Consider the following 56,225-nt stretch of genomic DNA (forward strand, 5'->3'; position numbering starts at 1 on the left):
GGCGGGTGGCGGCAGCGCCGCCCAGGGTGTGGTCGACGAGATCACCGCCGCCGGGGGCGAAGCCGTCGCCAACGGTTCCAACGTCGCCGACTGGGACCAGGCCGCCGGCCTGATCCAGACCGCGGTCGAAACCTTCGGCGGCCTGGACGTTTTGGTGAACAATGCCGGCATCGTGCGCGACAGGATGATGGCCAACACCAGCGAGGATGAGTTCGACGCCGTCGTCGCCGTGCACCTCAAGGGCCACTTCGCGACGATGCGGCACGCCGGGTCGTATTGGCGCGGGCTGTCCAAAGAGGGCAAAACCGTTGACGCGCGGATCATCAACACCAGCTCGGGCGCCGGCCTGCAGGGCAGCGTCGGGCAGGGCAACTACAGCGCCGCGAAGGCGGGCATCGCGGCGATGACGCTCGTCGGCGCTGCCGAGATGGGACGCTACGGCGTCACCGTCAACGCCATCGCGCCCTCGGCCCGCACCCGCATGACCGAGACCGTGTTCGCCGAGATGATGTCCACCCAGGACCAGGATTTCGACGCGATGGCCCCGGAAAACATTTCCCCCCTGGTGGTTTGGCTGGGCAGCGCCGAATCGCGCGACGTGACCGGCAAGGTGTTCGAGGTCGAGGGCGGCAAGATCCGCGTCGCCGAGGGCTGGGCGCACGGGCCGGAGATCGACAAGGGGGCGCAGTGGGATCCCGCGGAACTGGGGCGCGTGGTCGCCGACCTGCTCGCCAAGGCGCGCCCGCCGGTCCCGGTCTACGGCGCCTGACCCGACGCCTGCGCCGAACGTGCACTCACGGCGATGATTTCGCCGGCGGATTCATACGGTCAATGCAACATCCGTGGATTTAGGAGTTGCGATGCCGAGTGGTTTTCCGCATTCGCCGGCGGTGCGTCGGGAGTTGTTCGACCGGGTATGTCGGGGAGCCCCGCTGGTTGTGGCGGCTCAAGGTATGGGCGTGTCAACGACCAGGGCGTGGGTGTGGTGGCGTGACGCTGGAGCGATGAAACTGCATATCGGAGGCCGGGGTCAACGTGGCCTGCTCAAGCCGGGCAACATGTCCTTGCCCGGTGGAGCGGGTCATCGGCTCAGTGTCAGCGAACGCGTGGAGATCATGCGCGGCCGCGACGGCGGACTCAGCGCCGCCGACATCGCCGAGCGGCTGGGTCGCGACCGCACAACGATCTACCGCGAGATTCGGCGTAACTGCAATGCCGACGGCGACTACCACGCTCTGATGGCGCATGCGCGGGCCGCGCAGCGCGGCGGCCCAAGGAATTCAAGCTCGCCGATAACCCGTTGTGCGCGATGATCGAAGGCTGGATGGATCAGGGCTGGAGTCCGAAACTGATCGCCGAGGTGTTGGCCCGCGATCACCCCGGTGACAGGCTGGCACAAGTGAGCCACGAAACCATTTATCAGTGCCTGTATGTGCAGACTCGCGGCAGTTTGCGCGCTGATCTGCACAAATGCCTGTCCACGAAGCGGGCCGCACGAAAGCATCGAGGCTCAGACAATCGTCGTGGGGTGTTTAGCGCCGGTGAGGAATTCACCATCGCTGATCGCCCACCTGAGGCTGATGACCGCGCCGTGCCGGGCCACTGGGAGGGCGACTTGATCGTGGGACCCCACAACAGCGCAATCGGCACCCTGGTGGAGCGCAGCACCCGCTTCACGATCCTGCTGCACCTGCCCGGTGACCGCACCGCGGCCACGGTAGCCGCCGCGATGATCGAGGCAATGAGCGAACTGCCCGAGCACCTGCGCCGCTCGATCACCTGGGATCGTGGCAGCGAAATGGCTAGCTGGCGCGACATCCAGCTACAGCTGGCCGCTCCGGTCTACTTCTGCGATCCCCACTCACCGTGGCAACGAGGCAGCAACGAAAACACCAACCGCCTGTTGCGATTCTGGTTCGAAAAAGGCAGCGACTTAAGCGGTTACACCAAAGCTGACCTCAGACGAATCCAAGACACCCTCAACCAACGCCCCCGACCCACGCTGAACCTCGATACCCCGGCCCAACGCCTAACCGCCCTCCTCGACCAAGCCGCCTAACCCAAAATGTTGCATTCACCGCTTGACAATGCCGCCGAATTTTCGCCGTCAGTGCACGTTCGCCGAGGGGGTTCGCACACGACGAGCGGGATGATCCGGTCGGCGGCTTCGCGGTACTTGCGATACGGCGGGTACATCCGCATCAGGGGCGGCCAATAGCGTTCGCGCTCGGCATCTGTCGCGTCGCGTGCGACCAAATCCAGCTGCTGGGCCCGGATCTGCACCCGCACCTCGGGATTCTCTCGGAGGTTCAAGTACCACACCGGATCTTGGTCGCGCCCGCCGAAGGACGCAGGCAAAATCACCCGTTCCCCGTCGCGCAGGTAGAGCGTCGCGGTGGTCCGCGGCCGCTTCGACTTGCGGCCGGTCGTCGTCAACAGCGCCGCAGGGAACCGCAGCAGCTTCGCCCCGACCCTGCCGTTGGTCCGGCGGTACACCCAAATGTGGCTGCGCGCGAAGTACTTGAGCAGCAGCGCAATCGGGCGAGAATTGCGGATCCAGCGACGGTCGGACATGTTGCCCAGGATGGTTCCCGATCTGGGCGAATTGAAACTTTAGGGGTCGCAGATCACCACTGGAATCACCCGATCGGTCCACGACCGATAGTCGTCGAACGACGGGTACATGGCATCCAGCTTGGGCCAGTACTCGGCGCGTTCGGCCTCGGTGGCATCGCGGGCCTGCAGCGACAGCACCTCATCCTTGATCTGCACGCGGACTGATGGATTGGCCTTGAGGTTGAGATACCACTGGGGGTGTTTGTCGCTGCCACCCTTCGAGGCGACCAGTATCACCCGCTTCCCCTCGCGCAGGTAGAGCAGCGGGCTCACCCGGGGTTCACCGCTCTTGCGGCCCGTGGTGGTGAGCAGCGCGACCGGAGCCTTTTGGAAGGTGTTGCCGAATCTTCCGTTGCTGCGTTGATAGATCCACGTGTTTCCTTTGGCCATCCACTTGATGATGAAGCCGACCCAGGGTGAGTTCAGTGCACGTGGCTTCGGTTTCGTCATGACGATCCTTTACGACGCTGAATGAATGGGTGGAAGCGAACCTTGATGTGTTGGATTTCGGCCTTCCCGCTTGCGCTTTCGGCCGGAATGACGAACGTCTCGGTGACGTGCGCCGCGAGCCGGCGCCCGCCGAACGCCGCCTTGGTCAGCACCCGGTACGCGGCGTGCACCTCGTCGCCGTCGAGGCGGTACTCCGGCGGCGTCGTGCGCGCGAGCAACCGATACTGCGGCCCGCGATTCAGGCTGCGCCGCAAGTGGTTTCCGGAGAACCCGTTCTTGATTCCCTGCTCGATGCGGGTGCAGCCGGCCGCGAACGGGACGGTGTCACCGTCATGGCTGACCAGCGCGTCGATGTAGGACTGCGCCGCGGCGATGCGGCTCTCTTCTGAGACCAGCAAGGGGGAACTAGATGCGCTCGATGATGGTGCCGGTGGACAGGGCACCACCCGCGCACATCGTGATCAGCGCGGTGGTCTGGTCGGTGCGCTCGAGTTCGTGCAGGGCGGTGGTGATCAGGCGGCTGCCGGTCGATCCCACCGGGTGGCCCAGCGCGATGGCGCCGCCGTTGACGTTGACCCTGGCCATGTCCGGCTCGTGCACCCGCGCCCAGGACAGCACCACCGAGGCGAACGCCTCGTTGATCTCGACGAGGTCGATGTCACCCATCTTCATGCCGGCCTTCTCCAGCACCTTGGCCGTCGACTGCACCGGTCCGTCGAGGTGGTAGTAGGGCTCGGCGCCGACCAGCGCCTGGCTGACGATGCGGGCGCGCGGCCGCAGCCCGAGGGCCTTGGCCTTGTCCTCGTCCATCCACAGCACGGCCGCCGCGCCGTCGGAGATCTGCGACGACGTCCCCGCCGTGTGGATTCCGCCTTCGATGACCGGCTTCAGCGCGCTCAGACCCGACAGGCTCGTCTCGCGCAAGCCCTGGTCGCGGGAGATGGTGACGCGCTCCGAGGTCGGCTGCTTGTTCTCGTCGAGCGCCGGGGCCTCGATCGGGGAGATCTCGCGGTCGAACCGGCCCTCGTCCCAGGCCTGCTTGGCCTTGGCCTGCGAGTAGAAGCCGAACTCATCGATCTCCTCGCGGGTGATGCCGCGCCGCTTGGCGATCCGCTCCGCGGCGGTGAACTGGTCGGGCAGGTCGATGTCCCACGACGCGGGCCGCAGGATGGTGCGGTCGGGTCCGGCGTTGGCGCCGAGCCCGACGCGGCTCATGGCCTCGATTCCACACGCGATCCCGATGTCGATGGCGCCCGCGGCGATCAGCCCGGCGACCAGGCCGTTGGCCTGCTGGCCGCTGCCGCACTGGCAGTCCACGGTCATGGCGCCCACGTGCTCCGGCAGCCCGGCGACCAGCCAGCTGACCCGGCTGATGTTGTTGGACTGCTCGCCGTACTGTGTCACACAGCCGCCGATGACCTGTTCGACGTCGCCGCCGTCAATGCCGGCCTTCTCGACCAGTGCCTTCTGCACCGCACCGAGCAGCTCGGTGGCATGGAGTCCTGAGAGCCATCCGTTGCGCTTGCCGATCGGGCTGCGGGTGGCTTCGACGATTACCGGGTTACCCATTCCGTCAGGCTAGAACACGTTTCATTAGTCTGACAAGCGACGATGGTGACCTGCCTTTTATCTGCGCAGGAGCCGTGTTTTACTGGCACTAGAACACGTTGCAATTGAGGAGCGCATACGCATGGCACCCCCCAACATTCCCGCCGACTTCGACTTTCTTGACCCCGACGTCAACCTCGCAGGTTTGCCCGTCGAGGAACTCGCTTTGCTGCGCAAGGCGGAGCCGATCCACTGGGTCGACATCCCAAATGGCGCGGGCGGCTTCGAGGACCACGGGTACTGGCTCGTCACCAAGCACGCTGACGTCAAGGACGTGTCGAAGCGCAGCGAAGTCTTTTCAAGCTGGATGAACGGCGCCATCCCGACGTGGCCGCCGGAGATGAAGCGCGAGCAGGTCGAGCTCCAGCGCAGCGTCATGCTCAACATGGACGCACCGCACCACACCAGGCTGCGCAAGATCATCTCCCGCGGGTTCACGCCACGGGCCATCGGACGGCTGGAAGCCGAGCTGGACCAGCGGGCCCAGAACATCGCCAAGACCGCGGCGGCCGAGGGTAGCGGCGACTTCGTCGAGCAGGTGTCGTGCGAGCTGCCGCTGCAGGCCATCGCGGGGCTGCTGGGCGTTCCCCAGGAAGACCGCGACAAGCTTTTCCGGTGGTCCAACGAGATGACCGGGGGCACCGATCCCGAGTACGCCCACGTCGATCCCGCGCAGTCCTCGATGGAGCTGATCACGTACGCGATGGCGATGGCCGAGGAGCGGGGCAAGAATCCCACCGACGACATCGTCACCACGCTGATCGAGGCCGACATCGACGGCGAGAAGCTCTCCGATGACGAGTTCGGTTTCTTCGTGGTCATGCTCGCCGTGGCGGGCAACGAGACCACGCGCAACTCCATCACCCACGGCATGATCGCCATGGCGAACAACCCCGATCAGTGGGAGCTCTTCAAGAAGGAGCGCCCGGTGACCGCCGCGGACGAGATCATTCGGTGGGCCACTCCGGTCTCGGCCTTCCAACGCACCGCGAATGAGGACACCGAGTTGGCCGGTGTGCAGATCAAGAAGGGCCAGCGGGTCGTCATGTCCTACCGCTCGGCCAATTTCGACGAAGAGGTCTTCGAAGACCCGCACACCTTCAACATCCTGCGCGACCCGAATCCCCATGTCGGTTTCGGCGGCACCGGTGCCCACTACTGCATCGGCGCGAACCTCGCTCGCATGACGATCAACCTGATCTTCAACGCCGTGGCCGACCACATGCCGGACCTGAAGCCGATTTCGGAGCCCGAGCGACTGCGGTCGGGCTGGCTTAACGGGATCAAGCACTGGCAGGTCGACTACACCGGCAAATCCGCGGTGAAGTCCTGATGGATTTCGATCTCACCGCGACGCAACAGGCGGTCGCCGACGTCGTGACGTCGGTGTCTCAGCGCGAATTGACCTGGGACGCTTTGGTCGACGGCGGGGTGACGGCCCTGCCGGTGCCCGAGCGCCTCGGCGGCGACGGGGTGGGATTGCCCGAGGTCGCCACCGTGCTGACGGAGATCGGTCGCCACGGCGCCATCACGCCGGCGCTGGCCACCCTCGGTTTCGGCGTGGTCCCGCTGCTCGACCTCGCTTCCGACCAGCAGCACGACCGGTTTTTGGCGGGTGTCGCCAAGGGGGGCGTGCTGACCGCAGCGCTCAACGAACCCGGCGCCGCGTTGCCGGACCGGCCGTCGACCACGTTCGCGGGCGGCCGGTTGTCGGGTACCAAGGTCGGCGTCGGCTATGCCGGACAAGCGGATTGGATGATCGTCACCGCCGACAGTGCGGTGGTCGTGGTGTCGCCGAAAGCGGCCGGCGTCGAGGTGGTCAAGACGCCGACCTCGAATGACTCCGACGAGTACACGGTCACGTTCGCCGACGTCGCCGTCGACGACGCCGACGTCTTGGCGGGCGCCGCCGCGCAGCGCGTCAACCAGCTGGTGCTGGCTTCCATCGGCGCCTACGCCGGCGGGCTGGTGGCCGGGGCGCTGCGCCTCACCGCCGACTACGTGGCCAACCGCAAGCAGTTCGGCAAGCCGCTGTCGACCTTCCAGACGGTGGCCGCGCAGCTGGCCGAGGTCTACATCGCCTCGCGCACCATCGATTTGGTGGCGAAGTCGGTCGTGTGGCGGCTGTCGGAGGGACGGGACGCCGATGATGATTTGGATGTCCTCGGCTACTGGGTCACCTCGCAGGCGCCGCCGGTGATGCAGCTCTGCCATCACCTGCACGGCGGCATGGGCATGGACATCACCTATCCGATGCACCGGTACTACTCCACGATCAAGGACCTGACCCGGCTGCTGGGCGGTCCTTCTCATCGTCTCGACCTGGTGGGAGCGCAATGTTCATAGACCTGACTCCGGAGCAGCGTCAGCTGCAAGCGGAACTGCGGGAGTACTTCTCGAACCTGATCTCGTCCGACGAGATGAAGGCGATGGAGCAGGACCGTCACAACGAGGCCTACCGCGCGGTGATCCGGCGGATGGGCCAGGACGGCAAGCTCGGCGTGGGATGGCCAAAGGAGTTCGGCGGCTTGGGTTTCGGCCCGATCGAGCAGTCGATCTTCGTCAACGAGGCGCACCGCGCCGACGTGCCGCTGCCCGCGGTCACCCTGCAGACGGTCGGCCCGACCCTGCAGCAGTTCGGCAGCGAGATGCAGAAGAAGAAGTTCCTGCCGGCGATCCTGGCCGGCGAGGTGCACTTCGCGATCGGCTATACCGAACCCGAGGCCGGTACGGACCTGGCCTCGCTGCGCACCACCGCCGTGCGCCAGGGCGACGAGTACATCGTCAACGGGCAGAAGATCTTCACCACGGGCGCCCACGACGCGGACTACATCTGGCTTGCCTGCCGCACGGACCCCGAAGCCGTGAAGCACAAGGGCATTTCGATCCTGATCGTCGACACCAAAGATCCCGGCTACTCCTGGACGCCGATCATCCTGTCCGACGGCGCCCACCACACCAACGCGACGTACTACAACGACGTGCGGGTGCCCGCCGACATGCTGGTCGGCGAGGAGAACGGCGGGTGGCGGCTGATCACCACCCAGCTCAACAACGAACGCGTCATGCTCGGCCCGGCCGGGCGTACCGCCGGCATCTACGACCGGGTGCACGCCTGGGCGTCCAAGCCGGGTAGTGACGGGGTGACGCCGATCGACCACGCCGACGTCAAGCGGGCGCTCGGCGAGATTCACGCGATGTGGCGGATCAACGAGCTGCTCAACTGGCAGGTGGCCGCGGCCGGCGAGGACATCAACGTCGCCGACGCCGCGTCGACCAAAGTCTTTGGCACGGAGCGGGTTCAGTACATCGGCCGGCTCGCCGAGGAAATCGTCGGCAAGTACGGCAACCCCGCGGACTCGGACACCGCCGACCTACTCAATTGGCTGGACTCCCAGACCAAGCGCAACCTGGTGATCACGTTCGGAGGTGGCGTGAACGAAGTGATGCGCGAGATGATCGCCGCCGCCGGACTCAAAGTGCCGAGGGTGCCTCGATGACCGATATCAAGGAAGCGGTTGCGGAGATCACCGCCACCGTCGTCGCTGCCCCGCGCGAGGCCCGCGATCCGGTGAACCAGCCGACGATCAACAACTGGGTCGAGGCGCTGGGGGACCGCAACCCGATCTACGTCGACGACACCGCCGCCAAGGCCGCCGGTCATCCTGGAATTGTCGCCCCACCGGCCATGATTCAGGTCTGGACGATGTTCGGCCTGGGCGGGGAACGCCCGACCGACGACCCCATGGGCCCGATCATGCAGCTGTTCGACGAGGCCGGCTACATCGGCGTGGTCGCGACCAACTGCGAACAGACCTACCACCGGTATCTGCGTCCCGGCGAGCAGGTCACCGTCGTATCCGAGATGCGCGACGTGGTCGGCCCCAAGCAGACCGGTCTCGGCGAGGGCTGGTTCATCAACCAACACATCACCTGGCGGGTCGGTGACGAGGATGTCGCCGAGATGGCCTGGCGGATACTCAAATTCAGGCCGCGAGAGGATTCCGGCCCGACCGCGTCCGTCCCTCAGGATCTCGACGCCGACGCCATGATGCGTCCGGCGGTGTCGCGCGACACCGCCTTCTTCTGGGAGGGCGTCAAGGCGCACGAGCTGCGAATCCAACGCCTCCCCGATGGCACCCTGCAGCACCCGCCGGTGCCCGCGGTGTGGCAGGACAAAGCCGAGCCGATCGACTTCGTAGTCGCCAGCGGCCGAGGCACGGTGTTCAGCTACGTGGTGCACCACGCACCGAAGGTGCCCGGTCGCACGCTGCCGTTCGTGATCGCACTGGTCGAACTGGAAGAGGGCGTTCGCCTGCTTGGTGAGCTGCGCAACGTCGACCATGCCGAGATCAAGATCGGAATGCCGGTCCGCGCAACCTATATCGACTTCCCGGCCGGTGAATCCGGCCCGGAGTGGAGCCTCTACGCCTGGGAGCCCGTGGGAGACGAAGCATGAGCGCACCCGTTGTTGAAGTGGGCACCACCCTGCCCGAACTCAAGCTGCACGGCACCCCTACGTTCATCATCTCGACGGCCCTGGCCACCAGAGATTTTCAGGATGTGCACCACGACCGGGACCTGGCGCAGGCCAAGGGCTCCAAGGACATCTTCGTCAATATCCTCACCGACACCGGTTTGGTGCAGCGCTACGTCACCGACTGGGCCGGGCCGTCGGCGCTGATCAAGTCGATCGGGCTGCGGCTCGGTGTGCCGTGGTACGCCTACGACACCGTCACCTTCTCCGGTGAGGTGACCGCCATCGACGACGGTCTGATCACGCTGAAGGTGTTCGGCCGCAACAGCCTTGGTGATCACGTCATTGCGAACGTGACGCTCACGATCGGGGGTTCCTGATGTTGTCGGGTAAGGCTGCGATCGTCGGCATCGGCGCCACCGACTTCTCCAAGGACTCCGGTCGTAGCGAGCTGCGACTGGCGGCCGAGGCGGTCCTGGATGCGCTGGACGACGCGGGGTTGAGTCCCTCGGACGTCGACGGGCTGACCACGTTCACGATGGACACCAACAACGAGACCGCCGTCGCGCGCGCGGCCAGCATCGGTGACCTCAAGTTCTTCTCGCAGATCGGATACGGCGGCGGCGCGGCCTGCGCGACCGTCCAGCAGGCGGCGATCGCCGTGGCCACCGGCGTGGCCGACGTCGTCGTCGCGTATCGGGCGTTCAACGAGCGCTCCGGCATGCGGTTCGGTCAGGTGCAGACCCGGTTGGTGGGCAACGCGGGCGTGCAGGCTGATTCGACGGCGGCCGACAACTCGTTCTCCTACCCGCACGGGCTGTCCACGCCGGCCGCGCAGGTCGCCATGATCGCGCAGCGCTACATGCATCTGTCCGGTGCCAGCAGCCGGGACTTCGGCGCGATTTCGGTGGCAGACCGCAAGCACGCGGCCAAGAACCCGAAGGCGTATTTCTACGAGAAGCCGATAACCATTGAGGACCACCAGAATTCGCGGTGGATCGCCGAGCCGTTGCGGCTGCTGGACTGCTGCCAGGAGACCGACGGGGCGGTCGCGATCGTGGTGACGTCGCCGGAGCGGGCGAAGGATCTCAAGCAGCGGCCCGCGATCATCGAGGCGGCGGCGCAGGGCTCCAGCCCCGACCAGTACACGATGGTCAGCTACTACCGGCCCGAGCTCGGCCTGCCCGAGATGGGGGTCGTCGGCCAGCAGCTGTGGGCGCAGTCGGGCCTGAAGCCGACCGACATCCAGACCGCTGTGCTGTACGACCACTTCACTCCGTTCACACTGATTCAGTTGGAGGAGTTGGGATTCTGCGGTCGCGGTGAGGCCAAGGACTTCATCGCCGACGGCGCGATCGAGATCGGCGGCCGGCTGCCCATCAACACCCACGGCGGTCAACTCGGTGAGGCTTACATCCACGGTATGAACGGCATCGCCGAGGGCGTGCGGCAACTGCGGGGCACTTCCGTGAACCCGGTGCCCGACGTCGAGCACGTCCTCGTCACCGCGGGTACGGGCGTGCCCACCTCGGGCCTCATCCTCGGCTAACACTCCGCCGCCGCGGCCTCGCCGCCGAGCGTGACAGTGCAGTCACGCTCGGGCTCGACCGTGACTGCAGTGTCACGCTCGGGACGTTGTCAGAGGCCGATGGCACACTCCCGCCATGGGAGAACCGTTCATCGGCAGTGAGGCCGTAGCGGCCGGCGTGGCTTCCCACAGCCAGCTACGCCGCAACTACACGCGTGTCTTCCCCGATGTCTATGTCAGTGAAGGCACGGAGTTGACGCACGCGATGCGCTCGCGGGCCGCGTGGTTGTGGTCCCGGCGTCGTGGCGTGCTCGCGGGATTTTCGGCCGCGAGCCTGCTCGGGAGCAACTGGGTCGACGCGACGCGGCCCGTTGACATCATTCATGACAACCGGCATGCACCATCAGGCCTCAAGACCTGGGGCGACAAACTCGAAGGCGACGAGTTCGTATGGATCGATGGAGTCGCAGTGACGACTCCGGCACGCACGGCTCTCGACCTCGCGTGCTGGTATCCGACCACGACCGCAGTCGCGGCTGTCGGCTCCGGTTGAATCCTGAGCAGCCTGCTCCGGTTGAAAAGTGAGCAGGTTTACGGAGTTGAGTCTGCCTGACGATCGGCTTCCACGGAGGGTAGGGATTCGATCGCAGTGTGTTTGATGCGGTAGCTGGCACCTTTGAGGGCGATGACGTCGGCGTGGTGCACGATCCGGTCGATCATGGCTGAGGCGATGGTGGCTTCGCCGAAGACCTGTCCCCAGCGTGAGAACGGCAGGTTGGAGGTCAGGATGATCGACGATTTCTCGTATCGGGTGGAGACCAGTTGGAAGAACAGGTTGGCCGCTTCGGTGTCGAACGGGATGTAGCCGACCTCGTCGATGACGATGAGCCCGTAGCGGCTGATCTTGCGGAGTTCGGCTTCGAGCCGGTTGGTGCGGTGGGCTTCTGCCAGTCGGGTGATCCAGCCGGTGGCCGGGGCGAAGGCGACGCGGTGTCCGGCGTGGGCGGCGGCGATCGCTAGCGCGGTCGCCAGGTGGGTTTTGCCGGTGCCCGGTGGGCCGAGCAGCACGACGTTGCGGGCCTCGGCAAGCCAGCCACCGGCTTCCAGTCGGGCGATCTGAGCGCGGTCGACGGCGGGTTGGGCGGTGAAGTCGAAGTCGGTGATCGTCTTGATCGCCGGGAACCCGGCATACCGGATGCGTTGACGTGCACCCGATTCCGCACGGGCATTCGATTCCACCGCCAAGACCGCACCCAGGTAGTCCTCCAGCGACCAGCCGACGTCGCGGCCCTGTTCGGCCAGCCGGTGGTAGTGCTCGGCGATGCGCGGAGCCTTGAGCAAGCGGGCCTGATGTGCGATGAGCTTGTCGGCGTCACCGGGCGCTGACGGTGTGCGCTTGGCGGGCATCAGGCGACCTCCCCGGTTCCGAACCGCGCGTCGTAGGCACTCAGATCGGCCACCTCGACGTCCACCGCCAGATGCGACCCCGCGGCCGGACGAGCCGGAATTGCTCCCGCAGCACCGCTGCAGCCGCAAGATGGCCTGGATCGGTGACCAGACCTGCTGTGCCCCAGAGCCTTTGATGGTCAGCGACTAATCGGTCACCGCAGTGAGCGGTGATCTTCTCCAACCCGGTGGTGACGGTGATCATCCGCCCGATCACCTCCGGGTGCACCGAGTACGCGTTGCCGCCGGCACTGACGTAGTAGTCGCGACCCAACCGCGTCGTGACCGTCGTTCCCGTCACCGGGGCCATCGGTGGCAGTGCGGCCATCACCGCCCGATCCACCGCGAGTGCATCGGCGGGCACCAGGCCCGTGGTCGCGTGGGTGCGGCGATTGGCGATCGTGGCCAGCCACGCCCACAGTTGGGTGTTGAAGTCCGCGGGCGAGGAGAAGGCGCGGCCGGGCAGGAACGAGGTCTCCAGGTAGCCGTTGGCCCGTTCCACGAGTCCTTTGGATTCGGGGTCGTACGGTCGGGTCTGGATCAGCCGGGTGGCCAACACCCGCAGAACCCGACCACGCCCTCGGCGAGGCGACCGCGTTGACCGATACCGGACTCGTTGTCCCACAACAGTGTTCGGGGAACCGCGCCGACATCCTGCACCAGTTGCCACATCCCCGCCAGCAGATCCCCAGTCACTCGCGACGGGATCATCATCGCCGCGATGTACCGCGAATATGCCGCAACCATCACGAGCACCGGGAACGACCGAAGCACCCGGCGTGATCGGGTACCAGCGCTCCGGGAAACCACAGGTCGCACTGCACCTGCTCACCGGGCCGATGGACCAGTCGGTCGCACGGATCGGCTGGAGCGTACTCCGGGCGGATCCTGGCCACATTCTCGGCGAACCAGGAATGCCCACCCGTCCAGCCGACCCGTTCGGCAATCACGGTGGCCGGCATTGTTGGGAACTGGCCCAGCAGCACCCGTACCGCAATCTCGATCTGCGCCCACGCCGACGTCGTTGACGGTGCGCGTTCATAGCGTGGTGGTGCCTCAGCGCTAATCGCCTTGGCCACGGTGTTGCGCGATAGCGACAACCGCCGCGCGATCGCGGCCTGCGACAGGTTCTCCGACCGATACAGCCGGCGAATCTCCGCCCAATCCTCCACAGTGATCACTCTCCAATCAGAAGGGTGCTCACTTTTCGACCGGAACTACCTGCTCACTTTTCGACCGGAGCCGACACGCGGCGATCGACGCGCTGGCGCGGGTGACCGATGTCAAGATGGCCGATGCTGAGTTGCTAGCGGCGCGGTATCGCGGACGGCGTGGGATTGAGGGCGCACGCGCCTCGCTCGACCTCGTCGATGCGGGTGCCCAGTCGCCCAAGGAGACGTGGTTGCGGCTCGTCTTGGTGGGGGCCGGATTGCCGCGGCCACGGACCCAGATCCCGGTGGTCGACGAATTCGGCAGCGCTTTTGCCTTTCTGGACATGGGATGGGACGACCTTAAGGTCGCCGTCGAGTATGACGGCGACCAGCATCGAAGCGATCACTCGCAATACGCCTGGGATATCAGGAGACTCGAAAGACTACGGCGTTGTGGGTGGATTGTGGTCAGGGTGATCGCAGGTGACCGGCCCGCCGATATTGTTCGCAGAGCGCGTGAAGCGCTTGCGTGTCGAGCGTGACAGTGCAGTCACGCTCGGCGCCGAATGTGACTGTGTTGTCACACTCGAGCCGAGCCCCTCGGCGCAAGGGCGCAAGGGCGCAAGAGAAAAAGCCCCTAGGCCGGGACCAGCTCGACGCCGGAGAGCACGACAGCGTTTTCGCGCGAGGGCGCGACGACGCTGGCCAAGAAGCGGCCGCTCTCCTTCCAGATGCCGACCTTGAGTGTTTCGCCGGGGAATGCCACCCCGGCGAAACGCGCGCCGTAGGCCGCCACCGCGGCGGTGTCGCCGTCGAGCAACGCGTCGGTGATCGCCTTGCAGGTCATGCCGTAGGTGCACAGCCCGTGCAGGATCGGCTGCGAAAAGCCTGCCGCAGCGGCGAATTCGGGATCGGAGTGCAGCGGGTTGCGGTCGCCACACAACCGGTAGAGCAGGGCCTGCTGCGGCAGGATCGGCACGTCGACCTCGAGGTCGGGCGCCCGGTCCGGCGCGGTGTCGCCCCCGGACGGGCCCCGCTCACCACCGAAGCCGCCTTCGCCGCGGGCGAAGATCGACCGGCGCTGCGTCCACAACAGCGTGCCGTCCGGCGCGGTCACCGTCGTCTCACTCCAGATCACCGCGGCCTTGCCCTTGTCCCAGATGTCCGTGAACCGAGTGACGGCCTTGGCCGAGCCCGATGGCGGCAGCGGGCCGGGCACCTCGACCCGCTCGCTGGCGTGCAGCACCTTGCTCAGCTCGATGTCGATACCCGGGAACTGCACCGTCGGCGGCTTCGTGGCGTGAAACGTGGCGGCCACGTTGCCGAACGTCGGCAGCACCTGCGGGGTGTCGTCGACCAGGTAGCGCAGCTCGCGCGGGTCCATCGGGTCCGCGCCCGCGCCCAGCCCGAGGTGATAGAGCTGCACATCGCTGCTGGCCCAAGAGAACTCGATGGGATCCAGCTCGGCATTCAGCGCGACGTCGACGTCGATGGGCATTTCAGCTCTCCTCCGCAATGTGCAATGCCGCCAGGTAGCCGAACGTCATGGCCGGGCCGATGGTGCCACCCGGACCGGGGTACGTGTGGCCCATCACCGGGGCACTGACATTGCCGGCGGCGTAAAGGCCTTCGATGATACTGCCGTCGTCACGCAGGGCCCGACCGTGGACATCGGTGCGGACGCCGCCCTTGGTGCCCAGGTCGCCGGGCACCATCTTGGCGGCGTAGTACGGCGCGTGGCTGATTTCGCCGAGGTTGGGGTTCGGCTTGTTGGTCGGGTCGCCGTAGTACTTGTCGTAGGCGCTCTCGCCGCGCTGGAAGTCCGCGTCGATGCCGGAGCGCGCAAAACCGTTGAAACGCTCCACGGTCGCGGTGAATTCGTCCACTGGAAGGCCGGCCTTGGCCCCCAGCTCCGCCAGCGTGTCGGCCGTGATGATGACGCCCGACTCCAGCCACTTGCGCGGAATGCGTTGTCCGGGCTGCAATCCCGCAAAGATATAGCGGTCCCGGTACTGCTGGTCGAAGACCAGCCACGCGGGAATGTTCTCGCCCGGCCCTGGACCCTGGCCATATTCGCCGCCGTACATGTGGTGGCAGGCTTCGACGTAGGGCATCGACTCGTTCATGAACCGCTTGCCGGACATGTTCACGATGATCGATCCGGGCGAGTTGCGCTCCGACAGCGCGAACCACGGCGCACCCACCAGTGGGACGGTCGGGCCCCACCAGGCGTCTTCCATCAATTCCAGTCCGGCGCCCAACTTTTCGGCGGCGACGATGCCGTCGCCGGTGTTGGCCACCGCGCCCACCGTCCATTCGGTGGTGATCGGCGCCCGCTGGTATTTCACCCGCATCTGTTCGTTGTGCTCGAAGCCGCCCGACGCCAGGATCACCCCGCGGCGGGCCCGGATCAGCCGGGGCTCAGCCGATTCCGATGAGTCGGCGCCGCGCACATAGACACCGCGCACCACGCCGTCCTCGACGTACAGATCGGTGAGGGCGGTGTTGAGCACCACCGGCACACCGGCCCGTTGCAACCCGATCCGCAGCGGACCGATCAGCGCCCGGCCCATGCCGACGAGGTTCTTGCCGGTCGCTTTCGCCCACATCGTGCGGGCGCCGACCTTCAAACTGCGCAGCACGCCGCGCGGGTGACGCTTCAACTGGTTCAGCCGCACGTAATCCTGTTGCATCACCACAACGTTGAGCGGAACTTTGCCGTACGCGGGCTCCAGGCCGGACTCGTCGGCGCCGAGCTTGCGGGCGTTGAACGGCTTTGGCTCGATCGACCGGCCTTCCGCGCGCCCGCCCGGCGACTCGGGGTAGTAGTCGGAATACCGCGGCACCCAGCACATCTTCAGCGGGGTGTGCTTGAGCACGAACGACAACATCTCGGGCCCACGCTCGAGGTAGGTGTCGATGCGTTCCGACTCGACGACGCTGCCGATGATCCCGTGCAGATAGGTGCGGGCCGCTTCGGTGGTGTCCTTGACCCCGTCACGCTTGAGCACTTCGTTATTTGGGATCCAAACGCCGCCGCCCGACCGTGCGGTCGAGCCGCCGAAGTGCGGGGCCTTTTCGATGACTATGGTGGAAAGACCCCGGTGAGCGGCGGTAAGGGCGGCCACCATGCCGGCCCCGCCGCTCCCGACCACGACGACGTCGTACTCCTGCGCTGACATGTAGAACACGTTATAGAATTGCCCGGGGCGGCCGCTACTGGCCCGGGTCGACGGTACGAGGAGACGTAGAAAATGCTCAGTGTTGCTACCCGCGACGAGCTGGCTGCCGACTTGGCGCAGGCCGAGCGGAGCGGTGAGCCGATCGCCCCGTTGACCGCCGCCTACCCGGACATCGACGTCGTCGACGCGTACGAGATCCAGCTGATCAACATCCGGCAGCGGGTCGCCGAGGGGGCCCGGGTGCTGGGCCACAAGGTTGGGCTGTCGTCGTTGGCGATCCAGCAGATGATGGGCGTCGACGAGCCGGACTACGGGCATTTGCTCGACGAGATGCAGTTGTTCGAAGACACCCCGGTCAAGGCGAACCGCTACCTGTATCCGCGGGTGGAGGTGGAGGTCGGTTTCGTGTTGAACGCGGACCTGCCGGGAGCCGGCTGCACCGAGGACGACGTGTTGGCGGCGACCGAGGCGCTGGTCCCCTCCATCGAGTTGATCGACACCCGGATCACCGACTGGAAAATCGAGCTGTGCGACACCATCGCTGACAACGCCTCGTCGGCCGGTTTCGTGCTGGGGCAGGCCAGGGTCTCCCCGCGCGACATCGACGTCAAGGGGATCGACGCGGTGCTGCGCTGCAACGGCGAGGTCGTCGCGCAGGGCCGCACCGACGCGGTCCTGGGCAACCCCGTCACCGCGGTGGCCTGGCTGGCCCGCAAGGTCGACGGCTTCGGCGTGCGGTTGCGCAAGGGCGACGTGGTGCTGCCCGGATCGTGCACGAAGGCGATCGACGCGCACCCCGGCGACGACTTCGTCGCCGACTTCGCGGGCCTCGGTTCGGTGCGGTTATCGTTCGAATAGGCTCGAATTAAATCGACTAACTTAAATCTCAGCAGTTCGAAAAGGGGCATCATGCCGACTAAGGCGAGTGTGGCCATTGTCGGGTCGGGCAACATCAGCACTGACCTGCTCTACAAGTTGTTGCGATCGGACTGGCTCGAGCCGCGCTGGATGGTCGGCATCGACCCGGAGAGTGAGGGCCTGGCGCGGGCCCGCAAGCTGGGTTTGGAGACCACCCACGAGGGCGTGGACTGGCTGCTGGCGCAGTCGGACAAGCCCGATCTGGTGTTCGAGGCGACCAGCGCCTACGTGCACCGCGACGCCGCACCCAAGTACGAGGCCGCCGGCATCCGGGCCATCGACCTGACGCCGGCGGCGGTGGGTCCGGCGGTGATCCCCCCGGCCAACCTGCGCGCTCACCTGGACGCGCCGAACGTCAACATGATCACCTGCGGCGGACAGGCCACGATCCCGATCGTGTATGCGGTGTCGCGTGCGGTCGCCGACCTCGGTGGCGTGCCGTATGCCGAGATCGTCGCCTCGGTCGCCTCGCTATCGGCCGGTCCCGGCACCCGGGCCAACATCGACGAGTTCACCAAGACCACCAGCAAGGGCGTGGAGACCATCGGTGGGGCCGCCCGCGGCAAGGCGATCATCATTCTGAACCCGGCCGACCCGCCGATGATCATGCGCGACACCATCTTTTGCGCCATCCCCGAGGACGCCGACCGCGACGCGATCGCCCAATCCATCCACGACGTGGTCGCCGAGGTGCAGACGTATGTGCCCGGCTACCGGCTGCTCAATGACCCGCAGTTCGACGACCCGTCGATCAACTCCGGCGGCCAAGCCCTGGTCACCACGTTCGTCGAGGTCGAGGGCGCCGGCGATTACCTGCCCCCGTATGCGGGCAACCTGGACATCATGACCGCCGCGGCGACCAAGGTCGGCGAGGAGATCGCCAAGGAATCCTTGACCGCGACGGCCGGAGGAGCCCAATCATGAGCACTGACATCTTCTTCAACCCGGTCTGGGACGTCCGGATGACGGACACGTCGTTGCGCGACGGTTCGCACCACAAACGCCACCAGTTCACCGCCGACGAGGTGGGCGCGATCGTCGCCGCCCTGGATGCCGCGGGCGTACCCGTCATCGAGGTCACCCACGGCGACGGGCTGGGCGGCTCGAGCTTCAACTACGGGTTCTCCAAGACCCCCGAGCAGGAGCTGATCAAGCTCGCCGCCGAGACCGCCAAAGAGGCCAAGATCGCCTTCTTGATGCTGCCCGGCGTGGGCACCAAGGAAGACATCAAAGAGGCCCAGAACAACGGCGGCTCGATCTGCCGGATCGCCACGCACTGCACCGAGGCCGACGTCTCGATCCAGCACTTCGGCCTGGCCCGCGAACTCGGCCTGGAAACCGTCGGGTTCTTGATGATGAGCCACACCATCGCCCCGGAGAAGCTGGCCGCCCAGGCCCGCATCATGGCCGACGCGGGCTGCCAGTGCGTCTACGTCGTCGACTCGGCCGGTGCGCTGGTCCTCGAGGGCGTGCGCGACCGGGTCGCCGCGTTGGTCGCCGAACTCGGCGATGACGCCCAGGTGGGCTTCCACGGCCACGAGAACCTCGGTCTGGGGGTGGCCAACAGTGTGGAGGCCGTGCGGGCCGGCGCCAAGCAGATCGACGGCTCGTGCCGCCGCTTCGGGGCCGGGGCGGGCAACGCTCCCGTCGAGGCCCTGATCGGGGTGTTCGACAAGATCGGCGTGAAGACCGGCATCGACTTCTTCGACATCGCCGACGCCGCCGAAGAGGTCGTCGCCCCCGCCATGCCCGCCGAGTGCCTGCTTGACCGCAACGCGCTGATCATGGGCTACTCCGGGGTGTATTCCAGCTTCCTCAAGCACGCCATCCGCCAGGGCGAGCGCTACGGCGTCCCACCGCACGAACTGTTGCACCGGGCCGGCCAGCGCAAGCTCATCGGCGGCCAGGAAGACCAGCTGATCGACATCGCGCTGGAGATCAAGCGTGAGCAAGAAAGCGGCGCGGCGGCCTCTCGCTGACCTGCCGCTTTGGCGACGGCGCGCACAGGCTACGCAAAGGTAGCGCGCGTAGCCTGGTGGGCATGAGCACATCCAAGACAGTCGGCGCTCGTGGCCGCGGACTCTTCGGCCTGCTCGCCGGGGGGCTACTGACTGCGACCGCCGCGATGGTGATCGCGGTGCCTTTGGCGGGCACAGCCGCCGCGGATTGCGATCAGGACGTGGGTAGTTCCATCGACGCGTACCTGCAGCGCCATCCCGACCTCCACCAGCAGCTGCAGGACAAGTCACGCGGGGAGGGCGGTAACGGTAGCGTGATCGATTACCTGAACCGGCATCCCGACGTACGGCAGCACCTGATCGAGCTGTCGCACGCCTGCCCGCCGTAGCGAACCTGCCTCGTCCTTGAACCCCGCGGCCGACACGCGGGAATGTTCGCCATTGACGAAAAAGTAGAACACGTTCTAGCGTCTAGGCGTGTCCGCAAATTCCTTTTCCGGCCCGCTTACGCAGGCGATCGCCGAGGCCGAAGAGCTGGTGGCCGCCGCGCCGCACATCGAGACCGAAGCCGACCTGCTCGAAGGGCTCCAATACCTGGCGGGCTGCGTTGCGGCCTGCACGCATCTGGCCTTCGACTACGACCGCGACCATCCCTTCCTGCAGTCGGGCACCGGGCCGTTCACCAAGATGGGCCTGGACAACCCCGACACGCTGTACTTCGGCACCCGGGTGCACGCCAACCACGACTACGTCGTCACCGGCCAGCGCGGCACCACCACCGACCTGAGTTTCCAGCTGCTCGGCGGTGAGTACACGGACGACAACGTGCCCGTCAGCCAGGCGGCCTTCGACGACCGGGAGCTGGAGATCGCTCCCGACGGCCGCTTCGAATGGCGGGTTCGGCCGGCCAATCCCGGACAGCTGGTCATCCGCGAGGTGTACGGCGACTGGGCCGCGCAGCGCGGCACGTTGGCCATCTCCCGGCTGGACACAGCGGGCACCGCGCCGCCGCCGCTGAGTCGCGCAACCATCGAAAAGCGTTTTGCCACAGCCGGAAAGCAACTGGTGAACCGGGTCAAGACGTGGTTGCAGTTCCCGCAGTGGTTCTATTTCAACATCCCGGTCAACACGATGGTCGCCCCGCGGTTGACGCCCGGCGGTCTGGCGACGCAGTACTCGTCGGTGGGGCACTACGAGCTACGGCCCGACCAGGCGCTGGTGATCACCATCCCGGTCACCGACGCTCCCTATCTGGGGTTCCAGCTGGGCAGCCTGTGGTACATCTCGCTGGACTACATCAACCACCAGACCTCGCTGAACAACACTCAGGCGCAAGCGGATCCGGACGGCAAGGTGCGCATCGTCGTCGCCGACCAGAACCCCGGGGTGACCAACTGGGTGGAGACCCTCGGCCATCGCAAGGGCATCCTGCAGTTCCGCTGGCAGCGGGTGTCGCGGCAGCTCACCGATGCCGACGGCCCCACCGTCGAACTGGTCGACCTCGACGCCGTGGCGGCGGCGCTGCCGTTCTTCGAGCACAATAAGATTTCCGAGGATGAATGGCGTGCGCGAATCGCGCTGCGCCAACAACAAATTCAGGCGAGGATGCTGGGATGACGAAGTTGCTCGATGGCAAGGTAGTGGTGATCAGCGGCGTCGGTCCGGGCCTGGGTACCACACTGGCGCACCGATGCACGCGAGCGGGCGCCGACCTGGTGCTGGCCGCCCGCACGCCGGAACGACTGGACGACGTCGCCAAGCAGATCGCCGATATCGGAGGCCGCGCGACGACGGTGCGCACCGACATCACCGATGACGAGCAGGTGAGCAACCTGGTCGCCGCCACGCTCGAGGCCTACGGCAAGGTCGACGTGCTGATCAACAACGCGTTCCGGGTGCCGTCGATGAAGCCGTTGGCCGGCACCACTTTTCAGCACATTCGTGACGCGATCGAGCTCAGTGCGCTCGGTGCGCTGCGGCTGATCCAGGGCTTCACCGAGGCGCTGGCGGAATCCAAGGGGTCGGTCGTGAACGTCAACTCCATGGTGATCCGGCACTCACAGGCCAAGTACGGCGCCTACAAGATGGCCAAGTCCGCGCTGCTGTCCATGTCCCAGTCGTTGGCCACCGAGCTCGGCGAGCAGGGCATCCGCGTCAATTCCGTTGCGCCCGGATATATCTGGGGTGACACTTTGCAGGCGTACTTCAACCATCAGGCCGGCAAGTACGGCACCACGGCCGAGCAGATCTACGAGGCCACCGCGGCGAACTCCGATCTCAAGCGGCTGCCCACCGAGGACGAGGTAGCCTCGGCAATTTTGTTCATGGCCAGCGATCTGTCCAGCGGCATCACCGGGCAGACGCTGGACGTCAACTGCGGGGAGTATCACACGTAATGTCCGATCGCACCGATATCGGTACCGTCGACGAGCTGCACGCATCGGCCACCAAGCTGACCGGGCTCGACGACTTCGGCGTCGATGACGACAACTATCGCGAAGCGCTGTCCGTGCTGCTGGACTCCTACCGGACCGAGGCGGGCCTTACGGTGTTGGGCAGCAAGATGAATCGCTTCTTCCTGCGCGGAGCGCTGGTGGCGCGACTGCTGTCGGAGGCCGCGTGGAAGCAACACCCGCAGTACGCCGACGTCGCCATCGAACGCCCCATCTTCGTCACCGGTCTGGTGCGCACCGGCACCACGGCGCTGCACCGGCTCCTGGGCGCCGATCCCGCACATCAGGGCCTGCACATGTGGCTGGCGGAATTCCCGCAACCGCGCCCGCCGCGCGAGACCTGGGAGTCGCACCCGCTGTACCGTCAGCTCGACGCGCAATTCACCCAGCACCACCAGGACAACCCCGGCTACACGGGCCTGCACTTCATGGCTGCCTACGAGCTGGAGGAGTGCTGGCAGCTGCTGCGGCAGTCGCTGCATTCGGTGTCCTACGAAACGCTCGCGCACCTGCCGAGTTACGCGCACTGGCTCTCGGAGCAGGACTGGACGCCGTCATATCAGCGACACCGCAAGAACCTTCAGCTGATCGGCCTCAACGACGCCGACAAGCGGTGGGTGCTGAAGAATCCCAGTCACCTCTTCGCGCTGGACGCGTTGATGGCGACCTACCCCGACGCGCTGGTGATCCAGACCCATCGGCCCGTCGAAACGATCATGGCCTCGATGTGCTCGCTCGCGCAGCACACCGCCGAGGGATGGTCCACGACGTTCACCGGCGCCCAAATAGGCGCTGACGCAATGGAAACCTGGTCGCGGGGGCTGGAGCGGTTCAACACCGCCCGGGCCAAATACAGCCCGGACCAGTTCTACGACGTCGACTACCGGCAGTTGATCGCCGACCCGATGGGCACCGTGGCCGACATCTACCGGCATTTCGGCATGACACTGACCGACGAGGCGAAGGCCGCCATGGAAAAGACCCATGCCGACAGCCAGGCCGGTGAGCGGGCGCCCAAGCACTCCTACTCGCTGGCCGACTATGGCCTCAGCACCGAGACGGTCAAGGAGCGATTCGCCGGGCTGTGAGTCACGGGGCCGCGAGAATCACTCAGTCGGCGTCCGGCTCGTCGTCGAGGTAGCCCTCGGCGACGGCATGCTCGATGCTGTCGCTCAGTTTGGGACAGGACCGGGTGCGCGCGGTGTCACCGCCGGACTCCCGCACCTCGGTGAAGTGCGCGCAGCGCTGCCACGCCTCGTTATTCCATTGCACCGCAGTGTGTCCCGGCCCGAGCCGGCGGACCGTGACGCGGACGTGGCAGAAACGGCAGTCCACCGGCAACAGACCCGAGTTGAGATAGCGCTCACGGTCGGCGCGGCTGGCTTCGGCCACAGCGGCCGCACGCTGCGGATCGTTGGCGAAATCCCTTGACTTCGACCAGGAGCCAGACCCACGGTTGCTGGCGGGCTTGTCCTCGTGGTCGTGGTGATCGCCGTGCAACTGCAACATCGACCGCGCAAGCCGATCGACGTCAGGTACCTCCGGCTGATCGTCGCCCATGATTCCTAGTGTTGCTCCGCCGGAACGTCCTCGGAGTCCTTGGCCGCCTTGAGGTTCCCCTCGACCTCGGAATTCCAGTACTCGTTGGCACGGGTGGTGTCCACTTCGATCTCGAAACGTTCCACCATCTCCGGCTCGATGTCGGCGACGTCGACGTAGAACTGCTGATACCAGCGGCGCAGCTGGTAAACCGCCCCGTCCTCTTCGACGAGCAGCGGATTGTCGATGCGGGTCTTGTGCTTCCAGATCTCGACGTCCTGCAGGAAGCCCTTGCTGACACCCTCGGTGAACACCTTCGACAGCTTGTCGGTCATCTTTTCGTCCATGCCCTTGGGCTTTTCGACGATGACACCCCACTGCAGCACGAACGAGTTCTGAGTCACCGGGTAGTGGCAGTTGATCAGGATCGACTCGGCCTTGTAACCGCCGTAGCTGTTGTGCAGCCAGTTGATCATGAACGACGGCCCGAAGTAGGACGCCTCGGAATCCAGGTGCGCCTCACCGTAAGACGTGCCGAGGTCGTTCACGTCGGGCCGGCCCACGTTGTGTAGGTACTGCGAGGCGATGTGCCCCTCGAAGACGTTCTTGAAGTACGTCGGCAACCCGAAATGGATGTAGAAGAAATGCGCCATGTCGGTGACGTTGTCGATGATGTCGCGGCAGTTGGACCCCTCGATGAGGATGCGGTTCCACCGCCATTCCGTCCACTCGTCGCTGTGGGCCTCCGGGATGTCCGGAATCTGCACGGCGGGGTCCGGCGGGTTGTTCTCGTGGTCGTGCCAGACGAAGAGCAGGCCGCCCCGAACATCGGTCGACCACGACCGGGTGCGCGCCGTCTTGGGCGTGCGCTTGGCGTACGGCACCAGCTTGCAGCGGCCGTCGCCGCCCCAGCGCCAGTCGTGGAACGGGCAGGCGACCTCGTCACCCTTGATGGTGCCCTCCGACAGATCTCCGCCCATGTGCCGGCAATAGCCGTCGAGGACCTTGATGTCCCCGTGGGAGTCGGCGAAGACCACCAGCTTGGTGCCGAAAGCCTCGATCGAATGCGGCTTACCGTCCCGGAAGTCCTTCGCGACGCCCAGGCAGTGCCAGCCGCGGGCGTACCTGGTCGGCAACGCGCCGGGATCGATTTCCCGGATGCCGACCGCCTTGGTGTCGGTACTCACCTGTCACCTCCAACTCATAGCCCTCTAACTAGAACACGTTACAGTTTTGCGGTGGGGGCGCGCAACGAAGGCGAGCCTGGCTGGGATATATGCGTGCTGGGGTATATGTAGACGATGCCGCTGTTTGCATTCGAGGGCCGCGCGCCGCGGGTCGATCCCACCGCTTTCGTGGCCCCGACGGCCACCTTGATCGGTGACGTCGTCGTGGAGGCCGGGGCATCTATCTGGTTCAACGCCGTCCTGCGTGGCGACTACGGGCCCATCGTGGTCCGGGAGGGCGCCAATGTGCAGGACGGGTCGGTGCTGCACGCCCCTCCCGGCATCCCGGTGGACATCGGTCCCGGCGCGACGGTGGCGCATCTGTGCGTCATCCACGGGGTGCACGTGGGGCCCGAGGCGCTGATCGCCAACCATGCCACCGTGTTGGACGGCGCGGTCGTCGGCGCGCGCAGCCTGGTCGCCGCGCACTCACTGGTCACCGCCGGCACGCAGATCCCGGCCGGGATGCTGGCGGTCGGCGCCCCGGCCCAGATCAGGGGCCCGGTCGCCGGAACCGGCGCCGAGATGTGGGTGAAGGTGAATCCGCAGGCCTATCGCGACCTCGCCCAGCGGCATCTGGCCGGGCTGGAACCGATCTAGACCTTGCGCGTGTTGGCCGCCGCGCGGTCCATCTCCCAATAGGCGCGCAGGGCCACCAGCTTGCCCTCGTCGTTGGCCTTGTAGGTGAACACGCCCTCGGCGGTCGTCTGGTAGTCGCCCGTCGTGATGAGGATGTGCCCGACGTTGGCTTCCTCGTTGCCGCATTGATAGGTGTCGCGGAAGACGAACTCGATCTTCGCGGTCGGGGCGATCGCCTTGTCCCAGAACGCCGAAATCGCATCACGGCCCCGATGCCCCTTGCCCTCGGGGTCGAACGCGGAGGGGCCGATCGGGTCCTCGACGATCGCGTCGTCGGCGAACACCGCCAGCCAGGCGTCCTTGTCCCGGGCCGCCACCGCCTCGCGGGAGCGGCGGCCGGCCTCGTGCGCGGGATGCTCAGTCATCGGCGCGCTTACGCGTCGACTTTTTGGGCCGCCGGTTTGTCGGCGCCGACCACCCACATGGAGTAGTACTGCGAGCCGCCGCCGTAGGCGTGTCCCAACGCCTTTCGCGCGTTGGGCACTTGGTGGTCGCCGCCCTTGCCCATGACCTGGATCGCCGCTTCGGCGAAGCGGATCAGGCCCGAGGCGCCGATCGGGTTCGACGACAGCACGCCGCCCGACGGGTTCACCGGCAGCCGGCCGCCGATCTTGGTCTCGCCCGCCTCGGTGAGCTTCCAGCCTTCGCCCTCGGGCGCAAACCCGAGGTTTTCCAACCACATCGGTTCGAACCAGGAGAACGGGACGTAGATCTCCGCGGCGTCGATCTCGTCGATGGGGCTCGTGATGCCGGCGGCCTTCCACAGCGCGGCGGCCGCGTCGCGGCCGGCCTGCGGGCTGACCTGGTCGCGCCCGGAGAACTGCAGCGGTTCGGTGCGCAGCGCCGTGGCATGAATCCAGGCCACCGGATTGCCTTGCGCCAGGCGCGCTTCGGCGGCCTCTTCGTTGCCGATCACCACCGCCGCCGCGCCATCGGAGGACGGGCAGGTCTCGTCGTAGCGGATCGGGTCCCACAGCATCGGGGACGACATCACCTTCTCCACGGTGATGTCGGGCTGGTGCAGATGCGCTAGCGGGTTGCGGGCGCCGTTGAGCCGGTCTTTGACCGCGACGATGGCGCCGATGTTCGTCGGCGCCCCGGACCGGCGGATGTAGGAGCGCACGTGCGGGGCGAAGTAGCCACCCGCGCCGGCGCCCACCGGCTTGATGAAGGGGATCGGAATCGACAACGCCCACATCGCGTTTGATTCCGACTGCTTCTCCCAGGCCATCGCCAGGACGCGCCGGTACTTGCCCGACTGCACCAGACTGGCGGCCACCACGCCGGTGGAGCCGCCGACCGAGCCCGCGGTGTGCACCCGGATCAGCGGCTTGCCGGTGGCGCCCATGGCGTCGGCCATGAACAGCTCGGGCATCATGACGCCCTCGAAGAAGTCCGGGGCCTTGCCGACCACGACGGCGTCGATGTCGTCGAAGGTGCAACCCGAGTCGGCCAGCGCCCGATCGATCGCCTCGCGCACCAGGCCGTTCATCGAAACGTCCTGGCGCTTGGCGACGTACTTCGTCTGTCCGGTACCTAGTACCGCGGCGATGTTCGGCCCTGCACCGGCCATCAGTTCTTTCCTTCCATGACCGCGACCAGGTTCTGTTGTAACGCAGGCCCGCTGGTGGCGTGCGCCAGTACCCGGTCAGCCGAACCATTCCAGATGTGTTGTGCTGCAAAGCCGATACGCTCGAGGCCGGCGACGAACATGGGGTTGGCCGCCAGTGCGCCACCAGACGGGTTGACCTTGGTCGGTCCCGGTATCCGGATGGCTTCCTCGAGGATCAAATGCTGGTGGGTGAAGGGCGCGCAGATCTCGGCCACGTCCAGGTTGTCGGTCCTGCCGCCGGTGGCGACGTGGGCCGCGGCCTTGGTCGACGGGGACTCGGTGAGGTCGCGCGCGCCCAGCGACGGGGTTTCGATGCGGTGCTCGATTCCCGTGATCCAGGCGGGGTTTTCGCGCAGCTCGCGTGCCCGGTCGCCGGCCGCGAGCACGATCGCCGCCGCACCGTCGGTGATGGGCGCGATGTCGTGGCGCCGCAGCGGGTCGGCGTAGAACGGCCGTTCGAGCAGTTCAGCCACGCTGATCGACCCCTCGACCTTGTCCACCCGGCGCGCGTTCGCAAAGGAGTCGAAGGCCACGCGCGCCATCTGCTCCTCGGTCCACTTTCCGGTATCGAGACCGATGCGGGCCTGCAGCCCGGCCATCGAGATCGAATCGGCCCACAACGGCGCGACGGTGTAGGGGTCGGTCTGCCGCGTCAGGATCTGGCGCAGGATCCCGGCCGAGGACTTGCCGAAGCCGTACACCAGTGCGGTGTCGACCTCACCGGTCAACAGCTTGATGTAGGCCTCGTAGAGGGCCCAGGCCGCGTCCATCTCGACGTGCGATTCGTTGATCGGCGGAACGGCGCCGATGGAGTCGATCGCCGAGATGAACGAAAAAGCCCGTCCGGCAAGGTAATCGGATGATCCGGAACACCAGAAGCCGATGTCGGTCCGCTCGATGCCGAGCTCCTCGTAGAGCTGGGCGAAGCACGGTATCAACATCTCGACGCCGTTGGTGGTGCCGTCGGTGCGGCGGACGTGTGGTGCGTGGGCGAAGCCGACGACCGCAACGTTGCGAGCGCTCATATGTAGGTAAGCCCTTTACAGGTGGTGCTTGTAGGTGTCGTAGTCGGCGTCGGGTTCGCCGGTCGGCCGGAAGTACTCGATGTTGTCGATGCCAAAACCCCACTCCTCGCGGGCTTTCCACACCGCTTCGACGCGCATGCCCATCCGGACCTCGTGCGCGTCGATGTCGGCGACGAGATGCAGGAACGGGATGTCGGCGCCATCGAGCAGCACATAGGCGGCCACGTAGGGCGGCTTGATGCGCTGGCCCTGGAACGGGATGTTGATGATCGCGAACGTCGTCACGGTGCCTTTGTCCGGCAGCTCGACGAAGTCGGTGGTCGGCTGACCGGTGGCCGGGTCCGCGCCGTGCGGCGGGAAGTAGACCTTGCCGTTCTCGCCCGTCTTCGCGCCCAGCAGCTTGCCCTCGGCGATGGCACGCAAGTAGGCACTCTCCTCGTGCGAGGCGCTGTGCTGGATGGTCAGCGAGACCGGCGTGACGATCATGGTCACCGGGTCTTTGTCACCGCCCGACTCCGCGACCTCCTCGGCTTCCTCCCCGAGCGCGAAATACGCGATGTCGGTGATGGCGCCCATCGGCTCGTCGACCCAGTGCACGTGCACCCGGGTGCCGGACTTGATGGCGGAAGGATCGCCGGCATCAACGGCATGGATCAGCGGGGTGTCGGCGCCGTCGAGCTTGATCAGCGCCCAGGCGAACGGCCGGTCGAGCGGCTGGCCCTCCATTGGTTCGGGCTGCCAGGCCCACGACACGACGGTGCCGACACTGGACACCGGTACCATCTCGCCCAGCGGCTCGTAGGTGACCGGGTCATATTCCGCCGGCGGCACATGCACCCGGCCATCGGACCCGCGCACCCCCAGGACGTGGCGGTCACGCAGTGCGGTGAAGAACTTGCTCAGCGTGGGGCCGACCGAACGGGTGTAGTCGAAGGACAACGTCAGTGGCGCGGCGAGCGGTGGCTCAGGGTGATCCATCAGGGGCGGGCTACTCGAGCTGGCTGTCACGCCATCGAGTAGAACAGGTTCTAAGAACGGATTCAACACCGGGTAGGCGACGGAAGGGTGACGACGATGAAGCTGGGACTGCAGCTCGGATATTGGGGCGCTCAGCCGCCGCAGAACCACGGTGAGCTGGTCGCCGCGGCCGAGGAGGCCGGATACGACGCCGTCTTCACCGCCGAGGCGTGGGGCTCCGACGCCTACACGCCGCTGGCCTGGTTGGGTTCGTCGACGTCTCGCGTGCGGCTGGGCACCTCGGTGGTGCAGCTGTCCGCCCGCACCCCGACCGCCTGCGCAATGGCGGCGCTGACGCTCGACCACCTGTCCGGCGGCCGGCACGTGCTCGGCCTCGGCGTCTCCGGCCCGCAGGTGGTCGAGGGCTGGTATGGCCAGTCGTTCCCCAAGCCGCTGGCGCGCACCCGGGAATACATCGACATCATCCGGCAGGTCTGGGCGCGCGAGGCGCCGGTGACCAGTGACGGTCCGCACTACCCGCTGCCTTTGACGGGCGAGCGCGCAACGGGTCTGGGCAAGCCGCTCAAGCCGATCACCCATCCGCTGCGCGCCGACATCCCGATCATGCTGGGTGCCGAGGGGCCGAAGAACGTCGCGCTGGCCGCCGAGATCTGTGACGGCTGGCTGCCGATCTTCTACACGCCGCGCATGGCCGACACCTACAACGAGTGGCTGGACGAGGGGTTCGCCCGGCCGGGCGCGCGCCGCAGCCGCGAGGACTTCGAGATCTGCGCGACGGCCAACATCGTCATCACCGAGGACCGCAGCGCCGCGTTCGCGGCCATGAAGCCCTACATCGCGCTCTACATGGGCGGGATGGGCGCCGAGGACACCAACTTCCACGCCGACGTCTACCGCCGGATGGGCTACTCCGAGGTGGTCGACGACGTGACGAAGCTGTTCCGCAGCAACCAGAAGGACAAGGCGGCGGAGATCATCCCGGACGAGGTGATCGACGACGCCGCGATCGTCGGCGACGTGTACTACGTGCGTAAGCAGATCAAGGCTTGGGAGGCCGCCGGCGTGACCATGATGGTGGTGTCCGGGCGCAGTACAGAGCAGGTCCGCGAGCTGGCGAGCCTGATCTGACCCTCGCCCATCATCAACTAGAACACGTTCTACTTTTCTTGCCAGCGGCCGAGAACGCGTTCTAGATTGTCCGGATGGCACGCCCGACGACGATGCAGAGCGGTGCGCACGAGCCGGGCAGTCGGCACCGGCCCGACCGGTCAGCCCAGCGGGTGGGCGTCGCCGAATGTCATCTCGACGTGGCCGACGGATCCGGAGATCATCGCCTTCTTCGGCAGGCCCAGCGACGCCAGCTCCTTGGCGTAGGCGTGATCGCCCAGTCGCAACGTGGCGCCGCCGAGCTGACCGCGCAGCCCGCGCACCCGCATCTCCCAGGGCACCTCCCGGGTGGTGCCGTCGGCGTAGGTGTAGGTCTTGAGGACCTGCGGCCGCGAGGTGAACAGCGACGGCACCGGCAATCCGCGGGCGAAGTCGATGCCCGCGATGTGCGCGCCGTCGGCGCTGACGTCGAATCCGAACCGGCCCTGCTCGCGAACGGTGAAGTCGGCCATGATCTTCGGGAACCCCCAGATGGAGCGTCCCGCTTCCAGGGTGAAGCTCTGGTCGACCGGCAGGTGGTGGATGAACGCGGCCGCGTCGCCCAGCGCCCGCCAGCCCCGCGCCGTCGAGCCGGGGGGATTGACCATCACGCAGGTGCCGAATTCGTGGTAGGACCCCAGGTCGCCGTCGATGTAGCGGGCCAGCATCAGGTTGACCACCGCCCGGCCCGGGCGGTGCTGGCAGACCCGCAGGCCGCTGTAGTCGATAAGGCGTTGCGCCGCTTGAGCATCCACCGAAAACATCGCGGTGTGCACGTCCGCTTTTCGTATCCGCACCGGCATGGTGAGGACTGTCCCCGCAACGATGTGTTGTGACTCAGCCATGCCGGTTACTGTAATCCGTTCGTCAACACTTGGAGGCTGTAGATGACTTCGACCATCCCGGAAGCAATCTCGAACATCGACCTGACCGACGGCAATTTCTACGCCGACCGTCACACCTCGCGCGAGGCCTATCGCTGGATGCGCGCCAACCAACCGGTGTTTCGTGATTGCAACGGTCTGGCCGGCGCCACCACATATCAAGCCATCCTCGACGCCGAGCGCAATCCGGAGTTGTTCTCCAGCACCGGCGGCATCCGGCCCGAACAGCCGGGCATGCCCTACATGATCGACATGGACGATCCCGCACATCTGTTGCGGCGCAAGCTGGTCAACGCCGGCTTCACCCGCAAGCGGGTGAAGGAGAAGGAGCCGTCGATCGCCAAGCTGTGCGACACCCTGATCGATGCGGTGTGTGAGCGCGGCGAGTGTGACTTCGTCCGCGATATCGCCGCCCCGCTGCCGATGGCGGTGATCGGCGACATGCTGGGCGTGCTGCCCACCGAACGCAGCATGCTGTTGAAGTGGTCCGACGACCTGGTCTGCGGGCTGAGTTCGCACATCGACCCCACGTCTGAGACGGCGCAGGCGGTGATGGCCGCATTCGCCGCGTACACCGAATTCACCACGAACATCATCACCAAGCGGCGCGCCGAACCCACCGACGACCTGTTCTCCATCCTGGTGAACGCCGAGGTGGAGGGGCAGCGGATGTCCGATGACGAGATCGTCATGGAGACGCTGCTCATCCTCATCGGCGGCGACGAGACCACGCGCCACACGTTGAGCGGGGGGACCGAACAGTTGGTGCGCCACCGCGACCAGTGGGAAGCCCTGGTGCGCGACCCGTCGCTGCTGCCGGGTGCGATCGAGGAGATGCTGCGCTGGACGTCGCCGGTCAAGAACATGTGCAGAACCTTGACCGCCGACACCGAATTTCACGGCACCTCGTTGCGTGAGGGCGAGAAGATCATGCTGCTGTTCGAGTCGGGCAATTTCGATGAGTCGGTGTTCGAGGAGCCGGACAGCTTCGACATCCGGCGAAACCCGAACAGCCACATGGCGTTCGGCTTCGGCACCCACTTCTGCCTGGGGAACCAGCTGGCGCGCCTCGAGTTGTCGATGATGACCGAGCGGGTGCTCAAGCGACTGCCGGACCTGAGGCTGGCCGACGACGACTCGACTCTGCCGCTGCGGCCGGCGAACTTCGTCAGTGGCCTCGAGGCCATGCCGGTGGTGTTCACGCCGAGCGCGCCGCTGCTTGGCTGATTGCGCTTGGGTTCCTCTCGCCGAGCGTGCACTCAGCGCGAACTTTTCGCGAAATCCTCACGCTGAGTGCGCGTTCGACGCTGCCAGGCCGCTGACACGCGTGCGATGACGCCGCCTGCCGTGTCTTCGGCCGTGACACGAACGACGGTCCAACCCGACTCCGCCAGGGATTCCGCACGCCGAATGTCCCGGTGGAATTGCCGTTGGTCGGTGCGATGGTGGCCGCCGTCGTACTCGACGGCCAATTTGATGCCCTCCCAGCCCATGTCGAGACAAGCGATCAGGGCGCCGTACTCGTAAATCGGTATTTGGGTCTGCGGCGTCGGGAAGCCCGCGCGTATCAGCAGCAGCCGCAACCAGGTCTCGCGGGGAGACTCCGCACCCGCGTCGACAAGCGGCAACGCGGTTCGCGCACGGGCGATACCGCGGCGGCCTCGGTAACGCTTGGCGAGTGCCTCGACGCCGCTCACCTTGAGATCGGTTGCGCGCGCAAGCGCGTCGATGACTGCGACCGCGCGATCGAAGGGGATAACCGCAGGCAATTTCGAGGGCTGTTCGCTCGGGTGTCGTCACCGGTAGGTCGGCGATCGTTTGGATTTCGTCCTCGGCGAGCCGATCCGACCACGTGTGGATGCCACCGGGCGGACGGCGATAGCTGTACAGCAGCTCGGCGGGCGCGCGGTGATCGATCCACTTCGCGCCGTGCAGCGCCGCCGCGGATTAGCCCGCGACGACACCGCGTCGTCGCGACGACAGCCAAGCCGCCTGGGCGCGCGATTGCGCGGTGAGCGCAATGTTGGCAGGGACGTAGACGCCGGGATGGATCTTGACGAACCGGCTGCGCAGCACGTACGGCATTACCAGGCCGGCGGCGACGGCCTGGCTCCCGATGAACGGCTCTTCCAATGGCGGGAGTGTGCCGCAGAGCCCCGACATGCTGGCCGAGCGTCACTGAACGCGAAAATTTGGCCCGAGTTTCGCAATGAGTGCACGTTCGTCAGGGAAATGGGGGCGGCCCGCCCCCTCGCGCCTAGCGGTTTTGGAAGTTGGGCTTGCGCTTCTCGGCGAACGCCCGGGGGCCCTCCTTGGAGTCCTCGGAGAGGAACACCGGGATGCCGTTGGCGGTATCGGGCTTGAAGGCCTCTTCCTCGTGCATGCCCTCGGTCTCGCGGATCGTCTTGAGGATCGCTTGGACGGCGAGCGGACCGTTGTTCTCGATGACCTCGGCGATCTCGAGGGCCTTGGACAGCGCCTGCCCGTCGGGGACGACGTGGCCGATCAGGCCCATCTCCTTGGCCTCGGCGGCGGTGATGTGCCGTCCGGTCAGCAGCAGGTCGCACGCCACCGTGTAGGGGATCTGGCGCACCAGTCGCACCGCGGACCCGCCCATCGGGTACAGGCTCCACTTGGCCTCGGAGATGCCGAATTTGGCGCTCTCGCCGGCGACCCGGATGTCGGTCCCCTGCAGGATCTCGGTGCCACCGGCGATGGCCGGGCCCTCGACGGCCGCGATGAGCGGCTTGGTCAGCCGCCGCCCTTTCAGCAGGGCGTCGATTCGCGACGGGTCGTAGCTGCCGTCCTTGAATGACTCACCCGGCGGCTTCTGGGTCGCAGCCTTGAGGTCCATGCCCGCGCAGAAGTAGCCACCGGCGCCGGTCAGGATGCAGCAGCGGATGTCGGGATCGTTGTCGACGCGGTCCCAGGCCTGGACCATGATTTCCATCATTTCCGTGCTCAAGGCGTTGCGGCGATGCGGCCGGTTCATCGTCACGATGAGGGTGTGACCACGCTGTTCCACCAGCGCATCCGGCCCGGTTTCCCCGTTTTCTGTGTTTGCTGGGGTTCCGGCATTCTCCACGGACACGGCTACCGCCTTTCCCTCGACAATGGTCACGAGCTTGCCTCGAAATGTAACACGTTCTAATTTGGTGGCCGTGGCCTTGAATATTGCCGATCTTGCAGAGCACGCCATCGACGCTGTGCCCGACCGTGTCGCCCTGATCTGCGGCGACGAGAAGTTGACCTATGCGCAGCTGGAGGAGAAGGCCAACCGCCTTGCTCACTACCTGCTCGAGCAGGGGGTGAAAAAGGACGACAAGGTCGGCCTCTACTGCCGAAACCGCATCGAGATCGTGATCGCGATGCTCGGCATCGTCAAGGCGGGCGCCATCCTGGTGAACGTCAACTACCGCTACGTCGAGGGCGAACTGCGCTACCTGTTCGACAACTCCGACATGGTCGCGCTCGTCCACGAGCGCCAGTACTCCGACCGCGTCGCCAACGTGCTGCCCGAGACCCCCAACGTCAAGACGATCCTCGTCGTCGAGGACGGCAGCGACAACGACTTCGGCCGCTACGGCGGTGTCGAGTTCTACTCCGCGATCGCACAGAGCTCGCCCGAGCGCGACTTCGGTCCGCGCAGTGCCGACGACATCTACCTGCTGTACACGGGCGGCACGACCGGGTTCCCGAAGGGCGTGATGTGGCGCCACGAGGACATCTACCGGGTGCTGTTCGGCGGAACCGACTTCGCCACAGGCGAATTCATCAAAGATGAGTACGACCTCGCCAAAGGTGCGGCCGCCAATCCGCCGATGGTCCGCCACCCTATTCCGCCGATGATCCACGGCGCCACCCAGTCGGCGACCTGGATGTCGATCTTCTCGGGCCAAACCACGGTGCTGGCACCGGAATTCAATGCCGACGAGGTCTGGCGCACGATTCACGACCACAAGGTGAACCTGCTGTTCTTCACCGGCGACGCGATGGCGCGACCGCTGCTGGACGCGCTGCTGGCTCACCAGGACGAGGGCAACGAGTACGACCTGTCGTCGCTGTTCTTGCTCGCCTCCACCGCTGCGCTGTTCTCGCCGAGCATCAAGGAGAAGTTCCTCGAGCTGCTGCCCAACCGGGTTATCACCGACTCGATCGGATCGTCGGAGACCGGATTCGGCGGCACCAGCATCGTCGCCAAGGATGCGCCGCACGCCGGCGGTCCGCGAGTGACGATCGATCACCGGACCGTCGTCCTCGACGAGGAGGGCAACGAGGTCAAGCCCGGCTCCGGTGTGCGCGGCTTCATCGCGAAGAAGGGCAACATTCCCGTCGGCTATTACAAGGACGAGAAGAAGACGGCCGAGACGTTCAAGACCTTCAATGGCGTGCGCTACGCCATCCCCGGCGACTTCGCCGAGGTGGAGGCCGACGGCACCGTCACGATGCTGGGCCGCGGCTCGGTGTCGATCAACAGCGGCGGCGAGAAGATCTACCCCGAGGAGGTCGAGGCCGCGCTCAAGGGGCATCCCGACGTCTTCGACGCCCTGGTGGTCGGTGTGCCCGACGCCCGATACGGCCAGCACGTCGCGGCCGTCGTCCAGCCGCGGCCGGGAACGCGTCCCGCGCTGTCGGAGCTGGACGCCTTCGTACGCTCGGAGATCGCCGGCTACAAGGTGCCGCGCAGCCTGTGGCTGGTCGACGAGGTCAAGCGGTCGCCCGCCGGCAAACCCGATTACCGCTGGGCCAAGGAGCAGACCGAGGCACGGCCGGCCGACGACGTGCACGCGGCCCACGTCACGGCGTGACGCGCTCGAAGCGCTAGGACCGCGCGGGGCGTGACCGACTTCGTCAAGCACAACCCGGACGCGCCCGCCCGTTTCTTCGCGGCGGAAGCCGCTGGCCTGCAATGGCTTTCCATCGTCGACGGCGGCGTGCCGTGCGCGCAGGTCGTTTCCCTCACCACGACGAGCCTGACGCTGCGGCGCCTGGATTCGGTGAGCCCGACCCCCGAGGCGGCGCGCGCGTTCGGCGGCCAACTGGCCATCACGCACGACGCCGGGGCCGCCGGTTTCGGCGCCGGACCCGACGGGTGGGATGGGCCCGGGTTCTTCGGTCCGCTGTCGCACCCCCTGCCGATGTCGCTGCGGCCGCATCGACGCTGGGGCGAGTTCTACGCCCAGGAGCGGCTGGCCCCGATGGCCGAACTCGCGACGCCTCGGCTCGACGCGGCGACCCGCGAGGCCGTCGACGCCGTCGCGGCGCGTTGTCGTGCGGGTGATTTCGACGACGACGATCCGCCGGCCCGGCTGCACGGCGACCTGTGGAGCGGCAACGTGATGTGGACGACCGGTGGGGTGGTGCTGATCGACCCGGCGGCCCACGGCGGTCACCGCGAGACCGACCTGGCGATGCTGGCGCTGTTCGGTTGCCCGCACCTCGACGCCGTCATCGACGGTTACCAGCGGGTGCGACCGTTGCGCCCCGGGTGGCGCAACCGCATCGGGCTGCACCAGCTCTTCGGACTGCTCGCCCACGTCGTGCTGTTCGGCGGCGGCTACGCGCGTCAGACCGACGCCGCCGCCCGCGCCGCGCTGGCCGCCTGAGCGGCGTCTGCGACAGCCGGGCTACTGTCGATCCCGATGACGATCGACGTCTGGATGCAACACCCGACGCAGCGATTCCTGCGCAGCGACATGCTGGCGTCCCTGCGCCGCTGGACGGGCGGGTCGATCCCCGACACCGAAATCCCGATCGAGGCGACCCTGGGGTCGATGGACGCCGCCGACGTGCGACTGGGCATCCTCAGCGCGTGGAGCGGCCCGAACGGCCAAAACCTCGTCTCCAACGACGAGGTGGCGCAATGGATTGCCGCGCACCCGAGCCGCTTTGCCGGGCTCGCCGCCGTCGACCTCGACCGCCCGATGGAAGCGGTCCGGGAGCTGCGGCGGCGAGTCGGAGAAGGATTCGTCGGCCTGCGGGTGGTGCCGTGGTTGTGGAACGCCCCGCCCACCGACCGCCGCTACTACCCGCTGTTCGCCCAGTGCGTGGAGTCCGGCGTGCCATTCTGCACCCAGGTCGGCCACACCGGACCGCTGCGCCCCTCGGAAACCGGCCGGCCCATTCCCTACATCGACGAGGTCGCCCTCGATTTCCCGGAATTGGTGATCGTCTGCGGCCACGTCGGCTACCCGTGGACCGAAGAGATGGTCGCGGTTGCCCGCAAGCACGAAAACGTCTACATCGACACCTCGGCGTACACGATCGCGCGGCTGCCCGAAGAGCTCATCCGATTCATGAAAACCCGTACCGGACAACGGAAAGTGTTGTTCGGCACCAATTACCCGATGATCGCCCACGAGCACGCGCTGGCGGGGCTGGACGACCTCGGGCTGTCCGACGAGGCGCGCCGAGACTTCTTGCGCGCCAACGCCGAACGAGTGTTCCGACTGGAGGCAAGCACGTGAATGGCGCCCAGGCCCTGATCAACACCCTGGTTGACGGCGGTGTCGACGTGTGTTTCGCGAACCCGGGCACGTCGGAGATGCACTTCGTCGCGGCCTTGGATAGCGTCCCGCGGATGCGCGGCGTGCTGGCCTTGTTCGAGGGGGTCGCCACCGGCGCGGCCGACGGCTATGCCCGCATCGCCGATCGCCCGGCGGCGGTGCTGCTGCATCTGGGCCCCGGTTTGGGCAACGGCCTGGCCAATCTGCACAACGCGCGGCGCGCCCGGGTGCCGATGGTGGTGGTGGTCGGTGACCACGCCACGTATCACAAAAAGTACGACGCCCCACTGGAATCCGACATCGACGCCCTCGCCGGGACCGTCTCGGGCTGGGTGCGCCGAACGAGTGACTCCTCGCAGGTCTCGGCCGACGCCGTCGAGGGCATCGCGGCCAGCCGGTGGGGTTCGCAGATCTCGACGCTGATCCTGCCCGCCGACGTGTCCTGGTCCGACGGCGCCCAGCTGTTCTCCAACCTGGAGGCACAGCCGGCGGGCGCCGATCCCCTGCTGGCGCCGGAGGTGGCCGAGGTGCTCGGCTCGGGGGAGCCGACGGTGATCATGGTGGGCGGCGACGCCACCCGCCACGCCGGCCTGGCCGCGGCCACCCGCATCGCGGCGGCCACCGGCGCGCGCGTGCTGTGCGAGACCTTCCCCACCCGGCTCGAGCGCGGCGCCGGCGTCCCCGCCGTCGACCGGCTGGCCTACTTCGCCGAGGCCGCCACGGCCCAGCTGGACGGCGCCAAACATCTGGTGCTGGCCGGCGCCAAATCACCGGTGTCGTTCTTTGCCTACCCCGGCATGCCCAGCGACCTGGTGCCCGCGGGCTGCGAGGTACACGTGCTCGCCGAACACAGCGGCGCGGCGGATGCGTTGAGCGCCTTGGCGGATCAGGTGGCACCCGGGACGGCAGCGCCGGTGGCGGCCGCGTCGCGTCCCAAGCTGCCGACCGGAGCGCTGACGTCTGCGTCGGCAGCCGACGTGATCGGGGCGCTGATGCCGGACCGGGCGATCGTGGTCGACGAGTCGAACACCTCCGGACTGCTGCTCGCCCAGGCCACCGCCGGCGCGCCGGCGCATGACTGGCTGACCCTGACCGGCGGGGCGATCGGCTACGGCATTCCCGCGGCGGTCGGTGCGGCGATCGCCGCCCCGGATCGCCCGGTGCTGTGCCTGGAATCCGACGGCTCCGCGATGTACACCATTGCGGGGTTGTGGACCCAGGCGCGGGAGAACCTCAACGTCACCACCGTGCTGTACAACAACAGCGCCTACGACATCCTGCGCATCGAGCTGCAACGCGTCGGCGCCGGGTCGGCCCCCGGCCCAGAGGCGCTGTCGCTGCTCGATTTATCCGACCCCACCATGGATTTCGTCAAGCTCAGCGAGGGCATGGGGGTGCCGGCCCGGCGCGTCACCACCGCCGAGGAGTTCGCCGATGCGCTGCGCGCCGCGTTCTCAGAAGCCGGACCGCATCTGATCGACGCCGTGGTGCCGTCAATAACGGGCTAGGGTCGGCAGCCGGCTCAGCAACCAGTCCGTCATCGTATTGACCACGTCGACGCCGGTTTCGAACGCGCCGTCGTGCGCGTCGGCCGCCAGCGCCACGCCCCACTGCCCGGATGGGGTGGGGACGATCCCGAATTGCCGGACCAGGTACTCGCCGTGTACGCCTGGCCCCCAACCCCCTTTTGCGGCAATCCCTTTGGCGGCCAGCCCCCATTGGTCACCGCTGGTGAGTCGTTGCATCAGGTCGATCACCTCGGCGGCGTCGGGGATGGTCGGCAGCTCCGCGGCGAACCGGGCCTGGCGCTGCAGGCTCCACTGGGTTTGGCCGAAAGCGGTGAAACCACGGCGGAGTCGGCGCGATTCGACCACCGTCGCGGTGTCACCGCCTTCGGCCACCACCGCCTGAACCTGCCGCGCCGCGTCGGACGGCTCGCCCAATTGCGACCACAACTGCTCGGACGCGCGATTGTCGGATTCGGTGATGGCCTTCACCGCGAAATCGCGGGCCCCCAGCCAATCGTTGCGCAGCGCCGCCACCGCCAGAGGCACTTTGATCGTCGACCACGCCACACCGGACCACCAGCTGCCCAGCGAAAACGTTCGGTCCGGCCGGGCGATCGCGACGCCGACGCTCGCCGGCACTGCGGCAGAAAGCTGTTCGAAGCTGGCTTCCAGCGCGAGCTCGAGAGGCCGTGCGGTCATGCGCGGGGGACCGGCGCGTCAACCATCGCGTCTCCTTGTCGTTGCGGCATATTCAGGGCGGCCCGGCCGCTGACCAGGCGCCGGGCCCAGCCATCAGCCCGACGGCGGCGGTGGCGCTTCGTCCGGCGGGGGAGGAGCTTCCGACGGTTCGGGGTCCGGCGTCGGTGGTGACCACACCAACGGCGGTGGCGGAGGAGGTAGGGGCGGCGGCGGGGGCGGGTCCGCCGCGGCGAAACCGGCCCCAAACCCGAGTGCGGCGCTAGCCAGCGACCCAACCAGGATCGAGCCGGCGATCGTTTCGCGGATTTTCATCAAGCGCTGAGTTTACTGCGTGGACGGCGCGTCCGGGGGCAACGCCCGCCCCGCGGCCCTAGCGGTGGATCTCCCAGACCGGCTCGCCGCAGTCGACACCCTGAGCGGCCAACTGTCGCTTGAGCACTTTGAACGTCACTGTCCGCGGGAGCTCGGCGCTGACCCGCACGTACGACGGCCATTGCTTGGGCCCCAAGTCCGGCTGCTCGGCCAAAAAAACGCGAAACTTCTCGTCGTCGAACTCGGCGCCCGGCGCCATCACCACTGCAGCCATGACTTGATCGCCGACGATCGCGTCGGGCACCGGGTACACCGCCACCTCGGTGAGGTCGGGGTGGCGCAGCAACACCCGCTCGATCGGTGCGGCACCGAGGTTCTCGCCGTCGACCCGCATCCAATCACCCAGCCGCCCAGCGAAATAGGCGTAGCCGGCCTCGTCGCGGTAGGCGAGATCGCCACTGTGGTAGACCCCGCCGGCCATCCGTTCGGCCTCGGCGGCGTCGTCGTTGTAGTAACCCTCGAAGCGGCCCGGGCCCGCGGCGTTCACCAGTTCGCCGACCACGCCCGGCGGGCACGACGTGCCGGTCTCGGGATCGACGATGTCGATGTCGGGCGGGAGGGGTCCCAGTGAACCAGGCGGTGTGTCCGGGGTGCGCGCGATGGCCACGCCGCCTTCGGTGGAGCCGAACCCGTCCTGCACCACACATCCGAATCTGCGGCCGAAGCGCTCGATGTCATCGGGTACGCCCTCGTTGCCGTACACCGCGCGCAGCGGGTTGTCCGCGTCGTCGGGCCGCTCAGGCGTGGCGAGCACATAGGACAACGGCTTGCCCACGTAGTTCGCGTAGGTGGCGCCATAGCGGCGGACGTCGACAATGAAGTTCGAGGCGGAGAACTTGCGCCGCAAGGCGATTGAGCCCGTGCACGCCGCCGCCACCGCCCAGCCCACCAGCACCGCGTTGGAATGAAACAGCGGCATAGACACATAGCAGACGTCGTCGCGGCCGAGGTCGAACCGGGCTGACATCGTCACGCCCGCGATCGCGACCTTGCCGTGGCTGCACTTGACCGCCTTGGGTTCGCCGCTGGTGCCCGACGTGAAGATCAACATGAACAGATCCGCCGGCGAGGCGTCCTGAAAGAAGATCGGGGCATCGCGGTACGCGGCGAGTTCGTCGGCCCACGCGGCGGAGTCAGTGTTCAGGTGCTCGATATCACCGAGTGTCTCAGACGATTTGGAATCGGCGAGCACCAACTGGCAGTCGGCCCGGGCGATGTCGCGCCGCAACGCCTCACCGCGGCGCACCGGGTTGAGCCCGACCGGCACGATCCCCGACATTCCCGCCGCCACCAGCATCGCCGAGAAGAAGGGTGTGTTCTCCAGCAGCACGCCGACATGCGGCGGGCGGGTGGGGTCGAGCCGCTCACGCAGCGCCGCGGCGATCGCGGCACCCTGCTGCAGGTGATCGCGCCAGCTGGTGAACGAGTCCTCGAAGTAGATACCCCGATCGTCGATCTCGGTCAGCGGCGCCAGCAGCTTGGTGACCGTGAGGTCATCGGTGAGGTCCATTGCGCCTAGGCGGGCGTCTCCGCCAGCTCGCGCCCGATGCGGCGCAGCTGCCCGGTGGCGCCTCCCAAGGCGAACTCGATCTCCTTGGCGGCCAGGAAGTATCGGTGCGCCGGGTGATCGGTGTCGACGCCGACACCCCCGTGGACGTGAACGATGGTGTGCGCCACCCGATGACCGGCGTCGGCGGCCCAGAACGCCGCGCTGGCGACGTCGATCTCGGCCGGAATGTCTTCGGAGACGCGCCAGGCCGCCTGGGTCAGCGTGAGCCGCAGCCCCTTGACGTCGATGTAGCCGTCGGCCAACCGTTGCGACACCGCCTGGAAGCTGCCGATCGGGCGGTCGAATTGCTCACGCTCGCGCGCGTATTCAGCGGTCATCTGCAGGCCACGCTCGAGCACCCCGAGTTGGAAAGCGCTGCGGCCCAACGTGCCCAGCGTGGCGAGCCAGGTTGCGACGTCGGCACCGCCGACCTTGCGGGCACCGTCCACCTCGGTGCCGTCCAGCGCGAGGTGTCCGACGCTGCCCAGGCCGGTGGTTTCCAGGGCGGTCACCGTGACGCCGGGGTCGTCCGAGGCAATCAGGAAAACCGCGGTGCCGGAATCCGTTTCGGCGGGCACCAGGAACGCGTCGGCGACGGGGCCGAAGCCGACCTGGGTGCGCGTGCCGGTGAGCCGGTATCCGGCGCCCGAGCTGACCGCCTGCACCGGTCCCTCGCCCATCTCACCGTCGAGGGCGATGCTGAGGGTCTTCTCGCCGTTGACCGCCGGCACGCCCCAGCCCTGCTGCAGCTCCTCGGAGCCGAACCGGGCTAGCGCCCCGGCGCCCAGCACCACCGACTCCAGGTAGGGCACCGCGGCCAGCTGATGACCCAGCGCGACGAGGATCGCGATCTGCTCGAGCGCGCCGAAGCCGTCGCCGCCCAACGATGACGCCGACGCGCTGGACAGGATGCCGGCGTCGATCAGCTTTCGCCACAGGTCGCGGTCGAACCGCTGATCGAGCCCGTCGAGCTCACGTTGGTGTTCGGGGGTGCACACCGAGTCCACGATCGTGTCGACCAGGTTGCCGAGGTCGTTGGCCGCTTCGGTTGTCGTGAAATCCATGAACGTCCGTCCTTCTATTACGTAGCGGCTCAGCGGTTTCTAGGCAGACCCAGGGCGACCATGCCGATGATGTCGCGCTGCACTTCGTTGGTGCCGCCGCCGAAGGTCAGGATCAGGCAGGCCCGGTGCATCCGCTCGACCCGGCCGCGCAGCAACGAGCCCGGCGAATTCTGGCGCACCGTCGCGGCGGTACCCAGCACCTCCATCAGCAGCCGGTAGGCCTCGGTGGCCAGCTCGGTGCCGTAGACCTTGGCCGCCGACGCGTCCGCCGGGTTCAGGGTTTCACTCGAAGCGGATGCCAGTTCCCAGTTGATCAGCTTGAGGACCTCGGCCTTGGCGTGCACGCGGGCCAGGTTGAGCTGCACCCATTCCGAGTCGATGAGCCGGGCGCCCCCGTCGTCCTTGGTGTTCTGCGCCCATTCGCGAACCTCGCGCAGGGCCAGAAAGATCGGTTGCGGCGAGACCAGCGCGACGCGCTCGTGGTTGAGCTGGTTGGTCACCAGCTTCCAGCCGCCGTTCTCCTCGCCAACCAGGTTGGTCACCGGGACCCGCACATCGGAGTAGTAGGTGGCGCTGGTGTCCACACCGGCCATGGTGTGCACCGGAGTCCAGGAGAAACCCTCCGCGGTGGTCGGCACGGTCAGCATCGAAATGCCGCGGTGCTTCTTGGCGTCGGGGTTGGTGCGGACCGCCAGCCATACCCAGTCGGCGTACGCGATCAGGCTGGTCCACATCTTCTGGCCGTTGATGACGTAGTCGTCGCCGTCGCGCACCGCGGTGGTGCGCAGGTTGGCGAGGTCGGTGCCGGCGCCGGGCTCGGAATAGCCGATCGAGAAATGCAGCTCGCCTGCGGCGATCTTGGGCAGGAAGAACTTCTTCTGTTCCTCGGTGCCGAACGCCATGATGGTCGGCGCCACGCTGTTGATCGTCAGGAACGGCACCGGAACACCGGCGATGGCGGCCTCGTCGGTGAAGATCAGCGAGTCCATCGGCGAGCGGTCCTGGCCGCCGTACTCGGTGGGCCAGTTCAGGGTGAGCCACCCGTCTTTGCCCATCTGCGCGACGGTGTCGCGATACGCGGTACCGGTGCCGACCTCGCCGCCCCCCGAAGAGGTCAGCGCCTCGCGGCGCTCCGGGGTCATCAGGTTGGTGAAGTACGACCGCAGCTCGCGACGCAGCTCTTCTTGCTCCGGGGTGTAACTGATGCGCATTTCAGCCGTCCTTCAAGTCAACGACGTTTCGGAATAACAAGCCTCGCCACAGGCTGCAGCTCGACCAACGGCTACCCATTCGTCTTCCCGGTTGTAACACGTTCTAGTCTGGGAATCCAGCGACCGTTTCCCCAGCGGTGTCGGGGTCTTATGGTGGACCTACATACTGATGAGGCGAGTCCTGCGGTGAAGGCCAGGTTCAAGGAGGGTGCTGTGCGGGTGATCGTGGACCGTGACCGGTGCGAAGGTAACGCGGTGTGCTTGGGAATTGCCCCAGATATCTTCGACCTGGACGACGAGGACTACGCCGTGGTGAAGCTCGACCCGATCCCCGCCGATCAGGAGCAGTTGGCCGAGCAGGCGATCGCCGAATGCCCGCGCGCCGCACTCTCCCGCGGCGACTAATCCGAGCCTAGAGTGCGCAACCCGAAACTAGAGGTATTCATAAATTGACTAGCAGCACGAACGCGACCGATCTCTCCGGAAAGGTCGCGGTGGTCACCGGTGCGGCCGCGGGCCTGGGGCGCGCCGAGGCGCTCGGTTTGGCACGCCTCGGAGCGACCGTCGTCGTCAACGACATCGCCGCCGCGTTGGATGCCTCCGACGTCATCGATGAAATCAATTCCTCCGGTTCGAAGGCCGTCGCCGTGGCCGGCGACATCAGCGAGCGTTCCACCGCCGACGAACTGGTCGCCCAGGCCGACGGGCTCGGTGGGCTCGACATCGTGGTCAACAACGCCGGCATCACGCGCGACCGGATGCTGTTCAACATGTCCGACGAGGAGTGGGACCAGGTCATCGCCGTGCACCTGCGCGGCCATTTCCTGCTGACCCGCAACGCCGCCACGTACTGGCGCTCCAAGGCCAAGGACGCGGGCGGCAAGGTCTTCGGCCGGATCGTCAACACCGCGTCCGAGGCCGGCCTGGTCGGCCCCGTCGGGCAGGCGAACTACGGCGCCGCCAAGGCGGGCATCATTTCGCTCACCCTGACCGCCGCGCGGGCGCTCGGTCGCTACGGCGTGTGCGCCAACGCCATCTGCCCCCGCGCGCGCACCGCGATGACGGCCGACGTGTTCGGCGACGCCCCGGAGGTGGAGGTCGGCGGGGTCGATCCGCTGTCTCCCGAGCACGTCGTCAATCTGGTCCAGTTCCTGTCCGCCCCGGCGGCCGCGGAGGTCAACGGCCAGGTGTTCATCGTCTACGGTCCACAGGTGACATTGGTCGCTGCCCCGACGGTCGAGCGCAAATTCAGCGCCAACGGTGCCGCTTGGGACCCTGCACAGCTGAGCGCGACGCTGCAGGAATACTTTGCTGGGCGTGATCCTGAGCACAATTTCTCGGCGAGTGCACTGATGGATCAATAGCCATTTGAGGCTGGTCGATCCGGGGGAATCGGCAGGTAGAACGTGTGTCAGTTTGACACGTGACAAGTGCTTCTGACCTGGCGAATTAACGGTTGGGATAAGAAGTGCTGTTCATTGACACGGTGAACTTGTTCTGAGTTAATATGATCCGGCTCACACCGAGCCCCATGCGACCGTTGACAAAGCAAAGGCCAGCCATAGACTTCGCCGAGACCAGCCGAGGGGGGACACCGAGTTGAGGGAGCAACTTGCCGTTCCCGCCCGCGCTGTCGGCGGATTCTTCGAAATGATGATCGACACCGGCCGGGCAGCTTTTCGCCGGCCGTTCCAATTTGGTGAGTTCCTCGATCAGACGTGGATGATCGCCCGCGTGTCACTGGTCCCGACGCTGCTGGTGTCCATTCCCTTCACGGTGCTGGTGGCCTTTACCCTCAACATCCTGCTGCGCGAGATCGGCGCGGCCGACCTGTCCGGCGCCGGAACGGCGTTCGGCACCATCACCCAGCTGGGTCCGGTGGTGACCGTGCTCGTCGTGGCCGGCGCCGGCGCCACCGCGATCTGCGCCGACCTCGGCGCCCGCACCATCCGCGAGGAGATCGACGCGATGCGCGTGCTGGGCATCGACCCGATCCAGCGGCTGGTGGTCCCCCGCGTACTCGCGTCGACGGTGGTGGCACTGCTGCTCAACGGCTTGGTATGTGCCATCGGGCTTTCCGGTGGTTATGTGTTCTCGGTTTTCCTGCAGGGCGTCAACCCGGGCGCCTTCATCAACGGCTTGACCGTGCTGACCGGTCTGCGCGAGCTGGTGCTCGCCGAAGTCAAAGCGCTGCTGTTCGGCGTCATGGCCGGGATGGTGGGCTGCTACCGCGGCCTGACCGTCAAGGGCGGGCCCAAAGGTGTGGGCAACGCGGTCAACGAAACCGTGGTCTACGCCTTCATCTGTCTGTTCGTGATCAACGTGGTGATGACCGCCATCGGCGTGCGAATTTCGGCGAAGTGATGAGACGAGTGAGCACGCGATGAGTTACGACGCCACACTGCGGTTCCGTCGGCTCTTCTCGCGGCTGCAAGAGCCGGTCGATGACTTCGGCGAGCAGGCCTTGTTCTACGGGCAGACCGTGCGCTATGTCCCCAACGCGCTCACCCGGTACCGCAAGGAGACGGTCCGGCTGATCGCCGAGATGACCATGGGCGCGGGAGCTCTCGTCATGATCGGCGGCACGGTCGGTGTCGCTGCGTTTCTGACCCTGGCCTCCGGTGGTGTCATTGCGGTGCAGGGATATTCGTCGCTGGGCAACATCGGCATCGAGGCGCTGACGGGCTTTTTGTCGGCGTTCCTGAACGTCCGGGTGGTCGCCCCGGTGATCGCCGGCATCGCGCTGGCGGCCACCATCGGCGCCGGCGCCACCGCCCAATTGGGCGCCATGCGGGTGTCCGAGGAGATCGACGCCGTCGAGTGCATGGCGGTGCACTCGGTGTCCTACCTGGTGTCGACCCGCCTGATCGCCGGCCTGATAGCGATCATTCCGCTGTACTCGCTGTCCGTGCTGGCCGCCTTCTTCGCCGCCCGCTTCACCACGGTGTACATCAACGGGCAGTCAAAAGGCCTCTACGACCACTACTTCAATACCTTCCTCATCCCGTCGGACCTGTTGTGGTCGTTCCTGCAGGCCATCGTGATGTCGATCGCGGTCATGCTGGTGCATACCTATTACGGCTACAACGCCAGCGGTGGTCCGGTCGGCGTCGGGATCGCGGTCGGCCAGGCCGTGCGGACCTCGTTGATCGTCGTGGTCGTCATCACTTTGTTCATCTCGCTCGCTGTGTATGGGGCGTCCGGTAACTTCAACCTCTCCGGCTAACAGGACCGCTTAAAAAGACATGGCAGACACAGGCGCGCGACGCACTACCGTCCGGCTGGCAGCAGCGGTGCTGGCCAGCCTGATGGTGGCTTTCGCTGTGCTGACTTACCTTTCCTACACAGCCGCCTTCGCATCGATCGACAACGTCACGGTGTCGGCGCCCCGCGCCGGGCTGGTGATGGAGAAGGGCGCCAAGGTCAAATACCGGGGCATCCAGATCGGCAAGGTCGAAAGCATCGACTATTCCGGTGACCAAGCGCGCCTGACGCTGGGCATCAACAGCGACGAGATGCATTTCATTCCGTCCAACGCGGCGGTGCACATCGCGGGTAACACGATCTTCGGCGCCAAGGCGGTGGAATTCATTCCGCCTCAAACGCCTTCGCCAACCTCGCTGCGTCCGGATGCGCACGTCGCGGCCTCGGCGGTGCAGCTGGAAGTCAACACCTTGTTCCAGTCGCTGATGGACCTGCTGCACAAGGTCGACCCCGTCGAACTCAATGGGACGCTGAGCGCGTTCGCCGAAGGCCTGCGCGGCCACGGTGACGACCTGGGCGGCATCCTGTCGGGGCTCAATACGCTGACGCGCCAAGCGAATCCGAAGCTGCCCGCCTTGCAGGAAGACCTCCGCAAGACCGCGATCGTGGCGAACATCTACGCCGACTCCGCCCCGAACCTGAACACTGTCTTCGACAACCTGCCCACAATCAACAAGACCGTCGTGGACCAGCAGAAGAATCTCGACAACACGCTGCTGGCCACCATCGGCCTGTCGAACAACGCCTATGACACGTTGGCACCGGCCGAACAGGACTTCATCGACGCCATCAACCGACTGCGGGCCCCCCTCAAGGTGGCCGGCGAGTACTCGCCCGAATTCGGCTGCCTTTTCTCGGGTATCGACCGAGGCCTCAAGGAGTTTGGGCCGATCCTCGGTGTTCGCAAGGCGGGTCTGTTCACGTCATCGAGCTTCGTGCTGGGCGCGCCGTCGTACACGTACCCGGAGTCGTTGCCGATCGTGAACGCCTCCGGCGGTCCGAACTGCCGTGGCTTGCCCGACATCCCGAACAAGCAGCATGGAGGGTCGTGGTACCGGGCGCCGTTCCTGGTGACCGACAACGCCAACATCCCGTACGAACCGTTCACCGAGCTGCAATTCGACGCTCCCTCGACGCTGCAGTTCTTGTTCCACGGCGCCTTCGCGGAACGGGACGACTTCTGATGCCCAGCTCCGAGATGCCATCGCACCGCTCGATGATGATCAAGGTCAGCATCTTCGCGGTGGCCATGCTCTTGGTGTCGGCGGGACTGGTGGTGGTCTTCGGTGATTTCCGGTTCGGCCCCGAAAGCACTTACCACGCAACATTTACGGATGTATCGCGCCTGAAGGCCGGGCAAAAGGTGCGCATTGCCGGGGTGCCAGTCGGTGCGGTGTCGGACATCAAGCTCAATCACGACAACACCATCGACGTGTCGTTCGGAGTCGACAAGCGTTACACGCTTTACTCGTCGACACGCGCGGTGATCCGCTACGAAAACCTGGTCGGCGACCGCTATTTGGAGATCACGTCGGGTCCGGGAGAACTACGAAAGCTCCCCGCAGGGGCGACGATCAACAGCCAGCACACGCAGCCGGCGCTGGATCTCGACGCGCTGCTGGGCGGGCTGCGACCGGTGCTCAAAGGCCTCGACGCCGACAAGGTCAACACCATCAGCAGCGCTGTCATCCAGCTGCTGCAGGGGCAGGGCGGGGCCTTGTCGAACGTGCTGGCCGACACGAGCGCGTTCTCCTCGGCGCTGGGCCAGCGCGACCAGCTCATCGGTGACGTGATCAACAACCTCAACACGGTGCTGACAACCGTGGACCAACGCAGCGCACAGTTTTCGACCAGCGTCGACCAGTTGCAGCAACTGATCACCGGACTGGCCGAGCACAAGGACGATATCGCGGGCGCCATCCCGCCGCTGGCCTCGACGACGACGGATCTGACGGAACTGCTGAGGAAGTCGCGCCGGCCGCTGCAAGGAATCTTGGAGAACACCCGTCCGCTGGCCACCGAAATAGACAACCGCAAGGCCGAGGTCAACAACGACATCGAGCAGCTGGGCGAGGACTATCTGCGGCTGTCCGCGCTCGGTGCCTACGGGGCGTTCTTCAACATCTACTTCTGCTCCGTGACGATCAAGATCAACGGCCCGGCCGGTGGCGACATCTTGCTGCCGCTTGGCGGCCAGGTGGATCCCAGCAAGGGGAGGTGCGCCTTTGTCAAGTAACGCGAAGCATGAACGTGACCCACTGCGCACCGGCATCTTCGGCGTGGTGCTGGTGGTCTGCGTCGTGCTCATTGCGTTCGGCTACGCCGGGTTACCGTTCTGGCCGCAGGGCAAGATCTACGACGCCTACTTCAGCGATGCCGGTGGGATCAATCCCGGCAATGCGGTTTACGTCTCGGGTTTCAAGGTCGGCAAAGTGACCTCCGTGGGTCTGGCCGGCGACAGCGCCAAGATCAGTTTCAGCGTCGACCGCCACGTCGCGGTCGGCGACCAATCGCTGGCCGCGATCCGCACCGACACCATCCTCGGTGAGCGCTCCATCTCGGTGACCCCGGCAGGCGGCGGCAAGGCGACCACCATCCCGCTCAGTCGCACCACGACGCCGTACACGCTGGCCGGCGCGCTCGAAGACTTGGGTTCCAATGCCAGCAACCTGAACAAGCCGCAGTTCGAGAAGGCGCTGAACGTGCTGACCAACACGCTGCACGACGCGACTCCCGAGCTGCGCGGCGCGCTGGACGGTGTGACGTCCCTGTCCCGCACCCTGGACCGACGCGACGAGGCGCTGCAAAGCCTTCTGGCGCATGCGAAGTCGGTCACCGGCGTGTTGTCCCAGCGCGCCGAGCAGGTCAACAAGCTGGTCGACGACGGTAACGAATTGTTCGCCGCGCTCGACGAGCGCCACCGGGCGCTCGGCCAGCTGATCTCGGGCATCCAGGATCTCTCGGCGCAGATTTCCGGGTTCGTCGCCGACAACCGCAGGGAATTCGGGCCCGCGCTGAAAAAGCTCAACGATGTGCTGTCCAACCTCAACGAGCGCCGCGACTACATCACCGAGGCCCTCAAGCGGCTGCCCACCTACGCCACCGAGTTGGGTGAGGTGGTCGGTTCGGGTCCCGGCTTCAACGTGAACGTCTACGGTGTCATCCCGGCGCCGCTGCTCGCGACGATGTTCGACTTCTTCTATCAGCCCGGCAAGATGCCGGCCAGTTTGGCTGACTACCTGCGCGGGTTGATTCAGGAACGCTGGGTCATCAGGCCGAAGTCACCATGATGCAGCGGATCATCGGCAGCCGGGGGCTGCGCTACGCCACCATCATCGCGCTGGTCGCGGTGCTGGTGGGTGGGGTGTATGTGCTGTCGGCGCAAGCGAATAACCGCAAGATCGTCGGTCACTTCGCCTCGGCGGTCGGTTTGTATCCCGGCGACCAGGTGCGCATCCTGGGCGTCCCGGTCGGCACCATCGACACGATCGAGCCGCGACCCTCCGATGTCAAGATCACCATGTCGGTGTCTAAGGACGTGAAGGTCCCCAAGGATGCCAAGGCCATCATCATGTCGCCAAATCTGGTGGCGGCCCGGTTCATCCAGTTGACGCCGGCGTACACCGGAGGCCCGGAGATGGCCGACGGCGCCAGCATCGGCCCGGACCGCACCGCGGTCCCGGTGGAATGGGACGAGGTGAAGGAGTCGCTGACCCAGCTGGCCGTCCAGCTCGGCCCGACGGCCGGATCGATGCAGGGGCCGTTGGGCGCGGCGATCAACCAGGCCGCCGACACCTTCGACGGCAAGGGCCAGTCCTTCCACAGCGCCCTGCGTGAGCTCTCGCAAGCCGCTGGGCGGCTTGGGGATTCGCGCGGCGACATCTTCGGCACGGTCAAAAACCTGCAGGTGGTGATCAACGCCCTGTCATCCAGCAACGAACAGCTTGTCCAATTCGCCGGTAACGTCGCCTCGGTATCGCAGGTGCTGGCCGACAGCTCGCGCCATCTCGACAACACCCTCGGGACCCTCAACACGGCGCTGTCGGACATCCGTGGGTTCCTGCACGAAAACAACTCGACCATCATCGACACGGTCAACAACCTCAACGATTTCGCGAAGACGCTGAGCGACGAGAGCGACGACATCGAGCAGGTGCTGCACGTGGCGGGGCCGGGTATCGCCAACTTCTACAACATCTACGACCCCGCGCAGGGCACGCTCAACGGCCTTCTGTCGATACCGGAATTCGCCAACCCCGTGCAGTTCATCTGCGGTGGGTCCTTCGAGACCGCGGCGGGCCCGCGGGCGCCGGACTACTTCAAGCGCGCCGAGCTCTGCCGCGAGCGGCTGGGTCCGGTGCTGCGCCGGCTCACCGTGAACTATCCACCGGTGATGTTCCACCCGCTCAACACGATCACGGCGTACAAGGGCCAGATCATCTATGACACCCCGGAGACCCAGGCCAAGGCGGCAACTCCGGTTCCCGAGCTGACCTGGGTCCCGGCCAAGGGCGCCCAGCCGCCGGCCGCGCAGAACCCGGCTGATCTGCAGGCGCTGCTCGTCCCGCCGGCTCCGCAGGCCGGTGCGGCACCCGGACCCGCGCCGGCCGGTGCCGCTCCCGCCCCCGGTCCCGCTCCGGGAAGCGCGTTCGGCCCGCTGCCGGGGCCGGCTCCGGGCCAACCGGCGCCTACCGGGCCGGCGGCCGGTTTGGGCGGTGGCGGATGAACCGAATGTGGTTGCGTGCCAGCGGATTGGCGGCGGGCAGCGTGCTGCTGGCCGGCTGCCAATTCAACGGCCTGAATTCGTTGGCGATGCCGGGCACCGCCGGTCATGGCAGTGGCGCCTACTCGGTGACCGTCGAGCTGCCCGACGTGGCAACGCTGCCGCAGAACTCACCGGTGATGGTGGACGACGTCACCGTCGGGAGTGTCGCCGGTATCGCGGCCGAGCAGCGGGCCGACGGATCGTTCTATGCGGCAGTGAAATTGGCGCTGAACAAGAACGTCGTGCTGCCCGCCAACGCGACCGCGACGGTCGCCCAGACGTCGCTGCTCGGGTCGATGCACATCGACTTGACCAGGCCAAAGGACAAGCCGGCCGTCGGCCGGCTGACCGACGGGTCGAAAATCGCGGAGGCCAATACCGGCCGTTACCCCACCACCGAAGAGGTGCTCTCGGCGCTGGGCGTTGTGGTGAACAAGGGCAATGTCGGTGCGCTGGAAGAGATCACCGACGAGACATATCGCGCCGTCGCGGGCCGGCAGGACCAGTTCGTCGACCTGGTCCCCAGGTTGGCGGAATTGACCTCGGGGCTCAACCGCCAGGTCAACGACATCATCGATGCGGTCGACGGGTTGAACCGGTTCTCAGCAGCCCTGGCGCACGATAAGGACAACCTGGGCCGGGCGCTGGACACGTTGCCCGAGGCGATTCGCGTGCTCAACAAGAACCGCGACCACATCGTGGAGGCGTTCGGCGCGCTGCACAAGCTGGCGAACGTCACCTCGCACGTGCTGGCCAAAACCAAGACGGACTTCGCCGCGGACATGAAGGACCTGTACTCGGTCGTGAAGGCGCTCAACGACAACCGGAAGAATTTCGTCACCTCGTTGCAGATCTTGTTGACCTTCCCGTTCCCCAATTACGGCATCAAGCAGGCCGTGCGTGGCGACTACCTCAACGTGTTCACCACCTTCGACCTGACCCTGCGGCGGCTCGGTGAGACGTTCTTCACCACGGCCTACTTCGACCCGAACATGGCTCACATGGACGAGATCCTCAATCCACCGGACTTCTTGATTGGCGAATTGGCCAACCTGTCCGGACAGGCTGCGGATCCGTTCAAGATTCCGCCCGGCACGGCTTCGGGACAGTAGGGGGCGGCGCAGATGCACGACAGACTGACCAAGATCCAGCTGGTGATCTTCGCGGTAATCACTGCCATCACCCTGACCGTGATGGCGATCTTCTACCTGCGGCTGCCCGCGACGTTCGGTATCGGAACCTACGGCGTGAGCGCCGATTTCACTGCCGGCGGCGGCCTGTACAAGAATGCCAACGTCACCTACCGAGGCGTGGCGGTCGGCCGTGTCGAGTCGGTGGGTCTGAGCTCCAACGGCGTCATCGCCCAGATGCGGCTCAATAGCGAGACCGCCATCCCGTCGAACGTCACCGCCACCGTCAAGAGTGTGTCCGCCGTCGGTGAGCAGTACATCGACCTGGTGCCCCCGGGCTCACCGGCATCAGGCAAGTTGACCAACGGATCCCGCATCGAGCGGCAGAACACCCGGATCGGCCAGGACGTCGCCGACCTGCTGAAGCGCGCGGAGACACTGGTCAACAGCCTGGGCGACACCCGGTTGCGAGAGTTGCTGCACGAGACGTTCATCGCGGCGAATGGATCGGGTCCGGAGATGGCCCGGCTCTTCGAGTCGGCCCGGCTGCTGGTGGACGAGGCCAACGCCAACTATCCGCAAGTCTCGCAGTTGATCGACCAGGCGGGCCCCTTCCTACAGGCCCAGATCCGCGCCGGCGGCGACATCAAGTCACTGTCGGATGGCTTGGCGCGGTTCACCTCCGAGGTTCGTCAGGCCGACCCGCAGCTGCGCGACACCCTGGCGACCGCACCAGGCGCCACCGACGAGGCCAGCACCGCGTTCTCCGGCATCCGCCCCTCCTTCCCGGCGCTGGCCGCCAGCCTGTCCAACCTGGGCCGGGTCGGCGTCATCTACCACAAGTCGATCGAACAGCTGTTGGTGGTGCTGCCGGCGTTGTTCGCCGCGATCATCACGATGGCGGGCGGACCGCCGCTCGACGAGGGCGGAAAGCTGGACTTCAAGCTCGACCTCAACGACCCGCCGCCGTGCGCTGTCGGTTTCCTGCCGCCGCCGCTGATGCGCACTCCCGCGGATGAAACGGTGCGCGAGCTTCCAAGGGACATGTACTGCAAGACCGCCCAGAACGATCCCAGCACCGTGCGTGGCGCCCGCAACTACCCGTGCCAGGAGTTTCCCGGAAAACGCGCCCCCACGATTCAGCTCTGCCGCGACCCCAAGGGCTACGTGCCGATCGGCCGCAACCCGTGGCGCGGCCCCCCGGTGCCCTACGACACCCCGATGACCAACGGGCTGAACGTGTTGCCGCCCAACCACTTCCCGTATATCCCGCCGGATGCCGAACCCGATCCCGGCACACCGATCGTCGGGCCGCCGCCCCCGGGCGCGGTGCCTGGGCCGGGGCCGCTGCCCAACAAGCAGCCGGCCTTCGCCCCGCCGCCGCCCAACGACAACGGGCCCCCGCCGCCGTTCACCTCGTGGCAGCCACCGGGTGTGCCGCCGGTACCGCCGCAGCTGCCGTATCCGAAATGGCTGCCCCCGCCGGCGCCGCCGCTGGGGATCAACCCACCGCCGGCGGGACCGGGACCGGAGAAGCCGTGGGGCCCGCCGCCGGGCGGGCAGCCGCAGGCCAGCGCACCGGCTTACGCCACTTATGACGAGAAGACCGGCGCGTTTGTCGATCCGGCGGGCGGCACTGGTATCTTCGCCGCCGGCGCCACCGGAACCTCCGGCGCCGAGAACTGGGTGGACCTCATGCTTGATCCAAGGCCTATGTAATGGACCGTGTAATGGACGCTGCCGTGGCAGGCGAACAAACAGCCAAGCCGCGGGCTCGTCGTCGAGCCTCGCGCGCGGCGGGGCCCGCCAAGGGTGAGTCCACGCAGGACGTGACGGTCCAGGCCGACGGTCAGGCCGCGCCGAAGCAGCCCGCGAAACCCGTCAAGGCCCTCAAGTCCATCAAGCCGCCGCCGCGGCGTCAGCCGCACCGCAGCCTGGTGGCGTGGGTCTCGTTCGCGGCGGCACTATTGGCGGTCGGGGCGTTGGCCGGCTGTGTGGCCGCGCTGATCATCCAGCAACGCCACACCACCGCCGCGCAGGCGCGCGATCAGCGCTTCGTCGACACCGCCACTCAGACGGTGGTCAACATGTTCAGCTACAAGCAGGACAACATTGACGAGAGCGTCGACCGCTTCATCAACGGCACCAGCGGCCCGCTGCGGGGGATGCTCGGCGCGAACAACAACGCTGAAAACCTCAAGGCCTTGTTCCGCTCCACCAACGCCACATCGGAAGCCGTCGTCAACGGTGCCGCGCTGGAAGGCGTTGACGCCGTTGCGAATAACGCATCCGTGCTGGTGTCGGTGCGGGTCACCGTCGCCGACATCGACGGGGTCAACAAGCCGTCCATGCCCTATCGCTTGCGTGTCATCGTGCACGAAGACGAATCCGGGCGGATGAGCGGCTACGACCTGAAGTATCCAGACGGGGGTAATTGATGCGATGGCGGCGCTGGCTGCTGGTCGTCGCGGGATACCTTCTGGCCGTGGCGTTCGTCGGGCTGTCCGCGGTGGCCGGCTGGATGTACTGGGGGCGGGTCGAAGCGCGCGGCGAGCAGGCGGCGCGCGCGGTGTTGCCCGGCCTGGCGGCCAGGGAGATCCCCCAGGTGTTCGCCTATGACTACCAAACCGTCGAGCGGAGTTTGACGGCCGCGTACTCCATGTTGACGCCCGACTACCGCGCGGAGTTCCAGAAGAGCGCCAACACCCAGATCATCCCCGAAGCCAAGAAGCGCGAAGTGGTGGTGCAGGCCAACGTCGTCGGCGTGGGAGTCATGTCCGCTAAACGGGATTCGGCGGCCGTGATGGTTTACATGAACCGGACGGTCACCGACAAGTCACGCCAGCCGCTGTATGACGGCAGCCGGTTGCGGGTCGACTTCAAAAAGATCGGCAAGCAGTGGCTGATCGCCTACATCACGCCGATCTAGCTCAGTAGCACATCGCAATGCCGTTGCAGTACAACGGGTAACGCTCGATCGGGCTGGGCGGCGGTCCGATCATCGCCAGTGAGAACGGCTGCTTCTTCATTTCCGGCTCCAGCCCACACACCGGCCCGTGCAGCGTGGTGTGGGTGCCGCTCATCGTTTCGTCGCTGAACGCGAAGGTTTCGGTGGACGGCGCGGTGCCCCCTCCCGGACATGACACGCCGTTGTCCTTGTCAATCTTGAATGTCCATAACATGCTCGACATCCGAGCCCGACCGCTGAAATTCTGCAACTTGTCGGCCGCGCTGATCCGCTCGTCCGTGAAACTCACGATGTTCAGCGCGCAGTTCATCGCGAAGACGATCGGATCGGAATAGTCGTTCATGTTCCGGGTC

At 66.5% G+C, this 56,225-nt stretch carries 55 protein-coding genes and 4 pseudogenes (2 of these 59 only partly in view); 36 read left to right on the forward strand and 23 right to left on the reverse strand.

What is annotated here, in order from left to right; all coding sequences use genetic code 11:
• Both G6N26_RS20395 and G6N26_RS26590 read left to right on the forward strand, forming a co-directional pair.
• On the forward strand, positions 1-769 hold the 3' portion of the coding sequence (locus tag G6N26_RS20395) for an SDR family oxidoreductase (RefSeq protein WP_067171426.1). It extends 137 nt beyond the left edge of the window; 769 of the gene's 906 nt are visible here — the last part of the coding sequence; its start codon lies off the left edge, out of view; the stop codon is at positions 767-769.
• Between the two features lie 91 nt (positions 770-860).
• Positions 861-2,059, forward strand: a pseudogene (locus G6N26_RS26590) (IS30 family transposase).
• Here the strand turns inward: G6N26_RS26590 and G6N26_RS20405 are convergent.
• The 4 genes from G6N26_RS20405 to G6N26_RS20420 are packed head-to-tail and all read right to left on the reverse strand — an operon-like array spanning position 2,056 to position 4,635.
• Positions 2,056-2,574, reverse strand: coding sequence for a nitroreductase family deazaflavin-dependent oxidoreductase (locus G6N26_RS20405; RefSeq protein WP_083020538.1), 519 nt, complete (start codon positions 2,572-2,574; stop codon positions 2,056-2,058). The pseudogene G6N26_RS26590 and the gene G6N26_RS20405 overlap by 4 nt on opposite strands.
• Positions 2,575-2,613: 39 nt before the next feature.
• Positions 2,614-3,066: a nitroreductase family deazaflavin-dependent oxidoreductase gene (locus G6N26_RS20410; RefSeq protein ID WP_083020539.1), complete on the reverse strand. Its 453-nt coding sequence runs from the start codon at positions 3,064-3,066 to the stop codon at positions 2,614-2,616.
• Entirely contained in the window at positions 3,063-3,464 is a 402-nt protein-coding gene (locus G6N26_RS20415; RefSeq protein ID WP_067171419.1) for a hypothetical protein, read from the reverse strand. Before G6N26_RS20415 ends, G6N26_RS20410 begins: the two co-directional genes overlap by 4 nt.
• Positions 3,465-3,471: 7 nt before the next feature.
• On the reverse strand, positions 3,472-4,635 hold the full coding sequence (locus G6N26_RS20420) for a steroid 3-ketoacyl-CoA thiolase (RefSeq protein ID WP_067171417.1): 1,164 nt from the start codon (positions 4,633-4,635) through the stop codon (positions 3,472-3,474).
• 121 nt (positions 4,636-4,756) lie between these two features.
• On the opposite strand from G6N26_RS20420, the gene G6N26_RS20425 reads away from it, so the two are divergent.
• The 7 genes from G6N26_RS20425 (at position 4,757) to G6N26_RS20455 (ending at position 11,232) form a co-directional block, all read left to right on the forward strand.
• Positions 4,757-6,007: a cytochrome P450 gene (locus G6N26_RS20425; RefSeq protein ID WP_067171415.1), complete on the forward strand. Its 1,251-nt coding sequence runs from the start codon at positions 4,757-4,759 to the stop codon at positions 6,005-6,007.
• Entirely contained in the window at positions 6,007-7,020 is a 1,014-nt protein-coding gene (locus tag G6N26_RS20430; RefSeq protein WP_083020548.1) for an acyl-CoA dehydrogenase family protein, read from the forward strand. The genes G6N26_RS20425 and G6N26_RS20430 overlap by 1 nt, the downstream gene beginning before the upstream one ends.
• A complete protein-coding gene (gene fadE29, locus G6N26_RS20435; RefSeq protein ID WP_067171411.1) occupies positions 7,011-8,174 on the forward strand; it encodes an acyl-CoA dehydrogenase FadE29 in 1,164 nt (387 codons plus the stop codon). The genes G6N26_RS20430 and fadE29 overlap by 10 nt, the downstream gene beginning before the upstream one ends.
• Positions 8,171-9,133, forward strand: coding sequence for a bifunctional MaoC family dehydratase N-terminal/OB-fold nucleic acid binding domain-containing protein (locus G6N26_RS20440; protein WP_083020556.1), 963 nt, complete (start codon positions 8,171-8,173; stop codon positions 9,131-9,133). Before fadE29 ends, G6N26_RS20440 begins: the two co-directional genes overlap by 4 nt.
• Positions 9,130-9,531, forward strand: coding sequence for a MaoC family dehydratase (locus G6N26_RS20445; RefSeq protein ID WP_067171407.1), 402 nt, complete (start codon positions 9,130-9,132; stop codon positions 9,529-9,531). Before G6N26_RS20440 ends, G6N26_RS20445 begins: the two co-directional genes overlap by 4 nt.
• Positions 9,531-10,700 carry a lipid-transfer protein gene (locus tag G6N26_RS20450; RefSeq protein WP_083020565.1) on the forward strand — a complete coding sequence of 390 codons (1,170 nt, stop codon included), beginning with the start codon at positions 9,531-9,533 and terminating at the stop codon, positions 10,698-10,700. Before G6N26_RS20445 ends, G6N26_RS20450 begins: the two co-directional genes overlap by 1 nt.
• 115 nt (positions 10,701-10,815) lie before the next feature.
• Positions 10,816-11,232 (forward strand): hypothetical protein, encoded by a 417-nt coding sequence (locus tag G6N26_RS20455; RefSeq protein ID WP_232067493.1) that lies wholly within the window; start codon positions 10,816-10,818, stop codon positions 11,230-11,232.
• 38 nt (positions 11,233-11,270) lie between these two features.
• On the opposite strand, the gene istB is transcribed toward G6N26_RS20455, so the two are convergent.
• Both istB and istA read right to left on the reverse strand, forming a co-directional pair.
• Complete coding sequence (gene istB / locus G6N26_RS20460) at positions 11,271-12,086, reverse strand: IS21-like element helper ATPase IstB (protein WP_083020620.1); 816 nt, start codon at positions 12,084-12,086, stop codon at positions 11,271-11,273.
• A pseudogene (gene istA / locus G6N26_RS20465) lies at positions 12,086-13,297 on the reverse strand (IS21 family transposase). Before istA ends, istB begins: the two are co-directional and overlap by 1 nt.
• A 77-nt stretch (positions 13,298-13,374) precedes the next feature.
• On the opposite strand from istA, the pseudogene G6N26_RS20470 reads away from it, so the two are divergent.
• Positions 13,375-13,818, forward strand: a pseudogene (locus tag G6N26_RS20470) (endonuclease domain-containing protein); the annotation flags it as partial.
• Positions 13,819-13,913: 95 nt separating this feature from the next.
• Here G6N26_RS20470 and G6N26_RS20475 read toward each other — a convergent pair.
• Both G6N26_RS20475 and kstD read right to left on the reverse strand, forming a co-directional pair.
• Entirely contained in the window at positions 13,914-14,774 is an 861-nt protein-coding gene (locus tag G6N26_RS20475) for a MaoC/PaaZ C-terminal domain-containing protein (RefSeq protein WP_083014560.1), read from the reverse strand.
• 1 nt (position 14,775) lies between these two features.
• Complete coding sequence (gene kstD / locus G6N26_RS20480) at positions 14,776-16,458, reverse strand: 3-oxosteroid 1-dehydrogenase (protein WP_083015133.1); 1,683 nt, start codon at positions 16,456-16,458, stop codon at positions 14,776-14,778.
• A gap of 72 nt (positions 16,459-16,530) precedes the next feature.
• Between kstD and G6N26_RS20485 the strand changes: the two genes are divergently transcribed.
• The 7 genes from G6N26_RS20485 (at position 16,531) to G6N26_RS20515 (ending at position 22,875) form a co-directional block, all read left to right on the forward strand.
• A complete protein-coding gene (locus tag G6N26_RS20485) occupies positions 16,531-17,316 on the forward strand; it encodes a 2-keto-4-pentenoate hydratase (RefSeq protein ID WP_067167654.1) in 786 nt (261 codons plus the stop codon).
• Positions 17,317-17,367: 51 nt separating this feature from the next.
• Complete coding sequence (locus G6N26_RS20490) at positions 17,368-18,300, forward strand: acetaldehyde dehydrogenase (acetylating) (protein WP_067167651.1); 933 nt, start codon at positions 17,368-17,370, stop codon at positions 18,298-18,300.
• On the forward strand, positions 18,297-19,355 hold the full coding sequence (gene dmpG, locus G6N26_RS20495) for a 4-hydroxy-2-oxovalerate aldolase (RefSeq protein ID WP_067167648.1): 1,059 nt from the start codon (positions 18,297-18,299) through the stop codon (positions 19,353-19,355). The genes G6N26_RS20490 and dmpG overlap by 4 nt, the downstream gene beginning before the upstream one ends.
• A 62-nt stretch (positions 19,356-19,417) precedes the next feature.
• A complete protein-coding gene (locus tag G6N26_RS20500) occupies positions 19,418-19,723 on the forward strand; it encodes a hypothetical protein (RefSeq protein WP_067167646.1) in 306 nt (101 codons plus the stop codon).
• A gap of 88 nt (positions 19,724-19,811) precedes the next feature.
• On the forward strand, positions 19,812-20,951 hold the full coding sequence (locus G6N26_RS20505; RefSeq protein ID WP_083014562.1) for a hypothetical protein: 1,140 nt from the start codon (positions 19,812-19,814) through the stop codon (positions 20,949-20,951).
• Complete coding sequence (locus tag G6N26_RS20510; protein ID WP_083014564.1) at positions 20,948-21,730, forward strand: SDR family oxidoreductase; 783 nt, start codon at positions 20,948-20,950, stop codon at positions 21,728-21,730. The genes G6N26_RS20505 and G6N26_RS20510 overlap by 4 nt, the downstream gene beginning before the upstream one ends.
• Positions 21,730-22,875, forward strand: a complete 1,146-nt coding sequence (locus tag G6N26_RS20515; RefSeq protein WP_083014568.1) for a sulfotransferase family protein — start codon at positions 21,730-21,732, stop codon at positions 22,873-22,875. Before G6N26_RS20510 ends, G6N26_RS20515 begins: the two co-directional genes overlap by 1 nt.
• Before the next feature lie 22 nt (positions 22,876-22,897).
• Here G6N26_RS20515 and G6N26_RS20520 read toward each other — a convergent pair whose 3' ends face one another.
• Positions 22,898-23,347, reverse strand: a complete 450-nt coding sequence (locus G6N26_RS20520) for a hypothetical protein (protein WP_083014572.1) — start codon at positions 23,345-23,347, stop codon at positions 22,898-22,900.
• Between the two features lie 5 nt (positions 23,348-23,352).
• On the reverse strand, positions 23,353-24,513 hold the full coding sequence (locus tag G6N26_RS20525; protein ID WP_083014576.1) for a Rieske 2Fe-2S domain-containing protein: 1,161 nt from the start codon (positions 24,511-24,513) through the stop codon (positions 23,353-23,355).
• A gap of 114 nt (positions 24,514-24,627) precedes the next feature.
• Here G6N26_RS20525 and G6N26_RS20530 point away from each other — a divergent pair, with 114 nt between their 5' ends.
• Positions 24,628-25,152 carry a gamma carbonic anhydrase family protein gene (locus tag G6N26_RS20530; protein ID WP_014710862.1) on the forward strand — a complete coding sequence of 175 codons (525 nt, stop codon included), beginning with the start codon at positions 24,628-24,630 and terminating at the stop codon, positions 25,150-25,152.
• On the opposite strand, the gene G6N26_RS20535 is transcribed toward G6N26_RS20530, so the two are convergent.
• From G6N26_RS20535 to G6N26_RS20550, 4 genes are read right to left on the reverse strand one after another with little or no spacing between them, the layout of a single operon-like run.
• Positions 25,149-25,556 carry a nuclear transport factor 2 family protein gene (locus tag G6N26_RS20535; protein WP_067167630.1) on the reverse strand — a complete coding sequence of 136 codons (408 nt, stop codon included), beginning with the start codon at positions 25,554-25,556 and terminating at the stop codon, positions 25,149-25,151. The two genes, G6N26_RS20530 and G6N26_RS20535, sit on opposite strands and share 4 nt — an antisense overlap.
• Positions 25,557-25,564: 8 nt before the next feature.
• Positions 25,565-26,764, reverse strand: coding sequence for a thiolase domain-containing protein (locus tag G6N26_RS20540; RefSeq protein ID WP_067167627.1), 1,200 nt, complete (start codon positions 26,762-26,764; stop codon positions 25,565-25,567).
• Positions 26,764-27,828, reverse strand: coding sequence for a thiolase domain-containing protein (locus G6N26_RS20545; protein WP_067167625.1), 1,065 nt, complete (start codon positions 27,826-27,828; stop codon positions 26,764-26,766). Before G6N26_RS20545 ends, G6N26_RS20540 begins: the two co-directional genes overlap by 1 nt.
• A 15-nt stretch (positions 27,829-27,843) precedes the next feature.
• On the reverse strand, positions 27,844-28,836 hold the full coding sequence (locus G6N26_RS20550) for a Zn-ribbon domain-containing OB-fold protein (RefSeq protein WP_179960241.1): 993 nt from the start codon (positions 28,834-28,836) through the stop codon (positions 27,844-27,846).
• A gap of 66 nt (positions 28,837-28,902) precedes the next feature.
• Between G6N26_RS20550 and G6N26_RS20555 the strand changes: the two genes are divergently transcribed.
• Complete coding sequence (locus tag G6N26_RS20555) at positions 28,903-29,934, forward strand: LLM class F420-dependent oxidoreductase (RefSeq protein ID WP_083014580.1); 1,032 nt, start codon at positions 28,903-28,905, stop codon at positions 29,932-29,934.
• 140 nt (positions 29,935-30,074) lie between these two features.
• Here the strand turns inward: G6N26_RS20555 and G6N26_RS20560 are convergent, their stop codons facing one another.
• Entirely contained in the window at positions 30,075-30,797 is a 723-nt protein-coding gene (locus tag G6N26_RS20560) for an acetoacetate decarboxylase family protein (RefSeq protein ID WP_067167618.1), read from the reverse strand.
• Positions 30,798-30,839: 42 nt separating this feature from the next.
• Between G6N26_RS20560 and G6N26_RS20565 the strand changes: the two genes are divergently transcribed.
• A complete protein-coding gene (locus G6N26_RS20565; RefSeq protein WP_067167616.1) occupies positions 30,840-32,063 on the forward strand; it encodes a cytochrome P450 in 1,224 nt (407 codons plus the stop codon).
• A 32-nt stretch (positions 32,064-32,095) separates the two neighbouring features.
• Here G6N26_RS20565 and G6N26_RS20570 read toward each other — a convergent pair.
• Both G6N26_RS20570 and G6N26_RS20575 read right to left on the reverse strand, forming a co-directional pair.
• Positions 32,096-32,969: pseudogene (locus G6N26_RS20570) on the reverse strand (DUF559 domain-containing protein).
• A gap of 124 nt (positions 32,970-33,093) precedes the next feature.
• Positions 33,094-33,828 (reverse strand): crotonase/enoyl-CoA hydratase family protein, encoded by a 735-nt coding sequence (locus tag G6N26_RS20575; protein WP_232067620.1) that lies wholly within the window; start codon positions 33,826-33,828, stop codon positions 33,094-33,096.
• Between the two features lie 163 nt (positions 33,829-33,991).
• Here G6N26_RS20575 and G6N26_RS20580 point away from each other — a divergent pair, with 163 nt between their 5' ends.
• From G6N26_RS20580 to G6N26_RS20595, 4 genes are read left to right on the forward strand one after another with little or no spacing between them, the layout of a single operon-like run.
• A complete protein-coding gene (locus G6N26_RS20580) occupies positions 33,992-35,644 on the forward strand; it encodes an acyl-CoA synthetase (protein WP_067167611.1) in 1,653 nt (550 codons plus the stop codon).
• Between the two features lie 30 nt (positions 35,645-35,674).
• Positions 35,675-36,442, forward strand: a complete 768-nt coding sequence (locus tag G6N26_RS20585; RefSeq protein WP_083014584.1) for a fructosamine kinase family protein — start codon at positions 35,675-35,677, stop codon at positions 36,440-36,442.
• Positions 36,443-36,478: 36 nt separating this feature from the next.
• Entirely contained in the window at positions 36,479-37,303 is an 825-nt protein-coding gene (locus tag G6N26_RS20590) for an amidohydrolase family protein (protein ID WP_083014588.1), read from the forward strand.
• Positions 37,300-38,850, forward strand: coding sequence for an acetolactate synthase large subunit (locus tag G6N26_RS20595; RefSeq protein WP_083014591.1), 1,551 nt, complete (start codon positions 37,300-37,302; stop codon positions 38,848-38,850). Before G6N26_RS20590 ends, G6N26_RS20595 begins: the two co-directional genes overlap by 4 nt.
• Here the strand turns inward: G6N26_RS20595 and G6N26_RS20600 are convergent.
• The 5 genes from G6N26_RS20600 to G6N26_RS20620 all read right to left on the reverse strand — a co-directional run bounded on the left by G6N26_RS20600 (position 38,836) and on the right by G6N26_RS20620 (position 43,745).
• Positions 38,836-39,549 (reverse strand): serine hydrolase, encoded by a 714-nt coding sequence (locus tag G6N26_RS20600; protein WP_083014595.1) that lies wholly within the window; start codon positions 39,547-39,549, stop codon positions 38,836-38,838. The two genes, G6N26_RS20595 and G6N26_RS20600, sit on opposite strands and share 15 nt — an antisense overlap.
• A 93-nt stretch (positions 39,550-39,642) precedes the next feature.
• Positions 39,643-39,861: a hypothetical protein gene (locus tag G6N26_RS20605; protein WP_082991323.1), complete on the reverse strand. Its 219-nt coding sequence runs from the start codon at positions 39,859-39,861 to the stop codon at positions 39,643-39,645.
• A 58-nt stretch (positions 39,862-39,919) separates the two neighbouring features.
• A complete protein-coding gene (gene fadD17 / locus G6N26_RS20610) occupies positions 39,920-41,431 on the reverse strand; it encodes a long-chain-fatty-acid--CoA ligase FadD17 (RefSeq protein ID WP_083014599.1) in 1,512 nt (503 codons plus the stop codon).
• A 5-nt stretch (positions 41,432-41,436) separates the two neighbouring features.
• Positions 41,437-42,534 carry an acyl-CoA dehydrogenase family protein gene (locus G6N26_RS20615; RefSeq protein WP_067167596.1) on the reverse strand — a complete coding sequence of 366 codons (1,098 nt, stop codon included), beginning with the start codon at positions 42,532-42,534 and terminating at the stop codon, positions 41,437-41,439.
• Positions 42,535-42,563: 29 nt separating this feature from the next.
• Positions 42,564-43,745, reverse strand: a complete 1,182-nt coding sequence (locus G6N26_RS20620) for an acyl-CoA dehydrogenase (protein WP_067167594.1) — start codon at positions 43,743-43,745, stop codon at positions 42,564-42,566.
• A 213-nt stretch (positions 43,746-43,958) separates the two neighbouring features.
• Here G6N26_RS20620 and G6N26_RS20625 point away from each other — a divergent pair, with 213 nt between their 5' ends.
• The 12 genes from G6N26_RS20625 to G6N26_RS20680 all read left to right on the forward strand — a co-directional run bounded on the left by G6N26_RS20625 (position 43,959) and on the right by G6N26_RS20680 (position 55,833).
• Positions 43,959-44,150 carry a ferredoxin gene (locus G6N26_RS20625; protein WP_003877155.1) on the forward strand — a complete coding sequence of 64 codons (192 nt, stop codon included), beginning with the start codon at positions 43,959-43,961 and terminating at the stop codon, positions 44,148-44,150.
• A gap of 44 nt (positions 44,151-44,194) precedes the next feature.
• Positions 44,195-45,109, forward strand: a complete 915-nt coding sequence (locus tag G6N26_RS20630) for a 3-oxoacyl-ACP reductase (RefSeq protein WP_083014602.1) — start codon at positions 44,195-44,197, stop codon at positions 45,107-45,109.
• A gap of 235 nt (positions 45,110-45,344) precedes the next feature.
• Positions 45,345-46,109: an MlaE family ABC transporter permease gene (locus G6N26_RS20635; RefSeq protein ID WP_064933983.1), complete on the forward strand. Its 765-nt coding sequence runs from the start codon at positions 45,345-45,347 to the stop codon at positions 46,107-46,109.
• A gap of 19 nt (positions 46,110-46,128) precedes the next feature.
• Positions 46,129-46,971 (forward strand): MlaE family ABC transporter permease, encoded by an 843-nt coding sequence (locus tag G6N26_RS20640; RefSeq protein WP_008263742.1) that lies wholly within the window; start codon positions 46,129-46,131, stop codon positions 46,969-46,971.
• A 19-nt stretch (positions 46,972-46,990) separates the two neighbouring features.
• Complete coding sequence (locus tag G6N26_RS20645) at positions 46,991-48,193, forward strand: virulence factor Mce family protein (protein WP_067167589.1); 1,203 nt, start codon at positions 46,991-46,993, stop codon at positions 48,191-48,193.
• Positions 48,193-49,245 (forward strand): virulence factor Mce family protein, encoded by a 1,053-nt coding sequence (locus tag G6N26_RS20650; protein ID WP_067167587.1) that lies wholly within the window; start codon positions 48,193-48,195, stop codon positions 49,243-49,245. Before G6N26_RS20645 ends, G6N26_RS20650 begins: the two co-directional genes overlap by 1 nt.
• On the forward strand, positions 49,235-50,299 hold the full coding sequence (locus G6N26_RS20655; protein ID WP_083014606.1) for a virulence factor Mce family protein: 1,065 nt from the start codon (positions 49,235-49,237) through the stop codon (positions 50,297-50,299). The genes G6N26_RS20650 and G6N26_RS20655 overlap by 11 nt, the downstream gene beginning before the upstream one ends.
• Positions 50,296-51,735 (forward strand): virulence factor Mce family protein, encoded by a 1,440-nt coding sequence (locus tag G6N26_RS20660; RefSeq protein ID WP_083014609.1) that lies wholly within the window; start codon positions 50,296-50,298, stop codon positions 51,733-51,735. The genes G6N26_RS20655 and G6N26_RS20660 overlap by 4 nt, the downstream gene beginning before the upstream one ends.
• The gene (locus tag G6N26_RS20665) at positions 51,732-52,886 is read left to right on the forward strand and encodes a virulence factor Mce family protein (protein WP_067164762.1); all 1,155 of its coding nucleotides are present in this window, start codon (positions 51,732-51,734) and stop codon (positions 52,884-52,886) included. The genes G6N26_RS20660 and G6N26_RS20665 overlap by 4 nt, the downstream gene beginning before the upstream one ends.
• A 12-nt stretch (positions 52,887-52,898) precedes the next feature.
• Positions 52,899-54,623: a virulence factor Mce family protein gene (locus G6N26_RS20670; RefSeq protein ID WP_083014613.1), complete on the forward strand. Its 1,725-nt coding sequence runs from the start codon at positions 52,899-52,901 to the stop codon at positions 54,621-54,623.
• Positions 54,623-55,342 (forward strand): mammalian cell entry protein, encoded by a 720-nt coding sequence (locus G6N26_RS20675; RefSeq protein WP_083014616.1) that lies wholly within the window; start codon positions 54,623-54,625, stop codon positions 55,340-55,342. Before G6N26_RS20670 ends, G6N26_RS20675 begins: the two co-directional genes overlap by 1 nt.
• Positions 55,342-55,833 carry a mammalian cell entry protein gene (locus G6N26_RS20680; RefSeq protein ID WP_067164752.1) on the forward strand — a complete coding sequence of 164 codons (492 nt, stop codon included), beginning with the start codon at positions 55,342-55,344 and terminating at the stop codon, positions 55,831-55,833. Before G6N26_RS20675 ends, G6N26_RS20680 begins: the two co-directional genes overlap by 1 nt.
• Position 55,834: 1 nt before the next feature.
• Here G6N26_RS20680 and G6N26_RS20685 read toward each other — a convergent pair whose 3' ends face one another.
• A protein-coding gene (locus G6N26_RS20685; RefSeq protein ID WP_067164748.1) for a hypothetical protein crosses the window boundary here: on the reverse strand, positions 55,835-56,225 show its 3' portion. It continues 188 nt past the right edge of the window; 391 of the gene's 579 nt are visible here — the last part of the coding sequence; its start codon lies off the right edge, out of view; the stop codon is at positions 55,835-55,837.

Origin of the sequence: Mycobacterium marseillense (assembly GCF_010731675.1) — a bacterium.
GTDB classification, from domain to species: Bacteria; Actinomycetota; Actinomycetes; order Mycobacteriales; family Mycobacteriaceae; genus Mycobacterium; species Mycobacterium marseillense.

Bases quoted from the DNA above. Each gene is read 5' to 3' on its own strand.
- G6N26_RS20405 (WP_083020538.1), bottom strand. From the start codon at position 2,574: ATGTCCGACCGTCGCTGGATCCGCAATTCTCGCCCGATTGCGCTGCTG.
- G6N26_RS20410 (WP_083020539.1), bottom strand. From the start codon at position 3,066: ATGACGAAACCGAAGCCACGTGCACTGAACTCACCCTGGGTCGGCTTC.
- G6N26_RS20420 (WP_067171417.1), bottom strand. From the start codon at position 4,635: ATGGGTAACCCGGTAATCGTCGAAGCCACCCGCAGCCCGATCGGCAAG.
- G6N26_RS20425 (WP_067171415.1), top strand. From the start codon at position 4,757: ATGGCACCCCCCAACATTCCCGCCGACTTCGACTTTCTTGACCCCGAC.
- G6N26_RS20430 (WP_083020548.1), top strand. From the start codon at position 6,007: ATGGATTTCGATCTCACCGCGACGCAACAGGCGGTCGCCGACGTCGTG.
- fadE29 (WP_067171411.1), top strand. From the start codon at position 7,011: ATGTTCATAGACCTGACTCCGGAGCAGCGTCAGCTGCAAGCGGAACTG.
- G6N26_RS20440 (WP_083020556.1), top strand. From the start codon at position 8,171: ATGACCGATATCAAGGAAGCGGTTGCGGAGATCACCGCCACCGTCGTC.
- G6N26_RS20445 (WP_067171407.1), top strand. From the start codon at position 9,130: ATGAGCGCACCCGTTGTTGAAGTGGGCACCACCCTGCCCGAACTCAAG.
- G6N26_RS20450 (WP_083020565.1), top strand. From the start codon at position 9,531: ATGTTGTCGGGTAAGGCTGCGATCGTCGGCATCGGCGCCACCGACTTC.
- G6N26_RS20455 (WP_232067493.1), top strand. From the start codon at position 10,816: ATGGGAGAACCGTTCATCGGCAGTGAGGCCGTAGCGGCCGGCGTGGCT.
- istB (WP_083020620.1), bottom strand. From the start codon at position 12,086: ATGCCCGCCAAGCGCACACCGTCAGCGCCCGGTGACGCCGACAAGCTC.
- G6N26_RS20475 (WP_083014560.1), bottom strand. From the start codon at position 14,774: ATGCCCATCGACGTCGACGTCGCGCTGAATGCCGAGCTGGATCCCATC.
- kstD (WP_083015133.1), bottom strand. From the start codon at position 16,458: ATGTCAGCGCAGGAGTACGACGTCGTCGTGGTCGGGAGCGGCGGGGCC.
- G6N26_RS20485 (WP_067167654.1), top strand. From the start codon at position 16,531: ATGCTCAGTGTTGCTACCCGCGACGAGCTGGCTGCCGACTTGGCGCAG.
- G6N26_RS20490 (WP_067167651.1), top strand. From the start codon at position 17,368: ATGCCGACTAAGGCGAGTGTGGCCATTGTCGGGTCGGGCAACATCAGC.
- dmpG (WP_067167648.1), top strand. From the start codon at position 18,297: ATGAGCACTGACATCTTCTTCAACCCGGTCTGGGACGTCCGGATGACG.
- G6N26_RS20500 (WP_067167646.1), top strand. From the start codon at position 19,418: ATGAGCACATCCAAGACAGTCGGCGCTCGTGGCCGCGGACTCTTCGGC.
- G6N26_RS20510 (WP_083014564.1), top strand. From the start codon at position 20,948: ATGACGAAGTTGCTCGATGGCAAGGTAGTGGTGATCAGCGGCGTCGGT.
- G6N26_RS20515 (WP_083014568.1), top strand. From the start codon at position 21,730: ATGTCCGATCGCACCGATATCGGTACCGTCGACGAGCTGCACGCATCG.
- G6N26_RS20520 (WP_083014572.1), bottom strand. From the start codon at position 23,347: ATGGGCGACGATCAGCCGGAGGTACCTGACGTCGATCGGCTTGCGCGG.
- G6N26_RS20530 (WP_014710862.1), top strand. From the start codon at position 24,628: ATGCCGCTGTTTGCATTCGAGGGCCGCGCGCCGCGGGTCGATCCCACC.
- G6N26_RS20535 (WP_067167630.1), bottom strand. From the start codon at position 25,556: ATGACTGAGCATCCCGCGCACGAGGCCGGCCGCCGCTCCCGCGAGGCG.
- G6N26_RS20540 (WP_067167627.1), bottom strand. From the start codon at position 26,764: ATGGCCGGTGCAGGGCCGAACATCGCCGCGGTACTAGGTACCGGACAG.
- G6N26_RS20545 (WP_067167625.1), bottom strand. From the start codon at position 27,828: ATGAGCGCTCGCAACGTTGCGGTCGTCGGCTTCGCCCACGCACCACAC.
- G6N26_RS20555 (WP_083014580.1), top strand. From the start codon at position 28,903: ATGAAGCTGGGACTGCAGCTCGGATATTGGGGCGCTCAGCCGCCGCAG.
- G6N26_RS20560 (WP_067167618.1), bottom strand. From the start codon at position 30,797: ATGGCTGAGTCACAACACATCGTTGCGGGGACAGTCCTCACCATGCCG.
- G6N26_RS20565 (WP_067167616.1), top strand. From the start codon at position 30,840: ATGACTTCGACCATCCCGGAAGCAATCTCGAACATCGACCTGACCGAC.
- G6N26_RS20575 (WP_232067620.1), bottom strand. From the start codon at position 33,828: ATGAACCGGCCGCATCGCCGCAACGCCTTGAGCACGGAAATGATGGAA.
- G6N26_RS20590 (WP_083014588.1), top strand. From the start codon at position 36,479: ATGACGATCGACGTCTGGATGCAACACCCGACGCAGCGATTCCTGCGC.
- G6N26_RS20600 (WP_083014595.1), bottom strand. From the start codon at position 39,549: ATGACCGCACGGCCTCTCGAGCTCGCGCTGGAAGCCAGCTTCGAACAG.
- G6N26_RS20605 (WP_082991323.1), bottom strand. From the start codon at position 39,861: ATGAAAATCCGCGAAACGATCGCCGGCTCGATCCTGGTTGGGTCGCTG.
- fadD17 (WP_083014599.1), bottom strand. From the start codon at position 41,431: ATGGACCTCACCGATGACCTCACGGTCACCAAGCTGCTGGCGCCGCTG.
- G6N26_RS20615 (WP_067167596.1), bottom strand. From the start codon at position 42,534: ATGGATTTCACGACAACCGAAGCGGCCAACGACCTCGGCAACCTGGTC.
- G6N26_RS20620 (WP_067167594.1), bottom strand. From the start codon at position 43,745: ATGCGCATCAGTTACACCCCGGAGCAAGAAGAGCTGCGTCGCGAGCTG.
- G6N26_RS20640 (WP_008263742.1), top strand. From the start codon at position 46,129: ATGAGTTACGACGCCACACTGCGGTTCCGTCGGCTCTTCTCGCGGCTG.
- G6N26_RS20645 (WP_067167589.1), top strand. From the start codon at position 46,991: ATGGCAGACACAGGCGCGCGACGCACTACCGTCCGGCTGGCAGCAGCG.
- G6N26_RS20650 (WP_067167587.1), top strand. From the start codon at position 48,193: ATGCCCAGCTCCGAGATGCCATCGCACCGCTCGATGATGATCAAGGTC.
- G6N26_RS20660 (WP_083014609.1), top strand. From the start codon at position 50,296: ATGATGCAGCGGATCATCGGCAGCCGGGGGCTGCGCTACGCCACCATC.
- G6N26_RS20665 (WP_067164762.1), top strand. From the start codon at position 51,732: ATGAACCGAATGTGGTTGCGTGCCAGCGGATTGGCGGCGGGCAGCGTG.
- G6N26_RS20670 (WP_083014613.1), top strand. From the start codon at position 52,899: ATGCACGACAGACTGACCAAGATCCAGCTGGTGATCTTCGCGGTAATC.
- G6N26_RS20675 (WP_083014616.1), top strand. From the start codon at position 54,623: ATGGACCGTGTAATGGACGCTGCCGTGGCAGGCGAACAAACAGCCAAG.
- G6N26_RS20680 (WP_067164752.1), top strand. From the start codon at position 55,342: ATGCGATGGCGGCGCTGGCTGCTGGTCGTCGCGGGATACCTTCTGGCC.